The organism is Geodermatophilus sp. SYSU D01036 (assembly GCF_054050435.1).
On the sequence record NZ_JBJGZJ010000011.1, the window covers coordinates 57,672 to 114,249 of the forward strand.

The window sequence follows — 56,578 nt, forward strand, 5'->3', positions numbered from 1 at the left end:
GCGGGCGGGGCGGCGGCGTCGCCGGGTCGACCAGGGCGACGGCCGGTCCGGTCAGCTGCGGGTGCAGCGGCGGGACGAGGCCGAGCCGCAGGGTGTGCAGCGGCGCGGCGGTCGGCGAGGTGGGCTGGGTGGACGCGGTCACGGGAGCTCCCGGGGGGTCGGGTCGGGGTCGGGGGCGACGCGGGCCGGGGGAGCGGCCGGACGGGGTTCGGCGGGGTGCGGCCCTCACGGCGGCGGGCGCAGCACCTGCCCGGGCAGCAGCAGGTCGGGGTCGGGGCCGATGACGGCCGCGTTCGCCGCCCACCAGCGGCCGACGGCGGCGGCGGTCGCGGCGTCGGGGGGCTCGGCGCCGGTGCGGGCGCGCAGGTCGGCGGCCGCGATGGTCCACAGGCACTCGCCGCGCAGCACGACGTGCTCGCCGGGGGGAGGGGCGGGCCAGTCGGGCACCGCGGGGGCGGGGACCGGCGCCGGCCAGTCGGGGACGGCCGGCGGTGCCGGTGCGCCGGCGGTCGCGACGACGACGGGCCCCGCGGCCGCGCAGCCGCTGAGGACCGGCGCCGTGGCGAGGCCGACGCCGAGGGCGAGCGCGGCGGCCCGCCGCCCGGACGCCGGGACCACCCGCCGCAGGAGGACGCCGGCGGCCGCGCCCACCAGGCCGGGCAGCGCCGACAGCGCGGTGAGCACCAGCCCGAGCGCGCCCCAGGCCCAGACGGCCCACGCCACGACGGCGACCGCGTCGAGCAGCAGCGCCTCGGGCCCGGCGGTGTCGACGACGGCCTGCAGGTCACCGCCGCTGCGCAGGAGCGCGGCGAGGTCCGGGGTGAGGGCACGCAGGCCTCCGCCCAGCGCGGCCATGACCGCCGCCGTGACGACGAGTCGACGTGCCGACACGTCCCCTCCTTGCGTTGACGTCGGCGTACTGAAGCAAGCAAACGCGACCAAACGCAAGAGTCCTTGTGGATCTAGGCTCTGCGGCATGCGCTGGCAGCAGCTGTTCGCCGACCTGCAGGCGGAGTTCGAGGAGGCCGCGGCGGCCGAGGAGCGGGCCGAGCTCCCGTCCCGGTCCCGGGCGGAGGTCGGCGCGCTGCGGCTGGCGGACCGGCTCGGCGGTGCGGTCGGCGGGCACGTGTCGCTGCGCTGCCGCGGCGCGGGGGAGGTGGCCGGCCGGCTCACCGAGCTCGGGCCGGACTGGGCGCTGCTCGACGACGGCTCCGGGCGCGAGGTGCTGGTGGCGCTGCCGGCCGTCGTCGCGGTGTCGGGGCTGGTGCGGACCACGGCCGCGGCCGGGCCGCCGTCGGCCGCCCGGGCGGCGCTGGACCTGCGCCGGGTGCTGCGCGGGCTGGCGCGCGACCGCAGCGCGGTGTCCGTCGTCCTCGACGACGGCGGGGCGCTGACCGGGACGGTGGACCGGGTGGGGGCCGACTTCGTGGAGCTGGCCGAGCACGCGGCCGACGACTTCCGCCGGGCCGGCGCCGTGCGCGGCGTGCGGGCGGTGGTGCTGTCGGCGGTCGCTGTGGTGCGGACGCTCGCGCCCGGCGCCGCCTGAGCTCAGCGGGTGCGGCGCCCTCCCCGAGCGGGCGCCTCGCCGGCCGGGACCGCGCCCCCGCTGGTCTCGGCACCGTCGGCCGGCTCCCCGGCGGGCGCCACCTCGTCGGCGGCGGGCACCGCGCCGGCGCGGGCTTCGGCGTACTTCTGCTGGATGAACCGCTCCAGCTCGTCGACCTCGACCCGCCACTGGCCGCGGCCGCCGATCTGGATGGCGATCAGCTCCCGGCGCCGCACGAGGGCGTAGGCCTGCGACCACGAGACGTTGAGGATCTCGGCGACGTCGTCGAGGGTCAGGAAGCGCGGTGTGGGCATGGGGCTCTCCGTCCGGTCCCCGCCAGTCTGTCAGGAACGCACTCACCCGCACGCTTCCCGTCCACACCCGAACGTGTGGACAACCGGTGCACGCATCCGCATCCGTACCGCATCATCTGCGTCCGACCGCGCCTCGCCGTGCCGGTCGGGACGGACACCCGCCGGTCGGCGGGCCGCCGGGGCAGCCCCGGCCAGCGGAGGGAGGAGCGCCCGGTGAGCGCTGCGACGCGCACGGTGCCGGCGGGTCCCGCCGCGGAGACCCCGGCCGGACCGGTGCCGCGCCGGGTGCGGCCGCCCCGCTGGCTGGACCTGCGCCTGGTGCTCGGCGTGCTGCTCGTCCTGGGCGCGGTGCTGCTGGGCGCCCGCGTGCTCACGGCCGCCGACGCGACCGTGCCGGTGTGGTCGGTGACCGCCGACCTCGCCGCCGGCACCGTGCTCGGCGCCGAGGACCTGGCCGCCGTCGACGTGCGGCTCGGCGACGCCGCCGGCGCCTACCTGTCCACCGGCACCGACCCCGCGGGCCGGACCCTCGCCCGGGCGGTCCGGGCCGGCGAGCTGCTGCCGCGGACCGTGCTCGAGGAGCCGGAGGACCTGGTGCAGGTCGCGCTGCCGGTCCAGGCCGGCTACGTGCCACCGGGCCTGGCCCGCGGCTCGGTCGTCGACGTCTACGGGGTCACCGACCCGGCGGGCACCGCGACGGGGGAGGGTGTCGTGCTCGTGGTCGGCTCGGCGCCGGTGCAGGCGGTCAGCGGCCGCGCGGAGGGCGTCCTGTCGACGACGACCACGACCGTGCAGGTGGTGGTCGCCGTGCCCGCCGACGACGCGCCCGACGTGCTGGCCGCGATCGGCGGCCGGCCGCTGGTGGTCGTGGTGCACGGGTCCGTCGAGGACGCCGGCACGCCCGCGGTGTCCCGCTCGCCGGCCGCTCCGCCGTCGTCGGCTCCGGCCTCCTCGGCGCCGGCCTCCTCGGCTCCGGCCTCCTCGGCTCCGGCCTCCTCGGCTCCGGCCTCCTCGGCTCCGGTCCCGGGGCCGGCTCCCGTGTCCGTCCCGCCGGTGCAGCCCGCGCCGGTGGAGCCGGTGGCCCCGCCGGTGACCGCCGACCCTGCGGCCGGTGCCCCCGCCGCGCCCGCTGCCTGATGGCGCTGCAGGTCGTCACCGCGGTCACCGGCGCGCCGTGGGAGGCGGCGCTGGTCGGGGCGCTCGACCGCGCCGACCACGGTGTCACCGTCGTGCGGCGCTGCGTCGACGCCTCGGACCTGCTGGCCACCGCGGCCACCGGCACCGCCCAGGCCGCGCTGCTGTCGGCCGACCTGCACCGGCTCGACGGCGACGCGGTCGCCCGGCTGACCGCCGCGGGGGTGGCCGTCGTCGGGCTGGCCGACCCCGCGGACCAGCGCGCCGGCGACCGGCTGCGCGCCCTCGGCGTGGGGACGGTGCTGCCGACCGACGCCCCGGCCGAGGACGTCGTGCGCGCGCTGCGGGACGCCGTCGCGGGCGGGCCCGCCGCCGGGCGCGACGTCGCCGACCCGCGCGCGGCGCTGCCCGCCCCGGCGCTCCCCGGGCCGGAGCCGGAGGAGCAGCGGCCCCCGCGCGGCCGGGTCGTGGCGGTGTGGGGGCCGACCGGCGCGCCCGGCCGGACCACCGTCGCGGTCGGTCTCGCCGACGAGGCCGCCCGTCTCGGCGTCCCCACGCTGCTCGTCGACGCCGACGTCTACGGCGGCGTGGTCGCGCAGGTGCTCGGGCTGCTCGACGAGTCGCCGGGGCTGGCCGGGGCGGCGCGGCAGGCGGCGGCCGGCACGCTCGACGGCGCCGCGCTCACCCGGCTGGCCTGGTCGGTCCGCCCGGACCTGGCCGTGCTGACCGGGCTGGCGCGCGCCGACCGCTGGCCCGAGCTGCGGCCCGCCGCGGTCGCCGCGGTGCTCACGGAGGCGCGGCGGGCCGCCGACCTCGTCGTCGTCGACTGCGCGTTCAACCTCGAGGAGGACGAGGAGCTGTCCTTCGACACGGCCGCGCCCCGGCGCAACGGCGCCACGGTGACCGTGCTCGAGTCCGCCGACGACGTCCTCTGCGTCAGCGGCGCCGACCCCGTGGCATTGCAGCGCACCATCCGCGCCCTCGGCCAGCTGCGCGACCTGCTGCCGGAGGTGGAGCCGGCGGTCGTGGTCAACCAGGTGCGCCGCGGGCCGGTGCCCGGGGACCCGCGCGAGGAGATCGCGGGCGCACTCGAGCGCTTCGCCGGCCGCGCGGTCCGCGCGTTCCTGCCGGCCGACCGCCGCGCCACCGACGCCGCCCTCGCCTCCGGCCGGACGCTCGCCGAGGTGGCGCCCGGCTCCCCGCTGCGCGCCGCCCTGCGGTCGCTGGCCGCGGGGCTCGCGCAGGTGCCCGAACCCGCCGCCGGCCGGCGCGGCCGCCCGCGCCGGAGGGCCGGGTGACGCCGCCGTCCCGGCCCGGCGACCACCCGTCCCGCGGGTGTCCCGGTCTCCGCCCGCGACGTACGGTGGGCTCCCGATCCGGAGGAGGACGATGGCCGAGCGGCTGAGCACCCTGGACGCGTCGTTCCTCTACCTGGAGGACGACGGGGCACCGATCCACGTCGCCGGGGTGCTGGTCCTGGAGCCGGTCGAGGGCGGTCTCGACGCCCTCGCCGAGCTGGTCGAGGCGCGGCTGCCGCTGGTGCCGCGCTACCGGCAGCGGATCGTGCCGGTGCCGGGCCACCTGGCGAACCCGGTGTGGGCCGACGACCCCGACTTCGACGTCGCCTACCACGTCCGGCGGTCGGCGGTGCCGCGCCCGGGAACCGAGGCGCAGCTGCTCGACCTGGTCTCCCGGGTGACCTCGCGCCCGCTGGACCGCGGCCGGCCGCTGTGGGAGGTCTACCTGGTCGAGGGCCTGTCCGGCGGCCGGGTCGCGGTGGTCACCAAGACCCACCCGGCGCTCGTCGACGGCCTGGGCGCCGTCGACATCGCGCAGGTCCTGCTCGACAGCTCGCCGGACGCGCCCGTCCCGTCGGCCGACGACTGGGCGCCGCGGCGGGTGCCCGGCCGGGTCGAGCTGGTCCGCGACGCGCTCGGGGACTACGTGCAGCGCCCCACGGCGGTGCTCGAGACCGCGCGGTCGGCGGTCGGGGACCTGCGCTCCACCGCGGCCCGGGTGCGGGGCGTGGCCGGAGGGCTGGTCCGGGCGGCCCGTTCGGCGGTCGTCCCGGCTCCGCACGGCCCGCTCGCCCGCACGCTGGGCGACCAGCGGCGGGTCGCCGTCGCGCGCGCCGACCTCGACGACCTCAAGGCGATCCGCAAGGCGCACGGCGGCACGATCAACGACGTCCTGCTGACCGTGCTCAGCGGCGCCCTGCGCGACTGGCTGCTGTCCCGCGGTGAGCCGGTGCTCGGCTCGACCGCCGTCCGCGCGCTGGTGCCGGTGTCGGTGCAGGGCGAGGACCAGGACGCGCCGGGCAGCGGCGTGGCGGCCTACCTGGTCGACCTGCCGGTCGGGGAGCCCAACCCGTGGGTGCGGCTGGCCCGGCTCAGCTACGCGATGCGGGGGGTGACCGGCTCGGGCCGCTCGGTGCGCGCCGACACGCTCGTCGCGCTCACCGGTTTCGCCCCGCCCACGCTGCACGCGCTCGGCGCGCGCGCCGCCCGGGGGCTGTCGCGGCGGATGTTCAACCTCGTCGTCACCAACGTCCCGGGCCCGCAGGTGCCGCTGTACGCCGCCGGCAGCCGGATGCTCGAGGTGTTCCCCGTGGTCCCGCTGATCGGCGGGCAGGGCCTGGCGGTCGGCATGACCAGCTACGACGGGCACGTCTACGTCGGGCTCAACGCCGACCGGGACGGCGTCGGGGACGTGGACGTCCTGGCCGACCTCGTCGAGCAGGAGGTCGGGGCGCTCGCCGACTCCGTGCGCTGACCCGGCGGCGGACCCGCGCCGGGAGGTGCGGGATACGGTCGCCTTCCCCGACAGGAGAGGAGCGGCCGGGTGCGGATCTACCTGCCGGCGACGACGAGCGTCCTGCGGGCGCTCGTGGACGAGGGCCGGCTGAGCGGGCCGCACACCGGCTTCGCCGTCACCCCGCGGCTGCGCGACCACTACGCGCTCAGCGACGCCGCGGCCGACGTCGAGGAGCTGGAGTACGCGGCGCTGCTCGCCGCCGCCCGGGCCAGCCTGCGGCTGGTCGACGTCGACCCCACGGCCGCCCGCCGCCGGGTCGTGCTCGCGGCCGACGTGCCCGACGGCTCGGTCGCCGAGATCGACGACCCGGACACCGAGCCCGGCGCCGTGCGGGTCACCGCCGACGTCGCGCTCGCCGACGTGGCCAGCGCGCACGTCGACGGCGCCGAGGCCGAGGAGGACGTGCGCGCCGCGGTCGCCGTGGTCCTCGAGGCCGACCTCGGCAGCGAGGAGGCACAGTTCGTCGTCGACCAGGCCGAGGGGCACGAGCTGGCCTGGTACGCCACCCAGGAGATCGGCCCGGCGCTCGACCTGCTCTGACCGGCCGGTCACGGGCCGGCCGGCCGTGCGCGGGCGACCTGGACCCGCTGCGGGGTCCCGGCGGTGACCAGCCAGCCCGACCCCGGCCGGACCGGCACCGGGGTCCGGGGCAGCCGGGTGCCCAGCAGGTCGGCGTCGCCGGGGCCCGGGCACAGCAGCAGGCCGCTGCGGCCGCGGCGCAGCTCGGCGACCGGGCCGCGGAAGGCCGGGGAGAGCTCACCGGCCGTCCCGGCGGCGAGCACCAGCACCTCGCCGGTGCCGTCGCCGCCGGCCAGTGCGGCGCCGACCGGTGAGTCGGCGAGCGTGCCGGCGTCGTCCAGCAGCACCGCGCCCGGGCGCCCGGCCAGGCCCGCGCACCACGCCCGCCACCCGGTGACGTCGTCGGCGGGGAGCACCGGCAGCCCGTCCGGTGCCGACCGGCCGGCCTGAACCACGCGCAGGACGGGGACGCCGGCCGCCGTCAGCGTCGCGCCCAGCGCCGTCAGGGTGCTCGTCCGGCCGCTGCCGGGCGGGCCGACGACGAGCAGCCCACCGGCGCGCAGCAGGTCGACGGTGAGCACACCGCCCTCGTCGCCGCCGGGCCCCAGGGGCACGCGGCGGAGCAGGCCGGCGTCCTCCCCGGCCGGCGGCTGCACCGGCGGCGGGTCCGGCGGCAGCTCGGGGACGACCAGCGGCCCGGCGCCCGGTGGAGCGGCCGGCGCGGTGCGGCGCAGGGCCCGGGGCAGGGCGACCTGGCACTCGAGCGCCTCCTCGCCCAGCAGCGCCCGGCCCGGCGGGCGGGTGCCGGGCACCGCGCGGACCGGCACCCCGGCCACGGCGTAGTCGGCGCGGTCGGGCAGCGGGAGGACCAGGCGGGTCCCCGCGGCCGCGGCCAGCCGGCCCCCGGGGACGGCGCGGTCGGCGGTCAGGACGCAGGTCAGCGCGGCCGCGCCGCCGTCGCGGACCAGCCGCAGGAACTCGGCCGCGCCCTGCCCGGGGACCGCCTCGTCCAGCTGCGCCAGCAGGGCGTCCACGCCGTCGACCAGGAGCAGGACGGCCGGGGCGTCCGCACGCCCTCCGGCCCGCCGCCCGGCGACCTCCCCGGCCAGCCGGGACACCAGCCGGACGGTGCGCAGCGCGTCGTCCGCCCCGACCACCGTCCCGGTCTGCGCCAGGCCCGCGGCCTCGGCGGCCAGCGCGCCACCGGCGTGGTCGAGGACGTGCACGTGCAGCCGGCCGGGGGACAGCCGCTCCACAGCCTCGGCCAGCACGGTGCGCAGCAGGGTGGTGCGGCCGCTGCCCGGGCCGCCCACGGCCAGCCAGCCGCCGCCGCGGGCGAGGTCGAGCCGCAGCGGCTCCCGCGCCTGCCGGCCGGGGCGGTCGACGAGCCCCACCACCAGCCGCGTCGCGGGCCCGTCCGCGGCGGGGAGGTCGGTCGCCTCCAGGCGCTCGGGGAGCGCCGGCTGCCAGGGACGGTGCGGCCGCCGCACGCCCGCCGCCTCGGCGTGGCCGGTGGTGGCCGCGGCGACCCGGGCGAGGTCGGTCGGGCCCACCGGCGTCCCGGGCGCGGTCCCCGCCGGGGGTGCCGGCCAGGACCAGCGGGTCACCGTCGGGCCGGTGGCCGCCGCCGCGGAGTCGAGCGCCACCCGTGCCGCCTGGAACGGGACCGGGCGCCCGCTGCCGGTGCGCAGGTACCCCCGGCCGGGACGGTCCGCCGGCACCGCCGCGGCGACCCCGCTGCCGAGCACGTCGCGCGAGTCGGCCTCGTCGGTGGTGCGCAGGCACAGCCGCAGCGAGCAGTTGGCCCGGATCTCGGGGGACACCACGCCCCCGGGGCGCTGCGTCGCGAGCACCAGGTGCACGCCGAGGGAGCGGCCCCGCTGGGCGATCCCGACCAGGCCCGCGACGAACTCCGGCAGCTCCTCGGCCAGCCCCGCGAACTCGTCGACGACGATCACCAGCCGCGCCAGCTCGACCTCCGGCGGGAGCGCCGCCAGGTCGGGGACACCGGCCGCGGCCAGCAGCGCCTCGCGGCGGGCGAGCTCCGCCGTCAGCGACCGCAGCGCCCGGGCGGTGGCCACGCCGTCCAGGTCGGTCACCAGGCCGACGGTGTGCGGCAGCGCCACGGCCTCGGCGAAGGCGGCGCCGCCCTTGTAGTCGACCAGCAGGAAGGAGCACCGGTCGGGCGGGTGCGCCAGCGCGAGCCCGGCGACCAGCGTCTGCAGCACCTCGGACTTGCCCGACCCGGTCGTCCCCGCCACCAGGGCGTGCGGCCCGTCCCGCACGAGGTCGACCTCCGCCACCCCGTCCGCGGTCACGCCCAGCCGCGCGATGAGCGACGACCGCGTGGCCGACCAGGCGACCGGCACCTCCCCGGCAGGCCTGCCCCCGCCGTCCGCGAGCAGGTCGAGCAGGCGCACGGTGCCCGGCAGCCCCGCGGCCTGCCGGGCGGGCGCCAGGGGAGCCAGGTCGCGGGCCAGTCGTGCCGCGGCGGCGAGGGGCAGGCGGTCGACGACGACGTCGGCGGGGAGCGCGCCGTCGCCGAGCCCGAGCCGCCCCGTGTCGCCGGTCTCGCCCCCGACCTCGAGGACGGCGGGGACGCAGCCGCCGAGGCCCTCGCCGCGGCGGGCGAGCGCCAGCAGCACCGCCCCCCGCTCGCGGCACCGGCGCAGGAGCTCGGCGAGCGCCGGGTCGACCGGCCGGTCGACGACGAGGACCGGTGTCCCCGCCGCGTCCCCGCGCCCGTCGGCCAGGCCGGTCAACCACGCGGACGGCGCGGCGTCGGCCCCGGCGCCCGGCAGGCGGACGGGGACCGCGCCGGCCGGCAGGTGCGGCAGCCACCGCGTCCAGGACCAGTCGGCCATCCGCCCGGCGGAGGCGAGGACCGCGACGTCGACGTCGCCGGGTGCGGACAGGGTGACCAGCTGCGCCAGCAGCCCGCGCACCACGCCCAGCGCGGGCTCCCGCGGACCGGTCACGGCCAGGCCGCCGGTACGGCGCAGGTCGACGGTCACCGGCAGGTCGGCCGCGGGTTCCGGTACCCGCCGGCCCGCCTCGACGCGGACCACCCGGGTGGGACCCGCGCCGGTCCCCACCCGCACGGTCAGCGCCGCCGGGTCTCCGGCGCCGCGGGACCACAGCAGGGTGGTCCGCCGGCGCGCCGCGGCGGTCAGGGCCGCCAGGTCGGGAGCGGCCGCCCGCGCCGCCCGGACGTCGTCCCGGACCGCCTCCGCCAGCCGGGCGCGAGCCTCCCGCACCTCCCCGGCGTGCGCCGCGGCGGCCCGCCGGCCGGTGCGCGACCCGCTCCACCGGTCCGACGCCCAGCCACCCACCGCGACCAGCGGACCCAGCAGCGCGAAGAACAGGAAGGTGGGCGCCGACAGGACCAGCGCGAGCGCGACCCCGGCGACGGCCGGCAGCACCACGGCCACCCAGCCCAGCCGGCGCCGCGGTGCGGCCGCGGGCGGCTCCGGCCAGGTGACCTCCACCTCCGGGCGGTGCGCGGACGGCGGGACGCCCGGACGGATGAGCCGCCGGCCGCCCGGCCCGGGCCGCAGGCCCGCGCGCCCGTCCCGCGGGCCGGTGACGGTGACCGAGCTCGCGCCCAGCCGCAGCACCGCGCCGGGGTGCCACGGGCGTGCGGTGCCGTCGAGGTCGACGTCGTCGAGCCGGCTGCCGTTGGTCGAGCCGAGGTCGGTCACGGTGAGGCCACCGGCGCCGACCTCGAGCGCGACGTGCCGGCGGGAGACCCCCGGATCGGGCAGGGACAGCGTGGCGCCGGCCCCGCGGCCGAGCACGTGCCGGCCGGTGGCCAGCGGGACGGCGGTGCCCGCGGCGGGTCCGCCGACCACGTGCAGCTCCAGGGGGCTGGCGGCCGGCTCGCCGGACCGGGGGACCGGGCGGCCCAGGCCCAGGACCGCGCCGTGGAGCAGGCGGTCGTCGGTGAGGAGGAGCTCCCCGGGCAGCCGGGTGCTGCCGGACCACAGGCCCGCGGCCGCAACGCCCAGGGCGGCGGCCAGGGGGGCCAGCACGGCGTCGAGCCGGGCGTCGTCGGGAGCGCGGACCTCGACGTCGACGGCGCCCTCGGCGCCGACCAGCGTCCAGCAGCGGGCCTCGGCGCCGGCGGGGAGGGGAGCGGACACGGGCGCGACGCTCCCGGCGGCGGGCCCACCGCGGGGCCGGCCGGCCCGGGTCGTGGACGGGGCCGGGGCTGTGGACAACCCCGGGGCCCCCCGGGGCCGGTCCGGCCTACCGTCCGCAGCCACCCGGGAGGGACCCGGGACGGACAGGAGGAGCCATGAGGGTCGACATCGGGACGCTGCAGTCGATGGCCGGGCGGTGCCGGGCCGAGGCGGCCGAGACCGCCGCGCGGCACGCGACGCTGTCGAGCACGGTCACGACCTCGGTGCTCGACGGCTGGACCGACAGCCAGGCCGCGGTGCAGTTCAGCGCGCTCTACGAGCAGTGGCGGGTCTCGGCCCAGGGGGTGAGCGACGCGCTCACCGGCATGGGCGGGCTGCTCACCGCGGTCGCCGCGTCCTACCAGCAGCACGAGTCGGACATGGCCGCCCGCATCGGCGCGCTGATCTGACGCCGGGTCAGCCGGGTGGTGCCGCGGCGGACAGCGCGGCGGCCCGCCCGGGCTGCACCCGCCGGCGCACCGCGGCGAGCACCTCGGGCGCCCGCTCCCACGGCAGGATCGACAGGATCGCCACGCAGTGCGGCAGGAAGATGATCCGCAGCCCGCCGAACACCACGAGGTGGAAGCCGAGCAGGAACACCACGAGCGCGACGCGGGCCCGGTCGGACCGGACGAGCAGCATCAGCGGCGCGGCGAACTCGAACACGAGCATCACCCACTGCACGGCCACCAGCAGGCCGGGGACGTCGAGCGTCCAGTCCGACAGGGCGGTGCCGCGGCGGATCACCGCCCGGGTGATGGTCGAGCCGGTCGCCCAGTCCCAGCCGCCGAAGCGCATCTTCGCCCAGGCCGCGAGGAAGTAGGTGAGCATCACCGTGACCATGACCGCGGCCATCGCCCAGCCGGCGGCCTCGGACCGGCGGCGGTCGCGCCAGCGGACCCGGCCGATGGTGGGCAGCACGGCCAGCGCGACGAGGTAGGCGATGCGGTCGTGGTCGACCTTGCCGTAGCTCATCGCGATGACCATCCACTCGAGGTACAGCACGAACACGGCCGTGCCGAGCAGACGGGGGGCGCGGCCGGTGGCCGCGGCGAGGGCGATGAGGACCAGCGCCCACTGCACGACGTGGACGACGGTCGACGTCGGTGTGGGCAGGTGCAGCACGCGGGCGATCTCGAGGGGCTGGTACCAGACGGTCGGCACCTCGGCGTGGGCGCGCACCCACGCGGTGGTGAGGAAGACGTCGACCGGCACGAACAGGTAGGCGATGGTGCGGAACACCGCGATGCGGGCCAGCGGGACCGGGCGGGTCCAGAAGCCGCGCAGGCCGCGGACCGCGGACACGAGGGAGGTCACCGGAGAGGAGCTCACGCGCCGCCCCCCAGGTCCTGGCCGACGAGGACGCGGTCCGTCCACTCGCCGGTCGGCTGCCCGTCGGCGAGTTCGAAGTGCCGCTGCACCACCTGCACCTCGACGAGGTCGGGGGCGTCCGGGTGCCGGCGCGCGTAGGTCTCGGCCAGCGTCACCAGCAGTTCCGGGTCGTCGACCAGCCGCGGGAGCTGCCCCTCGAACTCGGCCCGGCGCAGCCCCACCTCGCCGCCGGACAGGCGCACCTCCTCGCCCTCGCCGGTCAGGCCGACGACGCGGGTGGAGACCACCGGCGCGTCCACCTCGGCCCGGGTCGAGTACATCTTGAACGGGCCGAACGGGAACGAGGCGTCGGTGCCCCAGACCGTCCCGGCGAGCAGCAGCGCGAGGACGGCCGCGGAGGCGGCGAGGCGGACGCGGCGCCCGCCCGTGGAGAGCCTGACGACGTCCGCCTCCGCGGGGTCGCCGGCGCGGGACGGCTGGACCACCCGGGCATCGTAGGATCGGCGCCCGTCCAGATGGGTCACCGACGCCGCGTGGTGGGCAACTGGCCTGCCCGGCCCGGGACGGCCCCTGCCCGCGCACGACGTCGGCACCGTCCACCGCACGACGACGTCGGAGGAGCGCACATGCAGTTCGGTCGGTACTACGAGGAGTTCGAGGTCGGTGCGGTCTACAAGCACTGGCCCGGGAAGACCGTCACCGAGTACGACGACCACCTGTTCTGCCTCATCACGATGAACCACCACCCGCTGCACCTGGACACCCACTACGCGGCGGAGACCACGGACTTCGGCAAGAACGTCGTCGTCGGCAACTACGTCTACTCGCTGCTGCTCGGCATGAGCGTGCCCGACGTGTCCGGCAAGGCCATCGCCAACCTGGAGATCGAGTCCCTGCGGCACGTGGCGCCGACCTTCCACGGCGACACCATCTACGGCGAGACCACCGTCCTGGACAAGACGGAGTCGAGGTCCAAGGACGACCGCGGCGTCGTGTACGTGGAGACGATCGGCTACAAGCAGGACGGCACGGTCGTGTGCGTCTTCCGGCGCAAGGTCATGGTGCCCAAGCGGTCCTACGGCGAGGCGCGCGGCGGCGAGCAGCCCGGCCGCCCGGAGCCGAAGCCGCGCTCCTGAGGGGGGAGGGGCGCTGCCGGACCGGTCAGGTCGGCAGCGCACCCCAGCCGCGCAGCGTCGCGACCAGCCCCGGCGTGCAGGCCAGCCGGCCGAGGTCGGCGGCGCCGGCCCAGGTGACCGCGTCCGCGTCGTCGCCCGGGACCGGCGCCGCCGCCGGGTCCTCGGGGGTGCAGGCGAAGTCGACGACGTCGTAGACGACGCCGTCGCCGGGGATCGTCACCCGGCCGACCTCCGCCCCGACCCGGACCGCCAGCCCGGTCTCCTCGCGCACCTCGCGGGCGACCGCCGCGGGCAGCGTCTCGCCCGGCTCCACCCGCCCGCCGGGGACCGACCACAGCCCCCGGCCGGGGGCGTTGCGCCGGCGGACCAGCAGCAGCCGGCCCTCCCCGTCGAGGACCACGGCGCCGACGCAGGCCTGCACCGGCAGCCGGTCGCCGGGGGAGTCGGGAGCCACGGCGGCAGGCTACGGCCGGGGTCGCGGCGGGTGACACGGCGAGACGGGACGGCGCCGTCCGCCTGCGCTTGACGTCAGCCCCGAGTGACAGGACGGTGTCATCCGATGAGCGCCTCCCCGGTCTGTCCCCGCTGTGGCGAACCACTGGTGGTGCGCCCCGGGGACTCGGCGGTGGCCTGGTGCCACGTGCACGGCGCGGTCACCCCGCTGCACCACACCACGCTCATCGCCCACGACGCCATCGCCGCGGTGACCGCGGACGCCCGGGTGCCGGCGTGGGTGCCCGACCCGGTGCCGCCGGGCTGGTCGGTGACCGGCCTGGCGTGGGGCGGGGAGCCCGGGGCGCGGGCGATCGTCGTCGGCTGCGCCGGCCCGGCGCCGCTGGGCGGGTCGGCGGAGCTGGTGCTGGTCGCCGAGGAGCCGGGCATGGGCGTGGGCTGCGGCTACGCCGGCCTGCCGGGCCTGGACCCCGGCGGGGTCATCACCGGCCCGTCGTCGGCGTCGGTGGAGGCCGCCGGCCAGCACGCGCCGCTGTGGGCGGTGCCCACCTCCGACGACCGGGCCGCCTTCGTCGGCGAGGCCTTCGGGGTGTGGCTGTGGCTGGTCATGTGGCCGATGTCGGCGGCCTGGCTGCTGGCCGAGGAGATGCGCCTGCTCGACCTGCGGGAACGGCTCTACCCGGACCTCCCGCTCGGCCCGCCCAGCGAGCACCTGCTGCCGGGGGACTGACCCGTCCGTCCGCCGCGCGGCGTGTCCCGGCGGAGGGCGCTGGGGCCTGTGTTACCCATGGGGTCGGCCTCCGGGCCGACCCGCGCGGGCACGTCGCCCGCCGGTGCGAGCGGATCCCCCGGGGGTGGCGGTGAACCTGAAGAAGGTGCTCGTCTGGCTGGCGGTGGCCTTCGTCGTGTTCTACGTCATCCAGCGCCCCGAGGCCTCGGCCGACGTGGTGCGCAGCGCCGGGGAGGCGCTCGGCAGCGCGGCGTCGTCGATCGCGGCCTTCGTCGGCTCGCTCGTCTGACCCCGCCGTGAGCGGCCCGGCCGGCGGCCGCCCGCCGCGGTGGGCCAAGGACGCCGCCAAGTACCTGCTCCCTAGTGAGCAGGCGGTCGTGGCGACCCGCCGGCACTGGGCGGTGCTGCTCTGGCCGGCCGCGAAGGCGGTCGCCGTCCTGCTCGTCGGGCTGTGGGTGCTCACCCTCGACCCGGACAACCGGGTCAGCGCGAGCGTCGGCCTGCTCCTCGTCCTCGGTGCCCTCGGCTGGTTCGCGCTGCGGGCCGGCGAGTGGTGGATGCGGCACTTCATCGTCACCCGCCGCCGCGTGCTGCTGACCTCGGGGATCGTCGCGCGCACGGTCAGCCTGCTGCCGCTGCGCCGGATCACCGACCTGACCTGGAAGGAGACCGTCCCCGGCCAGCTGCTGGGCTACGGCACCTTCCGGTTCGAGTCGGCCGGCTCGCAGCAGGCGCTGTCGCAGATCACCTTCCTGCCGCGCGCGGACCTGCTCTACCGCGAGGTGAGCGAGCTGCTGTTCGGCAGCGACGGCGGCGGGGCCGCGGCCGGCGACGACGAGGGCAACCCGGACGACGGCCGGCGCCCCGCCGCGGCGCCGCCCCCGCACGACACCCAGCCGATCCCGCGCCCGCCGGGGGCCTGAGCAGCGCGCGCCCGGCTGGGGGAGGCTGGACGCCGATGCGCATCGACCTGCACACCCACTCGTCGGTCTCCGACGGCACCGACACCCCGGCGGAGCTCGTGACCGCCGCCCGCGCCGCCGGCCTCGACGTCGTCGCGCTCACCGACCACGACACCACCGACGGGTGGGCGGCGGCCGCCGCGGCGCGGCCGGAGGGGCTGACCGTCGTCCCGGGGCTCGAGCTGTCCGCGCGCTGGTTCCCCGCCGAGGGGAGGCCGGTCAGCGTGCACCTGCTGGCCTACCTGTTCGACCCCGAGCACCCCGAGCTGGCCGGGGAGCTGCGGCGGCTGCGCGAGGAGCGGCTGACCCGCGGCCAGCGGATGGTCGCCGCGCTCGCCGCGGCCGGCTACCCGGTGGAGTGGCAGCGGGTCCTGGACGCCAGCGGCGGCGCGGTGGTGGGCCGCCCGCACGTGGCCCGGGCGCTGGTCGAGGCGGGCGTCGTCGCGTCGGTCGACGCGGCCTTCACCACACTGCTGCACCAGGGCGGCCCGTACCACGTGACCAAGGCCGACACCGACGTGCTCGAGGGCATCCGGCTGGTCCGGGCGGCCGGCGGCGTGCCGGTGTTCGCCCACGGCCTGGCCACCCGGCGCGGCCGGGTGGTCGACGACGCCGCGATCGCCGCGATGGCCGACGCCGGGCTGGTCGGGCTGGAGGTCGACCACCCCGACCACGACCCGGCCCAGCGCGCGCACCTGCGCGGCCTGGCCGCCGACCTCGGGCTGCTGGTCACCGGGGCCAGCGACCACCACGGCGCGAACAAGGCGACGCCCCTGGGCGCGTGCACCACCGACCCGGAGCAGTACGAGGCACTGGTGGCTGCGTCCACCGGCAGCGTGCCCCTGGCCGGCGGAGGCGCCGTCGCCGGTTAGCGTGGCCGGGTGAGGCAGTCCGACGGCGCACAGCTCGAGATGCCCGGCATGCCGCGCCGGTTGTTCCCCGCGACGCCGAGCAAGCTGGCCACCTTCGCCGACTGCCCGCGCCGCTACCGCCTCGCCTACGTCGACCGGCCGACGCCGCCCAAGGGCCCGCCGTGGGCGCACAACACGGTCGGCTCCGCCGTGCACGCCGCCCTGCGCTCGTGGTGGGACCTGCCACGGGGCCGGCGCACCGCCGTCGCCGCCCGGCAGCTGCTCTACGGCGTCTGGTCGGCCAACGGCTTCCGCGACGACGAGCAGGCCGCCCGCTGGCGCGCCACCGCGGCCGGCTGGGTCACCGGCTACGTCGAGTCGCTGGACCCCGCCGACGAGCCGGTCGGGCTGGAGCGGCAGGTCTCGTGCACCACCGAGCGGCTGGCGCTCACCGGGCGGGTCGACCGCATCGACCAGCGCGGCGACGAGCTGGTCGTCGTCGACTACAAGACCGGCCGGGTGCCCAGCACCGACGACGAGGCCCGCGGGTCGGCGGCGCTCGCGGCCTACGTGCTCGGCGTGCGGCGCACGCTGCGCCGGCCGTGCAGCCGGGTCGAGCTGCACCACCTGCCCAGCGGCACGGTCGCCTCCTTCGAGCACACCGAGCGGTCGCTGGCCAACCACGTGCGCCGGGCCGAGGACGTCGCGGAGGACATCGCCGTCGCCACCCGGCGGGTGGAGGACGGCGTGCCGCCGGACGAGGCGTTCCCCGCCGCTCCGGGCCGGCAGTGCGGCTGGTGCGACTTCCGGCCCAGCTGCCCGGTGGGGCAGGCGGCGACGCCGCCGCGGGAGACGTGGAGCTTCCTGCCCGCCGACGACGACCCGGTGGAGGGCCGCGCGCGAGAGGGCCAGGCGCGGGAGGGCTAGGCGCCGACCTCGACCGCGCCCGCCGTCCGCTCGAAGGCGGCGCGCCGGATCGGGGAGTGCCGGGCCCGGTCGGGCAGCGCGAGCATCCCGGTGCGGAACGCCCGCAACGCCGCCGTCGCCGCGGTGTCGGTCAGCGTCAGCCCGGGCAGCGAGGCCATCCGGCGCGCCCACGGCGGCAGGGTGGCCACCGCCAGCGACGCCAGCGACCCCCAGGCCGGCCGGGCCGGGGTCAGGAACTGCACCCAGCGCGGCATCGGCGGGACGACGAGGAAGCGCCACGCCTCCCGCCCGGCCGCGGTGAGCGTGAGCTCGGGCCGGAGCCGCTCGAAGTAGCCGGCGAGCGCGGCCGCCGAGTCGGGGACGTCGGCGCGGTCGATCCCGATGAGCTCCGCGGCGGTCACCTGCTCGGCCACGTAGCGGTCGGCCTCGGCGGCGGTGACGACGCCCGTGCGGCGGGCGACGTCGAGCAGCGAGTCGACCTCGCAGTTGTGCACCCACAGCAGCAGGTCGGCGTCGTCGACGCGGTAGGTGCGGCCGGTGGTCTCCTCCGTGCCGCCCAGGCGCCGGTGCATGCCGCGGACCCGCCGCACGGCGCGGATCGCCTCGCGGCGGGTGCCGAAGGTCAGCGTGTCGACGTACTCGGCGGTGCGCACCAGCCGCTGCCACGGGTTGGCGCGGAAGACCGAGTTGCGGGCCACGCCGTCCATCGCGACCGGGTGCAGCGCCTGCAGCAGCAGCGCGCGCAGCCCGCCGACGCTGTAGACGGGGTCGGCGTGCACCCGCCAGGTGACGCTGTCGGGCCCGAAGAAGCCGAGCAGGTCCTCCTCGGCGGTCCAGTCGCGCGCCGAGGGCCGGGGGCCGCTCACCGGGCCTCCTCCGGCACCGAGGACCAGAACGCCTCGAGCACCTCGAGCGTGCGGCGCGGGTTCTCGACGGCGGGGGAGTGGATCGCGCCGTGGATGACCTCGTGCCGGGCGCCCAGCCGACGGGCCATGTCCGCCTGCACGTCCGTCGGCCAGGCGTCGTCGGCCACGCCGTAGGCGACCAGCACCGGCACGCCGGTGGCGGCCAGCTCGGCCACCCGGTCGGGTTCCGTGGTCATCGCGTCGGCCATGCCGCGCAGCCCGGCCGCGGTGTTGCGGAGGAACCGGCGGGCGTAGAACGCGCGGGTGGGGGCGGGCACCGCCTGGGCGCGCTCGTCGGTCATCGCCAGCTGCTCGAGCGTGGCGTGCACGCCCGGGACGCCACCGGAGTCCAGCAGCGGGCCGAGGTGCTCGAGCAGCTCGGCGCGCAGGCCGCCCAGCCGGGAGGGGCCCGACCCGAGCAGGGTCAGCGAGCGGAAGGCGCCGGGGTCGGCGAGGACGGCGCCGCGGGCGACCAGCCCGCCGAAGCTGTGCCCGAGCAGGTGCGGGGTGCCGGTCTCCTCGCGCAGCAGGCGGGCGACGCCGACGACGTCGGCGGCGAGCTCGGCGACCGAGTAGGCGGCCGGGTCGTCGGGACCGGGGGACTCGTACTGCCCGCGCTGGTCGACCGCCACCACCCGGTAGCCGTCGGCGGCCAGCGGCGCGAGCAGCGGGGCGAAGTCCTCCTTGCTGCCGGTGTACCCGGCGACCAGCAGCACCGTGCCGCTGGGCCCGTCGCCGCCGGTGTCCAGCGCGGCCAGCGGCCCGGCCCGCCCGGGGAGGGTGCGCGGCGTCGCGTCGTGGTCGGCGAGCTGGCGCAGGTCGTCGGCGGCGATGGCGAGGTCGGGGCTGTGCGAGGTGCCGGGCAGGACCATGGTCCCCAGTGAACCTCGCCCGCGGCGGCCGCGCCGCCGAGCGGGGGACTAGGCGTACCCGAGCACCCGGTCGGGGAGGGCGTAGACGAGCACCGGCCCGGCGACGGCGGCCCGCCCGCCCGGCGCCGGCGGGTCCTGCAGGGCCACCCGGGAGAGCTCGGCGCCGGCGGCCGGGTCGCGCAGCACGAGGCCGTCGGGCTCGGGCACCCAGACACCGGCCTGCCCGACCTCGCCCTTGCCGGCGGCGGACGCGGTGGGCAGGCCGAGGGCCGGCGTCGACCACAGCGGCGCGCCGCTCGTCCGGTCCAGCGCCCACACGGTGCCGCGCGCCCACACCAGCGCGACGTCGCCGGTCCCGGACTGCAGCACCGGATCGCCCTCCGCGCCGCCGTCGGTCGCGGCCGGGAGCGCGAGCTCCTGCAGCTGGGCGCCGTCGTCGGGGCGGTGGACCAGCAGGGCGTCGCCGGCGACGACGTCGACCAGCCGGTCCACGCCGGCCAGCCGCACCTCGGCGCCGTCCGCGACGGCCAGGTCGCGGGTCCAGCGGGCCTCGCCGGAGAAGGAGTCGAACAGCCGCAGCTGGACGGCGGCCGAGCCGGCGCAGCGCTGCAGCACCGCGACGCCGGCGCTGCCCGCGGCGGTGTCGAGCAGCGTGCAGCCGGACTCCGCGCCCGCCCGCCAGCGGACGTTGTCCCCGACCAGGTCGAGGACGACGACGCCGGTGTCGCTGCTGGCGAGGACCACCTGGTCGGCGCCGGTGACGGTGGCGTCGCCGCGCAGGCTCAGGTTGCGGGTCCAGGCGCGCACGCCGGTGGCCGCGGTGAGGGCCAGCGCCTCGTCGCAGCGGTCCGCGGTGCGGAAGACGGCGACGACGAGCCCGTCGCTGGCGGAGAGCCCGCACAGCGCGGCGTCGGTGCGCCGGTAGTGCCAGGCCTCCTGGCCGCTGGCCGGGTCCAGCGCCGTGACGCCGTCGGCGACGGGCACGACCACCCGGCCGCCCTCGACGACGGCGTCCGGCAGCGGGACGTCGACGTCGACCGACCAGGCGGGCCCGAGCTCACCGGCCGGCGCGGCCGAGGGGACCGGCGGCTCGGCGGCGGTGGTGCTGTCGGTCGCGGCGACGCTCGACCCCCGCCACAGCAGGGTGGCGACGACGGCCAGCGCGAGGGTGGCCGCCGTCCAGACCCACACCCGCAGCGGCGGGGGACGCAGCGCCACGCGGCGTCTTACGCGGCGGACTCGGAGTCGCCGCCGTCGCCGTCGCCGTCCTGGCCCTCGGCGCCGGCGCCGGAGTCGGCGGAGGCGCCGGAGCGACCCCGGCCGCCGCGGCGGCGACGGCGCCGCCGCGGCTTGGCCGCGTCCTCGCCGGACCCGTCGGCGGCGTCCACGGCCGGGGCCGCGGGGGCCTCGGCGGACCCGGCCCCGGCCGGCGCGGCGTCGGCCGGCGGGGCGGCGATGGCCTCGGCCGCGGCACCGCCGCCGCGGGTGCGGCGGCGCGAGCGGGACCGGGCCGGGCGCTCGTCCTCGGTGCGGGGCTCCTCCTGCGCGGGACCGCGGCCGGCGCCCTTGGGCTTCCTGCCGGTCTCGCCGAGGTCCTCGAGCACCTCGGCGTCGAGGCCCTCGCGGGTCCGCTGCGAGCGCGGCAGCCGGCCCCTGGCGCCCTCGGGGACGTCGAGGTCGGTGTAGACCCACGACGAGGTGGAGTAGGTCTCCGGCGGGTCCACGAACGGCAGGTCCAGCGCCTTGTTGATCAGCTGCCAGCGCGGGATGTCGTCCCAGTCGACCAGCGTGACGGCGACGCCCTCGCGCCCGGCGCGGCCGGTGCGGCCGATCCGGTGCACGTAGGTCTTCTCGTCCTCGGGGCACTGGTAGTTGACGACGTGGCTGACGCCGGTGACGTCGATGCCGCGGGCGGCGACGTCGGTGGCGACCAGGACGTCGACCTTGCCGCTGCGGAAGGCGCGCAGCGCCTGCTCGCGGGCGCCCTGGCCGAGGTCGCCGTGGACGGCGGCGGCCGCGAACCCGCGGTCGACCAGCTCGTCGGCGACCTTCTGCGCGGTGCGCTTGGTGCGGCAGAAGACCATGGCCAGGCCGCGGCCGCGGGCCTGCAGCACGCGGGCGAGCAGCTCGGGCTTGTCGAGGTTGTGCGCCCGGTACACGAACTGCGTCGTCTGCGGGACGGTCGAGCCCTCGTCGTTGCCGTGCGCCCGGATGTGCGTCGGCTGGGTCATGAACGACCGCGACAGGGTGACGATCGGGCCGGGCATGGTGGCCGAGAACAGCATCGTCTGCCGCTGGGTCGGGACCATGCCGAGGATCCGCTCGATGTCGGGCAGGAAGCCCAGGTCGAGCATCTCGTCGGCCTCGTCGAGGACCAGGACGCGGACCTTGCCGAGGATCAGGTGGCCCTGCTCGGCCAGGTCCAGCAGCCGGCCGGGGGTGCCGACGACGACCTCGACGCCGGCCTGCAGCGCGGACACCTGCGGCTCGAACGCGCGGCCGCCGTAGATGGCCTGCACGCGGATGCCGCGCTTCGCGCCGGCGGTGCCGAGGTCGCGGGCGACCTGGACGCACAGCTCGCGGGTGGGGACGACGACCAGCGCCTGCGGGACGCCGTCGCCGCCCTCCGCGGCGGGGACGACGCGCTGCAGCAGCGGGACGCCGAAGCCGAGGGTCTTGCCGGTGCCGGTGCGGGCCTGCCCGATGAGGTCGTTGCCGGCCAGCGCCAGCGGGAGGGTGAGCTCCTGGATCGCGAAGGTCCGGGTGATGCCGACCTCGGCCAGCGCCGCGACGACGTCGGGGTGGACGTCGAAGTCGCTGAACAGCGGCGCGGTCTCCTCGACGGGGGCGCCGCCGAGGGCCTCGACGGTCTGCTCGACCTGCTCGGGCGCCGGCGCGCCGGTCTCGGCGTGCTCGAGCTCGGTGATCGGGGTGCTGGTCCCGGTGGGGGTGGTCTCGGTGGGGGTGTTCTCGATGGAGGTCAGTGCTCTCGCCTCTGGTCGGCTGGGGGAGCTGCCGGGGCGACGGCGTCGTCGCCCGGGGCGCTCCGCGGTCGGGTGTCGCGGGATGCGTTCCAGCGCCGACGCGGCCAGCGGACCGGGGAGGACCGGGACGCGCCCGGTGCCCGATCGGGGCTCCTCAGGGCGTCGTCCGACGTTCGTCAGCGCACAGATACCAGCGAGCCTGGCGGCCCGCCTGTTCCCCATGCTAGCGCGGACAGCGGCTAGCCTCGGTCGCCGCGCGGCCCCGCCCGCCCCGACACCCCCCGGAGGTGGCACGTGACCACGGTCGACACCCGAGCCGTCGTCGACCTGCTCGGCGTGCTCGCCTACGCGGAGCTGACCGCGTTCGACCGGCTGGCCGAGGACGCGCGGATGGCGCCGACCCTGGCCGGCCGCGCCGCGCTGGCGCGCATGGCCGCCGCGGAGATGGGCCACCACGACCGGCTGGCGCAGCGGCTGACCGAGCTCGGCGCGGACCCGACCGAGGCGATGCGCCCGTTCGTCGCCGCGCTCGACGGCTTCCACGAGGGCACCCGCCCGCGCACCTGGCTCGAGGGCCTGGTGAAGGCCTACGTCGGCGACGGCCTGGCCGCCGACTTCTACCGCGAGATCGCCGGCTCCCTGCCCGACCCGGACCGGTCGCTGATCCTCGAGGTGCTCGCCGACACCGGCCACGCCGACTTCGCCGTCCGCGAGGTCCGGGCCGCGATCGCCGCGCAGCGGACGCTGGCCGGCCGGCTCGCGCTGTGGGGACGCCGGCTGGTGGGGGAGGCGATCTCCCAGTCGCAGGCGGTCATCGCCGAGCGGGACGGCCTGGCCCGGCTGATCATCGGCGGCACCGGCGACCTGACCGGCGTCGTCCGGCTGGTGGACCGCATCACCGCCGCGCACACCGAGCGCATGAAGACCCTCGGCCTGAACCCCTGAAGACGGCGGGAGGGCGTCCCCGCGGGATGCGGGGACGCCCTCCCGGGACGTACGGGGGTCTCAGGCGCCGGCGACGAAGCCCACCCGGCGCTGGTCGGCCTGGGCGATCTCGACGTAGGCGATCCGGTCGACCGGGACGAGGACACGGCGGCCCCGCTCGTCCTCCAGGGTCAACAGCCCGTCCTTCGTGCCGCCGGACACGGCGGCGGCCACGTCGGCAGCGATCTCGTCAGGGGTCTTCGGGCTGTCGACGACCAGCTCCCGGGGGGAGTGCTGGACACCGATCTTGACTTCCACGGGGGATGCCTCCTCGGGTTGCACGGCTGCCGACCACGCTAGTCCAGCGCGGGGTGCGCGGCCCCGGCGCGCGCCTGTGCCCTCAGCGAACAGGCACGGCGCGGGACCGGATCAGCCCGCGGCCGGCTCCCCCTCGACCCGCGGGAAGCGGGAGATGCCCCGCCAGGCCAGCGCGGACATCAGCGACACCGCCTCGTCGCGGGTCACCGTGCCCTTCTGCGCCAGCCACCAGCGGGCGCTGGTCTCGGCGAGACCGGTCAGCCCCGAGGCCAGCAGGTGCGCCTGCTCCGGCGAGCTGCCGGTGTCGCCGGAGATGACCTCGGCGATCGCCTCGACGCACGCTCGGTTGCCGCGGTCGACCAGGGCGCGCACGTCGTCGTCGTTGCGCAGGTCGGACTCGAAGACGAGCCGGAACGCGCCGCCCTCGGCGTCGATGAAGTCGAAGTAGGCGCCGACGGCACCGTGCACGCGCTGCCGGTTGTCCTCGGTGCCGGCCATCGCCTCGCGCACCCGGTCGGTGAGCTCGGTGACCTGCTGCTCGAGCAGCGCCAGGTAGAGCTCCCGCTTGCCCGGGAAGTGCTGGTAGAGGACGGGCTTGCTGACGCCGGCGCGGTCGGCGATGTCGTCCATCGCGGCGGCGTGGTAGCCGTGCGCGACGAAGACCTCCTGGGCGGCCTGCAACAGCTGCAGCCGCCGGGCGCCGCGGGGGAGCCGCGACGTGCGGCGGACGGGGGCCGGTCGGGAGGACTGCATGGTCCCGGGGATGTTACCGGCGGGTCACCCGCCCCACGCGACACCTCCGGCTGGCATACCGTTCGCCGCGTGCCCGAGGTCCGTCGCGTGCGCCGCCGCCCGCCGGCGCCCCCGTCGATCGCCCCGTCGTCCACCGCCCGGCTCTCGACGGCGCCCCTGCCCGTCCCCGGCGCGCCGCCGGACGCCTGGCCCGGCCGGCAGCTGCCGGTCAGCGGCGGCAGCGTGTACGTCCGCACCACGCCGTGGGCCGGGCCGCCCGGGGCGCCGCGAGAGCGCGCGCTCTACGTCCACGGCCTCGGCGGCGCGTCCACCAACTGGACCGACCTGGCGGCGCTGCTCGCCGTCCGCTGCGCGGGGTGGGCGGTGGACCTGCCGGGGTTCGGCCGCTCGCAGCCACCCACCGGCGGGTCGTACTCCATCCGCGGGCACGTGCGCGCGGTGGTCGAGGTCCTCGAGCACGTCCGGGACCAGCCGGGCGGCGGGCAGGGCGGGCCGGTGCACCTGCTCGGCAACAGCCTCGGCGGCCTGGTCAGCCTGGTGGTGGCCGCCCGCCGGCCGGACCTCGTCGCGTCACTGACGCTGGTCTCCCCGGCGATGCCGGTCTACCGCGTGCCGCAGGCGTTCAGCCGCGCGCTGCTGCTGCTCCTGCTGCCGGGCGTGCCGGGCGTCGCCGAGCGGCGGCTGGCGGGCGTGACGCCCGAGCAGTCGGTGCGCGGCATGCTGCAGATGTGCTTCGGCGAGCCCGCGCGGGTGCCGCCGGAGCGGGTCGACGCCGCCGTCGAGGAGACCCGCGAGCGGGCGCGGCAGGAGTGGGCCAACCGGGCGCTGACCCGCAGCATGCGCGGCCTGATCACCTCCTACCTGCGGGTCGGCCGGGCCAACGCCTGGCGGCTGGCCCGCGCGCTGCGGATGCCGACGCTGGTGGTCTGGGGCGACCGCGACCGGCTGGTCGACCCGCGGCTGGCCCCGCGGCTGGCCGCGACCGTCCCCGACGCGCGGCTGCTGGTCCTGGAGACCGTCGGCCACGTGGCGATGCTCGAGGCGCCGGAGGAGACCGCCCGGGCGGTGCTCGGCCTGCTCGAGGACCTCGACGCCGGGGATCTCGACGCCGGGGACCGCGACGCCGTGGACCTCGACGGCGCCACCGGGGCCGCGGACGAGGAGCCGGAGGTGCGCGCGGGCTGAGCCGGGCCGCGCGACGCGCCACCAGCGGGTCGCACGGGTCTCGTGTGACGCGTGAGAACCTGACCTGGACGCGCGGTGACGCCGCCCGCGACACTGCGTGACCGGAAGGACGACCGGCGGCCCCGCGGCCGCGAGGCCCGACACGGCGAGGAGGCGGCACCGTGGCAGGTCCTCCGCCCGGCCGGCCCCCCGGGGCCCGGACCGGGAGGGAACCGGCCCGCGGACTCCCTCCGCTCCCGCCGCTGCCCTCCCGCGCGCCGTCCTCCCGCGCTCCCTCGCCCGCGGCCGACCGCCGCGATCCGCCGGCGCGGCCCCGGTCCCCGCGGCCCGCGGAGCCGGGGGTGCGGCCCGGCGCCGGCCGCCGGGCCGCCCGGCCGCAGCGGCGCCGCGGCGGAACGGTGGGCCGGTTCGTGGCCCGGTGGGGCTGGCGCGCCTACGCGATCCCGCTGCTCGTCGTGGCCACCGTGCTGACGGTGCTCGACCTGCTCGGCCCGGGCACGCCGGCCCGGGTGGGCGCGACCGCCGGCAGCACGGGGTCGGTGGCCTCGACGGCGACCTCCTCGTCGGCGGCCTCCTCGTCGGCGCCTTCCTCGACGCCGAGCGCGACCCCGACGGACACCCCCGCGCCCACCGCGCCCGCCGAGGGCGACGCCGGCCCGACCGGCCTCCCGGCGCCGGCGGCCGGCACGTACGTGGAGCAGGGCGCGGGCACCGTGGCGCTCGTCCCCGGCAGCTCCGGGGTCTACGGCACCGGGCCGCTGCAGCGCTTCGTCGTCGAGGTCGAGGACGGCATCGGCGTCGACGGCGCGGCGTTCGCGGCTGCGGTGGAGGCCACCCTCGGCGACCCCCGCTCGTGGGGCAACGGCGGCCGGATGTCCTTCCAGCGCGTGGACGCCACCGACCCCGGCGCCTACGACTTCCGGGTCAGCCTGGTCAGTCCCGGCAGCATGGAGCGCTACTGCCCGGGCGTGGGCACCGGCGGCTACACCTCCTGCCGCTACGGCGAGCGCGCGGTCATCAACCTGGCCCGCTGGGAGACCGCCGTCCCCCACTACCAGGGCGACGTCGCCACCTACCGCCAGTACGTCGTCAACCACGAGGTCGGGCACGCGCTGGGCAACGGCCACCAGGACTGCCCGGGCCCCGGCCAGCCCGCCCCGGTGATGCAGCAGCAGACCCTCGGACTGGAGGGGTGCGTGAAGAACGCGTGGCCCCATCCGTGACACCCGAGATCCTCCGGCTGCGCTTCTCCGAGGTCGCCCGGCCGCGGCCGCGGGCCCTGCTGTCGCCGTTCCTCGACGTCGACCGCCCCGGGCCGCTCGGCCCCGAGCCGGCCGGTCTCGGTGCCGGCCCGCGGGTGCCCTTCTGCGCCGTCGTCCTGGACCTGGACGGCGGGAGCGGCGGTGCCGCCGAGTGCGGCCTCGCGGTCCCCGGTGGTCCCGTCCTCGCCCGGCTCGACGCGGGCGCCCGCCAGGTGCACCTCGCCGTCGCCGGCGTCGTGCTGGCCACGGCGCCGGTGACCGAGGTCCCGTCCGCGCTGGCCTGCGTCGTGCAGGAGAACCGGGTGACCGTGCTCCTGGGGGGCGGGGACGGCGAGTGGGTGCCCGTCCTGACCGAGCGGGACGCCGTCGCGGCCCGGGTGGACCTGCGCGCCCCGTCGGTGCTCTCGTCCGCGGAGTACTGCGCGGCCGCACACGGCGTCCGTGTCCGGCGGGTGCGTGCCGGCCTGACCGGTCCAGTCGGGGTCCGCGACCCCCAGGTGGTGCGGACGGCGGACGGGCGGCCGCTCGTCCGCGACGGCCTGCTGTACCTGACGATGACCAGCGCCGGCCTGGGCTTCTTCCAGCAGGCGTCCTGGGGCGTCTGGACGATCGACCGGTCCGACCCGACGAGGGTCGAGCAGGTGGCGGCGCTCTACAGCCACCGCGACGGGGTGCTGCTCGGCGACCACGCCGGTCAGCTCATCGTGGACGAGGCGACCGGCCGGACCACGGTGCTCGTGTCGTCGTGGGGTGACCACGACCCCGCCACGGGCGTCCACGTGCGGTGGGCCACCACCACCGACGACCTGCTCGCGGGTGTGCACGTCCTGGAGACCGGGCCGCTGGACCTGCCCACCGCGCACAGCGCGTGGGATCCCTCCCTCGCCCGGATCGGCGGTCGGTGGCACCTGGCGTTCACCGAGTGCGTCTCCTTCGGGCCCCCGCGCTACGAGTTCCACCCGGCGCTCGCGCTGACCGACTCGGACGACCCGACCGAGGGGCTGACCCTGGTCGGGACGGACGCCGCCCTGGAGCAGACCGAGGGCACCCTGCTCGTCCCGTCCGGCCGGGGCTGGCGCCTGCTGGCCAGTGACCGCGACGCCGCGGAGTACCCCGTCTACGACACCCGCCTGCGCCGGCGGGGCGCTCTCCGGGCTCCCTATGGCACGAACATCCCCCACCCGATGGTGGTCGCGGACGTGTCGGACGGGCGGCCGCCGTGGCTGGTCACCTTCGACGGCACCCCGTGGCAGGAGGGGGTCCTCGGGTACGGCACCCACGGCGACCTCGTCGTGATGGAGGGCCGGGCGGAGGGCGCGGCCGGCATCCTGCGCCGGGCGGCCGGGAGACTCCGGCGTCCCGCCCGCGCCGTCCGCGGCGGGCTGGTGCGGTCGCGCGGTCGCTGACCGCACGGCCGGACGCAGGGGACCGAGGTCCTGGCCGGGCAGGTCCGGCGCACCTGGACCGTGCCCCGGCCCGCCGGGGAGTCTGGTCGGCAGCCGCGACCCCGACGTCCCGATCGGAGCGCCATGGCCGACTCCTCCGTGCCCGCCGTCCTGCTCGAAGGCCTCGGCAAGCGCTTCGGCGCCACCGAGGCGGTCGTGGACCTCTCCCTGACCGTCCCCCCGGGCGAGGTCTTCGGCTTCCTCGGGCCCAACGGGGCCGGCAAGTCCACCACCGTCCGCATGCTGCTCGGGCTGCTGCGCCCGACGACCGGCCGCGCCGAGGTGTTCGGGCACCCGGCGGCCGACGTCGGGGAGGCGCACCGGCACCTCGCGTACGTGCCGGCCGACGTCGCGCTGTGGCCGTCGCTGACCGGCCGGGAGTGCCTGGACCTGCTGGCCGGGGTGGGCCCGGGCACCGACGTCGCCTACCGCGACGAGCTCGTCGAGCGGTTCGCACTCGACGTCGGCAAGCGGGCCCGCGCCTACTCGACGGGCAACCGGCAGAAGGTCGCCCTCGTCGCCGCGTTCGCCACCCGCGCCCCGCTGCTGGTCCTCGACGAGCCGACCAGCGGCCTGGACCCGCTCATGGAGCGGGAGTTCCGCGCCTGCATCGCCGAGGCCGCCGACCGCGGGCAGGCGGTCTTCCTCAGCTCCCACCAGCTGGCCGAGGTCGAGGCGGTGTGCAGCCGGGTCGGGATCCTGCGGGCGGGCCGGCTGGTCGAGGTCGCCGGCCTGGAGGAGCTGCGCCGACTGCGCCGCTCGGAGGTGACCGTGCAGCTCGCCGGCCCCGCGCCCGGTCTCGCCCGGCTGGCCGAGCTGCCCGGGGTGGCCGACGTCCGGTGGACGACGCCGCTGGAAGTCACGCTCGCCCTCACCGGCCCGCCCGGCCCGGTGCTGCGGGTCCTCGGCGACGCCGACGTGGTGCGCCTCGACGTCCGGGAGCCGTCGCTGGAGGAGATCTTCCTCGACTACTACGGGCGGGCGGCGTGACCACCCGCACCGCCCCGCGCGCGGTCCCCGGCCGGCGGCCCGCCGTCGCCCCGGCGCGGCCGGCGACGGCGGTCCGGCGGGTGGCGGTCCGGTCCGTGCGCCGCGGGACGCTGGTCGTCGCGCTGCTGTGCGGCGGGCTCCCGGCGTTCGTCGCGCAGCAGTACGAGTCCACGCTCAGCGGCGCGGTCGGCCTGGACTCGCTCGCCGCGCTGGCCGACAACCCCGCGATCCGCACGCTGTTCGGGCCGCCGCTGGCCCTCGACGACGCCGGCGGCTTCACCGTCTGGCGCACCGGCACGGTCGCGCTCGTGCTGGCCGGCGTCTGGGCCGCGCTGGCCGGGACGCGGCTCACGCGCGGTGAGGAGGAGGCCGGCCGGGCCGACCTCCTGCTCGCCGGCCGGGTCCGGCTCGCGACGCTGGCCCGGACCGCGCTCGGGGTCCTGCTCGGGGCGGGAGCGGTGGTCGGTGCCGCGGTGGTCGCGGGGATGCTGCTCGCCGGGACCGCGCCGGCCGGGGCGGTGCTGTTCGGCGCGGTCGTGGGCGGCACCGCCATGGCCGGCGGCGCGCTCGGCGTGCTGGCCGGGCAGCTGCTGACCGAGCGGCGGTCCGCGACGGGTCTCGCCGTCGCCGTCGTGCTCGCCGGCCTGCTCGCGCGGATGGTCGGCGACGGGGTGGCCGCGCTGTCCTGGCTGCAGTGGGGGAGCCCGTTCGGGCTGCTCGGCCGGGTGGCGCCCTACGCCTCCGACCGATGGGCGCCGCTGCTCGTCCTGGCGGTCCTCGTGGCCGTGCCCGCCGTCCTGGCCGTCGCCCTGTCCGGGGCGCGGGACGTCGGCGCCGGCCGGTGGCACCGCGCCGACCGGGCGCACGCGCCGAGCCGGCTGCTGCGCTCGCTGCCCGGGCTCGCGGTGCACCGCACCCGGCGGCCGACGGCGACCTGGTCCCTCGGCGTCGCCGCCTACTTCCTGCTCATCGGCCTGCTGGCCACCGCGATGGTCGACTTCCTGCGGCAGAACCCGGTCTTCGCGGAGATGGCGGCCGCCGCCGGGTTCGACCGGCTGGCCTCGGTGCAGGGCTACGCGGCGTCGCTGTTCACCCTGCTGGCGGTGCCGGTCGGGGCGTACGCCGCCGCGCGCGTGGCGGCGGTCGCCGCCGACGAGACGTCGGGCCGGCTCACCCTGCTCTACAGCCGGCCGGTCGGGCGGGTGCGCTGGGTGGCCTGGGAGACGGGTGCGGTCGCGACCGGTGCCGTCGTCGTCGCGGCGGCCGCCGGGGTGGCGACGTGGGCGGGTGCCGCCTGGGTGGGCGCCGGCCTGGGCCTCGGGGAGGCGCTGGCCGGCGCGTTGTCGGTCGTCCCCGTGGCGCTGCTGGGCCTGGGCGCGGCGCTGTTCGCGCTGGGCTGGCTGCCGTCGGCCGTGCTCGCCGTCGGCGTGCTGCCCGCGGCCGGCGGCTACCTGCTCCTGGTCCTCGCCGACAGCTTCCGCTGGCCGGGGTGGGTCCGGGAGGCCTCACCGTTCGCGCACCTCGCGGCGGTGCCCGCGGACCCCTTCGACGTGGCCGGGGCGGCCGGGGTGCTCGCCGTCGCGGCGGTGCTGGCGGCCGCCGGGCTCGCCCGGTACGCCCGGAGGGACCTCGCGGGCCAGTGACCTCGCGGGCCAGGGACCTCGCGGGCCGGGGGAACAAGGCGTCCTGTCACGCTGTTGTGCGCACGAAACACCGGCCAGGGCCGGAGTCCGCGACCCCTGAGGAGCAAGCGTGTCCCTGCCACCCCTGGTGGAGCCCGCCGCCGACCTGTCGATCGACGAGGTCCGCCGCTACAGCCGCCACCTGATCATCCCGGACGTCGGGATGGACGGGCAGAAGCGGCTCAAGAACGCCAAGGTGCTCGCCGTCGGCGCCGGTGGCCTGGGCTCGCCGGTGCTCATGTACCTGGCCGCCGCGGGCGTCGGCACGCTCGGCATCGTCGAGTTCGACGTCGTCGACGAGTCCAACCTGCAGCGGCAGATCATCCACGGGCAGTCCGACGTCGGCCGGTCGAAGGCCGAGAGCGCGCGCGACTCCATCAAGGAGATCAACCCGCTGATCGACGTCCGGCTGCACGAGACCCGGCTGGACAGCGACAACGTCCTCGACATCTTCAGCCAGTACGACCTCATCGTCGACGGCACCGACAACTTCGCCACGCGCTACCTGGTCAACGACGCGTGCGTGCTGCTGGGCAAGCCGTACGTGTGGGGCTCGATCTACCGGTTCGACGGGCAGGTCTCGGTCTTCTGGAACGAGTATGGGCCCAACTACCGCGACCTGTACCCGGTGCCCCCGCCGCCCGGCATGGTCCCCTCCTGCGCCGAGGGCGGCGTGCTCGGCGTGCTGTGCGCGACCATCGGCGCCATCCAGGCCACCGAGGCGGTGAAGCTGATCACCGGCATCGGCGAGACGCTGCTCGGCCGGCTCATGGTCTACGACGCCCTGGAGATGACCTTCCGCACGATCAAGGTGCGCAAGGACCCCGAGGCCGAGCCGATCACCGGGCTCATCGACTACGAGGCCTTCTGCGGCGTCGTGTCGGTCGAGGCCCAGGAGGCGGCCGCGGGCTCGACGATCACCGTCGACGAGCTCAAGGACATGATGGACGCGGGCAAGGACTTCGAGCTGATCGACGTCCGCGAGCCCAACGAGTACGAGATCGTCTCGATCCCGGGCGCGACGCTCATCCCCAAGGACGAGATCCTCTCCGGCCGCGCCCTCGCGCAGCTGCCGAACGACAAGCCGATCGTGCTGCACTGCAAGACCGGCGTCCGCTCGGCCGAGGTGCTCGCCGCGGTCAAGAACGCCGGCTTCAGGGACGCCGTGCACGTCCAGGGCGGCGTGACGGCGTGGGCCACGCGGATCGACAAGACGCTCCCCACGTACTAGGAGGACCTCGTCCCTCCCCACGACACGCTCCGCGCGCCGCGGGACCCGGGGACGAGGCCGTTCCAGCACCTCGCCTGGGCCCGGCACCCGTCACGGGTGCCGGGCCCTCGGCGTCCGTGTTGACTGGTCCGGTGACCGAGCCGACGACGTCCCCGACCGAGCTGCTGGAGCTCTTCCAGCGCGCGCAGGCCACGTTCACCGACCGCGTCGACGCGGTCGAGCCGGGGCAGTGGGACCTCGAGGCGCTGCCCGGCTGGACGGTGGCCGACCTCGTCGCGCACCTGGTCGGCGAGGCGCACTGGGTGCCCGGCCTGCTGGCCGGCGAGCCCCTCGACGACGTCGCCGCGCGCGTGCCGTCCGGGACCGACACCCTGCTGGGCGACGACCCGCTGACCGCGTGGGAGACCGTCGCGGACGAGGCGCTGGCCGCCGTCGCCACCGCCGACCTGGCCGCCGGCACCGTGCACCTGTCCCGCGGGCCGACGCCGGCGCGCGAGTACGTCGAGGAGCTCACCGCCGACCTCACCGTGCACGCCTGGGACCTCGCCCGCGCCACCGGCGGGGACGAGGCGCTGGACCCGGCGCTGGTCCGTGCGGCGGAGGCGATGGCCGGCCGGCTGCCCGCCGACGGCGTGCCCGGCCTGTTCGCGCCGGCGGTCGAGCTGCCCGACGGCGCCGGCCCGCAGCAGCGCCTGCTGGCCCGCCTCGGCCGCCGGGCGTAGCCCGCCCCACGCGTCGGAGGGGACTGCCGCCGCCGACGTCTCCCTATCCTCCGGGGCACGTCAGCGGGAGGTGCCCATGAGTCAGCCGCCCTACGGTCCGCCCGGCCAGCCGGGTCCGTACGGCCAGCCGGGTCCGTACGGCCAGGGCCAGCCGCCGCAGTACGGCCCCTCTGGGCAGCCGGGGCAGTACGCGCAGGCAGGGCCGTACGGGCCGCCGGGGCCGTACGGGCCGCCCGGAGGTCCGGGGCCGGGACGCAACCGGCGCGGGCTGGTCGTCGGCCTCGTGGCCGGCCTGGTCGTCCTGGTCGTCGCCGCGGTCGCCCTGTTCTTCGTCCTCCGGGACGACGACCCGGCCCCGGCGGCCGGCGCCACGACCACGGCGACCGGCTCGTCGGAGGCCGGCACGTCGTCGCGCCCGTCCTCGAGTGCGCCGTCGTCGTCGACCAGCGCGCCTCCGACGACGGGTGGCTCCGGGCCCGGCGGGGACCTGCTGGCGATCCTCCCGGCCGACTTCCCCGACTGCGCGGAGGCCGCGCTCGCCGGCGACGGCGACGTCGCCCACGCGTCGTGCGGCCCCAGCACCACCCAGCCCGGTCCGCAGCAGGCCGAGTTCTTCCGGTACCCCGACAAGGCGACGATGGACTCGGTCTTCACGAACGACGCCTCGGGGCAGGGGCTGGCGCAGCTCCCCGAGGGGCAGGACTGCACCGCGACGACCGGCATCGGCTCGTGGGGCGGCGGGAGCAACAGCGGCCTGGTGGCCTGCGCCATCGACACCGAGAACAACGCGGTGGTCATCACCTGGACCGACGACGCGGCGCTCGTCGAGGGCATCGTCGGGGCGCCGGGCGCCACGCAGGCCGACCTCGCCGCGCTGTACACCTGGTGGCAGGCGAACAGCGACTACCGGCTGTGAGGCCGCCGGCGTCCGGGGACCCGCGCCGCCCGTCCGACGCGGATGCCGCCGACGTCGACGAGGCGGTGTACGACGCCGTCGAGTCGATCCCGCCGGGCCGGGTGAGCACCTACGGGGCGATCGGCCGGCTGGTCGGCGTCGGGCCGCGCCGGGTGGCCCGCGCGCTGTCCGGCGGCAGCGGTGGGGCGGCCGTGCCCTGGCACCGGGTGGTCCGCGCCGACGGCACGTGCGCCGAGCCCGTGCGGGTGCGCCAGCTGGAGCTGCTGGCCGGGGAGGGCGTGCCGGTGCGCGACGGCCGGGTGGACCTGGCCGCCGTCGCCTGGCCCTGAGGCGGGCCGCCGACCAGGGTGGGCCCGTGGCCACGCTGCTGTACTCCGCGACGGCGTCGCTGGACGGCTTCATCGCCGGCCCGGGCGGCGACATGTCCTGGCTGACCCCGCACCTCGGCGGGCCGAACCCGACGGCGGACCGGCTGGTGGCCCGCGTCGGCGCGCTGCTGGTCGGCGCCCGCACCTTCGGCGGCGACGACCCGAACCGGGGCACCGAGCAGGAGGGCGCCTTCGGCGGCCAGTGGTCCGGGCCGGTCGTCGTCCTCACCCACCGGCCGCCGGCCGAGGCGCCCGACGGCGTGACGTTCACCGACGACCTGCACCGCGCCGTCGACCTGGCCCGCGAGGCGGCCGGGGACGGCTACGTCGACGCGCTGGGCGCCGACGTCGCGCGGCAGCTGATCGAGGCCCGGCTGCTCGACGAGGTGCTGCTGTTCTTCGCACCGGTCCTGCTCGGCGACGGCGTCCGGGTGTTCGAGCACCCCGGCGGGACGCAGGTGCTGCTGGACCGCCTCCCCGGGGAGACCGAGCACTGGTACCGGGTGAGGTACCCGCCCGCGTGACGAAGCGCTCCGTGGCGCTGTCGGTGAGTCGTGGTGTCATCGGAGGGTGGCACTGCGGGGGGACGAGGGTGCGCCGGTCTACCGGCTCGTGCAGCCGCACCGGGAGCCGGTGGCGCCGCCGCGCCTGGACCCCACCCAGCAGGCCGTCGTCGACCACGCCGGCGGCCCGCTGCTCGTGCTCGCCGGCCCCGGCACCGGCAAGACGACGACGATCGTCGAGGCCGTCGCCGCCCGCATCGACCGTGGCGTCGACCCCGAGCAGATCCTGGTCCTGACCTTCAGCCGCAAGGCCGCCGCCGAGCTGCGCACCCGCATCACCGCCCGGGTGGCCCGCACGATCCGCGAGCCGCTGGCCCGCACCTTCCACTCCTACGCGTACGGCGTGCTGCGGCGGGCGGCGCTGCTGCGCGGCGAGGCCCCGCCCCGGCTGCTCACCGCCGCCGAGCAGGACGCCGTCGTCGCCGAGCTGCTCCGCGGCGACCTGGCCGGCGAGGGCGCGGTCCGCTGGCCGGCGTCGCTGCAGCCCGCGCTGTCCACCGCCGGGTTCCGCGGCGAGCTGCGCGAGCTGCTGCTGCGGGCCACCGAGCGCGGCGTCGACCCCGAGCTGCTGGCCGAGTGGGCCCGGGAGACCGGCACCGACGCGTGGCTGCACGCCGCGGCGTTCCAGGAGCAGTACGAGGCGGTCACCGCCTTCTCCACGGCCGGTGGCGGCGACGCCTCCGGCTACGACCCCGCCGAGCTGGTCCGCGCCGCGATCGCCGAGCTCGAGGACGACCCCGAGCTGCTGCGCCAGGAGCGCGCGCGGGCCCGCTGGCTGTTCGTCGACGAGTACCAGGACACCGACCCCGCCCAGGTCGAGCTGCTGGAGCTGCTCGCCGGCGGCGGTGGCGACCTGGTCGTGGTCGGCGACCCCGACCAGGCCGTCTACGCGTTCCGCGGCGCCGAGCCGCGCGGGATCGTCGAGTTCCCCGACCGGTTCCGCACCGTCGACGGCCGGCCCGCTCAGCGGCTGTCGCTCGGCGTCTCCCGCCGCTCGGGCCCGGCGCTGCTCGACGTCAGCCGCCGCGTCGCCGAGGCGCTGCCCGGCCCGTGGGAGCACCGCCGCCTGCTGCCGGTCGAGGGCGCCGACCCGGGCCGGGCCGAGGTGCACGTGTTCGGGTCGGCCGCCGTCGAGGCCGCCTACGTCGCCGACACCCTGCGCCGCGCCCACCTCGTCGACGGCGTCCCGTGGTCGGCCATGGCCGTCGTCGTCCGCACCGTGCTGGCCGTCGGCCCGCTGCGGCGCGCGCTGACCTCGGCGGGCGTGCCCGTCGAGGTGTCCACCGACGACCTGCCGCTGGCCGCGCAGCCGGCCGTCGCCCCGCTCCTGGCGGCGCTGACCGCGCTGCTGCCCCGGAGCGGCGACGAGCCCGGCGCGCTGGCCCTCGACGAGCCCGGCGCCGAGGCGCTGCTGGCCTCCCCGCTCGGCGGCGCCACCGTGCTCGACCTGCGCCGACTGCGCCGGGCGGTGCGCATCGCGCAGGCGCAGCGCGGCGTCGACGCCGACGAGCGCGGCACGCCGCTGGCCACGGCGCTGGCCGACGCGCCGCTGCTGGAGGAGCTGCCCGAGGCGGTGGCCCGCCCGGCGCTCCGGGTGGCCGGGGTGCTCGCCGCCGGCCGGGTCGCGCTCGCCCGCGACGGCTCGGCCGAGGACGTCCTGTGGGCGATGTGGCAGCGCAGCGGCCTGGCCGGCCGGTGGGCGCGGGCCAGCGCCGCCGGGGGAGCCGCGGGTGCCGCCGCCGACCGCGACCTCGACGCCGTCGTCGCGCTGTTCGACGCCGCGGCCGGGTTCGTCGACCGGCTGCCGTCGGCCACCGTCGGCGCGTTCGTCGAGCACCTGTCGGCGCAGGAGCTCCCCGGCCTCACCGGCGCCGAGCGCGACGCCGCCACCGACGCCGTCCGGCTGCTCACCGCGCACGCGTCCAAGGGCCTGGAGTGGGACGTCGTGTGCGTCGCCGGCGTGCAGGAGGGCATCTGGCCCGACCTGCGCGACCGCGGCACGCTGCTCGGCACCGAGCTGCTGGTCGAGCGGGTGGCCGGCATCGACGGCACGTCGGTGGACCGGCGCACGCAGATGCTGGCCGAGGAGCGGCGGCTGTTCTACGTCGCCGCCACCCGTGCCCGGAAGCGGCTCGTGGTCACCGCCGTCGAGGGCGCGCTGGACGGTCCCGACGCCGGGGCCACCGCCTCGCGCTTCCTCGACCTCGTCGTCGCCCCGCCGGACGACGGCCGGCCGCTGACGCCGCTGCCGCGCTCGCTCACGCTGCCGGCGCTGGTGGCCGAGCTGCGCCGCGCGGTCAGCGACCCGCAGACCGACCCGGCCCGCCGCTCGGCGGCCGCGGCGGTGCTGCGCCGGCTGGCCGCCGAGGGCGTGCCCGGCGCCTCCCCGGAGGACTGGTGGGGCCTCGCGCCGCTGTCCGACGACGCCCCGCTGGTGCCGGGCGACGAGGTGGTGCGGGTGCGCCCCTCGGCGATCGAGACCTTCCAGCGCTGCCCGCTCACGTGGGTGCTCGGCGCGGTCGGCGCCGAGGCCGCCCCGGAGTCGCACCGCACGGTCGGCTCGGCGGTGCACGCGGTCGCGCAGAAGGTGGCCGAGGGGCTGCCGCCCACCGAGGCACGGGCCGCGCTGGCCGAGGAGCTCGACGCCCTCGACCTCGGCCCCGGCTGGGCCGACCAGCGGCAGCGGGTCGCCGCCCGCGACATGCTCGAGCGCTTCCTCGGCTGGCACGCCGCCAACCGCCGCGAGCTGCTCGCCGCCGAGGCCGACTTCGACGTCACCGTCGGCCGGGCGCGCATCCGCGGCCAGGTGGACCGGCTGGAGCGCGACGCGGCGGGCCGGCTGGTCGTCGTCGACCTCAAGACCGGCCGCACGCACGCCAAGGAGGTCGACACCCACGGGCAGCTGGCCGCCTACCAGGTGGCGGTGGCCGCCGGCGCGTTCGGCGACCACGGCACCGCCCCCGGCGGGGCGTCGCTGCTGCAGGTGGGTACGGGGACGAAGGCCAAGGAGCAGGCGCAGGACGCGCTGCCACCGGACGTGCCGCTGGGGGAGACGTGGGCGGGGCAGCTGGTCGCCGAGGTCGGCGAGGGCATGGGCGCGGCCACCTTCGAGGTGCGTACCGGCAGCCACTGCGGGCGCTGCCCGGCGCGGCGCAGCTGCCCGCTGCACGAGCGCGGCCGGCAGGTCACCGCGTGACCCGGTGGGGACACCGGTGAGCCGCCGCACGCCCACGCCCGACGAGCAGCTCTCCTTCGACGACCTCCTGGGCCCGGGGGCCGCCGAGCCGGTCGAGCCGAAGCGGCTGCTCGACCCGGCCGAGGTGGCGGCCCGCTGCGGGCTGTCCTACGCGCCCTCGCCCGAGCAGGCCGGCGTGGTGTCCGCGGCCGCCGACCGGCCGCTGGTCGTCGTCGCCGGGGCCGGGTCGGGCAAGACCGAGACGATGGCCGCCCGCGTGTGCTGGCTGGTCGCCAACGAGCTGGTCGCCCCGGAGGAGATCCTCGGGCTCACGTTCACCCGCAAGGCGGCCAGCGAGCTCAACGAGCGGATCCGGCTGCGGCTGACCGCGCTCGCCCGCCACCCCGAGACCGACCCGCAGCTGAGGGAGCGGCTGGCCGTCGCGATGCCGACGGTGTCGACCTACCACGGGTACGCCGCCTCGCTGGTGTCCGAGCACGGGCTGCGGATCGGCGTCGAGCCGGGCGCCGGCGTGCTCGGCCCGGCGATGTGCTGGGGGCAGGCGGCCGCCGTCGTGTCCGGCTGGACCGGCGACATGGACGACGTCCCCCTGAGCCCGCTGACCACCACCGAGGACGTGCTGGCGCTGGCCGCCGAGCTCGGCGAGCACGACGTCAGCCCCGCAGCGCTGCGGACCTGGACCGCGCGCCTGGAGGCGCAGGTGGCCGGTTACCCCGACGCGAAGGGCAAGCGCGGCCCCTACAAGCCGGTGGTCGAGATGCTCGCCCGGCAGCGCGCCCGGGTGGCGCTGCTGCCGCTGGTCGAGGCGTTCGAGGGGCGCAAGCGCGCCGCCGGGGCGATCGACCACTCCGACCAGGTCGCGCTCGCCGCGCGGATCGCCGTCTCCGCGCCCGAGGTGGGCCGCCGCGAGCGGTCGCGCTGGCGGATCGTGCTGCTCGACGAGTACCAGGACACCAGCGTCGGCCAGCTGCGGATGCTCGAGGCGTTGTTCGGGCGGGCCACCGGGCACGCGGTGCTCGCCGTCGGCGACCCGCGCCAGTCGATCTACGGGTGGCGCGGCGCCTCGTCCGGGACGATCGAGCGCTTCGACCGCACCTTCCCCGGCGCCCGCGGCAAGCGGGCGGAGCGGCTCACGCTGGCCACGAGCTGGCGCAACGACGGCGCGGTGCTCGACGTCGCGAACGCCGTCGCCGGGCTGCTGCCGGCGCCGGTCGTGGCGCTGCCGGACCTCACCGCCCGGCCGGGCGCCGGGCCCGGCACCGTGCTGGCCGGGCTGTACACGACGGTGGCCGAGGAGACCGACGCGCTCGCCGACCGGCTGGCCGCCTGCTGGCGCGGGGAGGACCCCGCGCTGCCGCCCCGGCCCGACGGCCGCCCGCCCACGACGGCGGTGCTCGTCCGCACCCGCAAGCAGCTGCCCGGCATCGCCGCCGCGCTGCGCGCCCGCGGGCTGCCGGTGACCGTCGTCGGGCTCGGCGGGCTGCTCGAGGTGCCCGAGGTGTCCGACGTCGTCGCCACCCTGACCGTGCTGGTCGACCCCTCCGCCGGCGACGCCCTGGGCCGGCTGCTCACCGGCGCCCGGTGGCGGATCGGCCCGCGCGACCTGGCCGCGCTGGAGGCCCGCGCCCGCGCGCTGGTGCACGCGCGCAAGCCGGACGGGGACGACGAGGCGGTCCGGCGCTCCGAGCGGGGCAGCATCGTCGAGGCGCTCGACGACCTCGGCGACCCCGGCGCGTACTCGCGCGCGGCCTGGCGCCGGCTGCGCCGGCTCGGCGGGGAGCTCGCGCACCTGCGCGGGCGGCTGGGGGAGTCGCTGCCGGACCTGGTCGACGAGGTCGCCCGGACCCTCGGCCTGGAGACCGAGCTGGCCAGCACGCCCGGCGTGAGCCCGGGTGCGGCGCGGGCGCACCTGGACGCGCTGCACGCCGTCGCCGCCGAGTTCACCGAGCTGGCCGAGCTGCCCTCGCTGCCGGCGTTCCTCGGCTACCTGCGCGACGCCGAGGAGCGCGAGCGCGGCCTGGAGCCCGGCGAGGTGGCGGTCGACCCCGAGTCGGTGCAGCTGCTCACCGTGCACTCGGCGAAGGGCCTGGAGTGGGACGTCGTCGCCGTGCCCGGCATGACCGCCGACCAGTTCCCCTCGCGCACCGACACCAGCGACTCCTGGGTCAAGGACCCCGGCGCGATCCCGGTCGACCTGCGCACCACCGACCGCGGCGAGCTCCCGCAGCTGGAGCTGCCGGTGCCCGGCTCCGGGGACCAGGCGGCGGTGCGCGCGGCTCTCGAGGACTACATCGAGGAGTGGAAGGCCTTCGGCGAGGCCGAGGAGATCCGGCTGGGCTACGTCGCGGTCACCCGCGCCAAGCACCTGCTGCTGTGCTCGGGCAGCTGGTGGCGCGAGGGCGTGAAGCCCAACGGGCCCTCGGTGCTGCTGGACACCGTCCGGCGGGCGTGCACCGCCGGCGCGGGCGTCGTCGTCGCCTGGGCCGAGCGGCCGGAGGAGGGCGCGACCAACCCGGCGCTGGAGGAGTGGCCGGTCGGGGTGTGGCCGGCCGACCCGCTCTCCGAGCCGCGCCGCCGCGCGCTCACCGCCGCCGCGGAGCTGGTCACGGGCGCCGCCCCGCACCCGCTGGACCCGGAGGCCGCGCTGGGCACGTCCGACCCGGTGGTCGAGCAGTGGGTGCGCGAGGCCGACCTGCTGCTGCGGGAGCGCCGCCGCACCGCGCGGCCGACCGTCGAGGTGCCGCTGCCCGGCCACCTGTCGGTGTCGGAGCTGGTCGCGCTGCGCCGCGACCCGGCCGAGCTGGCCCGCCGGCTGCGCCGGCCGATGCCGTCGGCGCCCGCGCCGCTGGCCCGCCGGGGGACGGCCTTCCACGCGTGGCTGGAGGAGCGCTTCGGCGTCTCCCGGCTGCTCGACCTCGACGAGCTGCCCGGCTCCGGCGACGAGTCCGCGGCGCCCGACGGCGCGCTGGGCGCCCTGCAGGCGGCGTTCCTCGCCGGCCCCTGGGCCGACCGGCAGCCGGTCGAGGTCGAGGTGCCGTTCGAGACGCCGCTGGGGCCGCTCACCCTGCGCGGCCGCATCGACGCCGTCTTCGCCGACGGCGACGGCGGCTTCGAGGTCGTCGACTGGAAGACCGGCCCGCCGCCGTCCGGCGCGGAGCTCTCGGCGGCCGCGGTGCAGCTGGCCGCCTACCGGCTGGGCTGGTCCCGGCTGACCGGCGTCCCGGTGGAGAAGGTGAGCGCGGGCTTCCACCACGTGGCCGCGGGCGTCACCGTGCGCCCGGTCGACCTGCTCGACGAGGCCGGCCTGCTCGCCCTGGTCACCGGCGAGGCCGTCCACGACGGCCTGCCGCCCGGGCCGGACGACGAGCTGCCCCCGCCACCCGAGCCCGACGACGAACTGCCCCCGCCACCCGACGACGACCTCGGCTGACGCACCCGCGCGGGCGCCGTCGCGCCGCTGCCGCGCGCCCCGACCGCACCCCGCAGCGCGAGGTCGGGCACCACACGGCGAGGGCGGGCGGGGGAGCGGTCAGCTGGAGGCGATGCGGTCCAGGATCGCGGCGGCGAGCTGGTCGGGCGCCTGCTCGGGGATCCAGTGGCTCACGCCGGGCAGCTCGACGAAGCGGTAGTCACCGGCGCAGAACTCACCGCAGCCCTCGGCGGCGATCCGGCCGATCGCGATGTCGGCGTCGCTCCAGACGAACGTGGTGGGCACCGGGACGTCGTCGACCGGCGTCGACGAGCTCATCGCCCGGTACCAGTTGAGTGCGGCGGTGAGCGCACCCGGCGCGGACAGCACGGCCACGTACTCGTCGACCGCCTCCGGGGCGACGGCGTCGCCGTACATGCGGCGCAGCCGGCGGGCGCCGTCGGCCAGCAACACCTCCTCGGCCTTGCCCTCCTGCCAGAACAGCCGGATGTAGGACGAGCGCTCCTTCTGCTCCGGGTCGGAGCGGTAGGCCGCGGTGAACGCCGTCGGGTGCGGCACCGAGACGGCGGTCAGCGACCGCACCCGGTCGGGGTGCCAGCCGGCCAGCCCCCACGCCACGTTGGCCCCCCAGTCGTGCCCGACGACGTCGGCGACCGGGACGTCCATCGCGGTCATGAGGTCGGCGGTGACCTGCACGAGGTTGGGCAGCGCGTACGAGTCGACGTCGAGCGGCCGCGCGCCGGGGGAGTAGCCGAGCTGGTCGACGGCGTAGGTGCGCAGCCCCGCCTCGGCCAGCCGCGGCGTCACCGCGGCCCACGACGCCGAGGTCTCCGGGAAGCCGTGCAACAGCACCACCGGCCGCCCGTCCCCGGGGCCGTCGGCCCGCACGTCGAAGGTCAGGTCACCGACGTCCACCCGCAACAGTTCTCCCGCCATGTCGCCGAACCTAACGAGCGGGGCGCGACGTGTCGGCGCCGGTCCGCCGCTACCGTCGCGCTCGTGACGAGCCCGGAACGCGACTTCGTGCAGGCCCACCTCGACGACCTCCACGCCGACCTCGACGCCTGGCTGCGCATCCCCTCGATCTCGGCCGACCCGGCGCACGCCGGCGACGTCGCGGCGAGCGCGGAGTGGCTGGCCGGGGCGCTGCGCCGCACCGGGTTCCCCGTCGTCGAGATCTGGCCGACGCCGGGCGCCCCGGCCGTGTACGCCGAGTGGCCCAGCGCCGACCCGGACGCGCCGGTGGCGCTGGTCTACGGCCACCACGACGTGCAGCCGGTCGACCCGCTGGAGCTGTGGGACCGCCCGCCGTTCGAGCCGACCCGCGTCGAGACGCCGGGCGGCCCCGAGCTGCACGCCCGCGGCGCCATCGACGACAAGGGCAACGTCGCCTTCCACCTGCTCGGTATCCGCGCGCACCTGGCCGCCACCGGCCGCGACACCCCCGCCGTCACAGTGAAGCTGCTGGTCGAGGGCGAGGAGGAGTCCGGCTCGCCGCACTTCGCCGACCTCCTGCGCGAGCGCGCGGACCGGCTGGCCTGCGACGTCGTCGTCGTCAGCGACACCGGCATGGCCGCCCCCGACGTGCCCAGCGCCGTTGTCGCGATGCGCGGCCTCGCCGACGCCGAGATCACCCTGCGCGGCCCCGCCGTCGACCTGCACTCCGGGTCCTTCGGCGGCGGCGTGCCCAACCCGCTGCACGCGATGGCGTCCCTGCTCGCGGCGCTGCACGACGAGCAGGGCCGGGTCACGCTGCCCGGCTTCTACGCGAAGGTGCGGGAGCTGACCGACCGCGAGCGGGAGCTCATGGCCCGCGTGCCGTTCGACGAGGCCGCCTGGCTGGCCGGGCCGGCCGCCTCCCGCGCCACCGCCGGCGAGGCCGGGTTCAGCACGCTGGAGCGGGTCGGCGCCCGCCCGACCGCCGAGGTCAACGGCATGTGGGGCGGCTACACCGGCCCCGGCCACAAGACGATCGTCCCGGCCGAGGCGCACGCCAAGCTGACCTTCCGGCTGGTCGCCGACCAGCGTCCCGAGGACGTCGGCCCGATGCTGCGCGCGTGGGTCGGGCAGCACCTGCCCGAGGGGATCACGGCCGAGGTGCACACCCCGCCCGGCGGCGTCGCCCCGTGCGCCAGCGACCTCGACTCGCCGCACACGGGCGCCCTGCTGCGCGCCATCGGCCGGGCCTTCGACACCGACCCGGACGACGTCCTGTTCACCCGCGAGGGCGGCAGCGGCCCCGAGGCCGACCTGGTCGAGGTGCTCGGCGCGCCGCTGGTCTTCCTCGGCGCCGGCCTGCCCACCGACCGCATCCACTCGCCGAACGAGCGGGTGCTGCTGCCGATGCTGCACCGCGGCGCCGAGGCCGCGGCCCACCTGTGGCGGGAGCTGGCCGCGCGGTGACCGCGCCGGCGGACGGGCGCTTCGGCCCCTACCGGGTGCTCGGCGTGCTCGGCCGCGGCGGCATGGGGCAGGTGCTGCGGGCCCACGACGGCGAGCACGAGCGCGACGTCGCCCTCAAGGTGCTGCACCCGCAGTGGGCCGCCGACGAGAGCTACCGCGAGCGGTTCCGCCGCGAGGCCCGCATCGCCGCGCGGCTGAACGAGCCGCACGTCGTCCCCATCCACCGGTACGGCGAGGTCGACGGCCAGCTGTTCCTCGACATGCGGCTGGTCGAGGGGGAGGACCTCGCCTCGCTGCTGCGCCGCGCCGGGCGGCTGTCCCCGGCCCGCGCGGTCGACGTCGTGGGCCAGGTGGCCCGTGCGCTCGACGCCGCGCACGCCGGCGGCCTGGTGCACCGCGACGTCAAGCCGTCCAACGTGCTGCTGGTCGCCCGCGCCGACGGCGGCGACCTGGCGGCGTCCGCACCCGGTGAGGACTTCTGCTACCTCGCCGACTTCGGCATCGCCCGCACCTCGGCCGACGCCACCGGCCCGGCGCTGACCGGCACCGGGATGGCGGTGGGCAGCACCGAGTACATGGCGCCCGAGCGGTTCGGCTCCGGCCCGCTCGACGCCCGCGCCGACGTCTACTCGCTGGCCTGCGTCCTGTTCGAGGCGCTCACCGGTCGGCGGCTGTTCTCCGGCGACGACCCGGTGGCGCTCATGGCCGCGCACGTGCACGAGCCGCCGCCCCCGCCGTCGTCCCTGGCCCCGGGCGTCCCGCCGGCGCTCGACGCGGTGGTCCTGCGGGGCCTGGCCAAGGACCGCGACCGGCGCTGGCCCACGGCCGGGGCCATGGCCGCCGCCGCGCGCGCCGCGCTGGCCGAGAGCGGCGTCGCCGTCCCCGGGGGCGACGCCGGGACGGCGGTGGGCCCGGCTGCCGATGGCGCCCCGGCCCGGGCGGTCACCCGGCAGCAGGGGACGGGCCGCCCGGCCGCGCCGCCGACCACCCTCGGGCCGCCCCCGCCGGCCCCGCAGCGGCCCGCCCGCCTGCCGTGGGTGCTCGCCGCGCTCGGCGCGGTCCTCGCGCTGGCGCTCGCCGGGGCGCTGGTGGCGGTGGTCCTCCGGCTCGACGCCGCCCGGGAGGACGCCCGGGCGGCCGGCCAGCGGCTGGTCGCCACCGCGCTGGCGGCCGGCACGGACCCCGCCGGGTGCACCGCGGAGGAGCCCACCGACGGCGTCCTCCGGGAGCTCGGCTGCCCGGGCGACCCGGAGGCGGACGGGCCGTCCGGGGTCACCTACTCGGCCCACGACGGCGACGGCGCCGCGCGGGCCCTCGCCGCGGACGTCGAGGCGCAGGGGCTCCCCGAGCTCGAGGACCGCTGGTCCTGCGGGCAGGACCCCGAGGACGGGGACGGCCCCACCGGCTGGTTCCCGGTCCTCGACGACGGCGACACCGAGGTCGGCCGCGCGGCGTGCTGGGTCGACGGCGAGGGCGACGCCGTGTTCGCGTGGACGTGGGACGACCTCGGGACCCGCGCCGTGGCCGAGCTGCGCGGCGGCGGCGTCGACGGCCTGTACGCGCTGCGCAACTGGTGGGACGACAGCGCCGACCGCGGCTTCGGCTGACCTCCCCCGCGCCGCGGCGGACCGGGACGGCGCGCCTGCCGCCCTACGCTGCCCCCCGTGACCGGACCTGGGCTGACGCGCGCACCCGCGGGGTGGTACCCCGACCCCGACGGCGCCCCGGGGATGGTGCGCTGGTGGAACGGGGAGGCCTGGTCCGACGTCACGACCCCGTCCGGTCCCGGCGTCGCCGTCCAGGCGCCGCCCGTGGCCGTGCCGCCGTCGACCCGGGACGGCGGGTCCTGGCAGCCGGGCCCCGCGTCGCACCCGGCCCGGCGTCCCCGCACGGCCTGGTGGGTCGGCGGCTCGGTGCTGGCCGTCGTCGCCGTGGTCGTCGTCGCGCTGGTCGTCGGCCTGTCCGGGGGCAGCCCCACCGGACCGGGCGCCCAGACCGACCCGCCGGCCGCCGGCTCCTCGCCGGCCGGCCCCACGTTCCCGCCGGGGACCGTGCGGATCGTCGACGAGGAGTCGGGCATCTCCTACCCGTTCCTCGGCAACGGCTGGTACGAGTACGACCTCGGCCTCATGCCCGAGACCCGCACCATCGCCGGGCAGTACTTCACCACCCAGGAGCTGACCCCCGACGGCGGCAACTTCATCGCCCAGTGCACCTCGGGACCGGTCTCCGACGGCTACGGCTGGACCGGCCCGGGCAGCGAGCAGGCCACGGTGACGGCGCTGGCCGACAGCGTCCGCGCGGCCTACTACCCGTACCCGAACGAGCGGGAGGTGCTGCGCGACGAGGCGCTGACCGTCGACGGCCACGCCGCGCACCTGGTCGAGTTCCAGCTGACCTGGGACGTCGAGGGCTACGACTCCACCGGCGAGCGGGCGGCGCTGCTGGTCGTCGACGTCGGCCGGCCCGACCCCGCGCTGCTCTACGTCTCGATCCCCAACACCCACGCCGAGCTGTACGGGACCATCGACCGCGTCATCGCCGGCATCGACGTGTTGTAGGCCCCCGGCGCCGCGTCCTCCCGCGTGGTTAGGGTCGGTCCGTGACAGCAGCCGGAGCCGACCTGACACTGCGGCACCCGGTGGAGCGCTTCACGCTCGACAACGGGCTGCGAGTGGTCCTCGCACCCGACCGCAGCGTGCCGGTCGTCGCCGTGACCGTCTTCTACGACGTGGGCATGCGCAACGAGCCGGAGGGCCGCACCGGCTTCGCCCACCTCTTCGAGCACGTCATGTTCCAGGGCTCGGCACACGTGCCGAAGATGGAGCACGCCCGCCTGGTGCAGGCCGCCGGCGGCACGTTCAACGGCTCGACCCACCAGGACTACACGAACTACTACGAGGCGCTGCCCGCCGAGGCGCTCGAGCGCGCGCTGTTCCTCGAGGCCGACCGGATGGCCGCCCCGGCCATCACCGAGGAGAACCTCCGCAACCAGATCGACGTGGTCAAGGAGGAGATCCGGGTCAACGTGCTCAACCGGCCCTACGGCGCCTTCCCGTGGCTGCAGCTGCCGCAGATCGCGTTCGAGAGCTTCGCCAACACCCACGACGGCTACGGCTCCTTCGTCGACCTGGAGAGCTCCACGGTCGCCGACGCCGAGGACTTCTTCTCCCGCTACTACGCGCCGGGCAACGCGGTGCTGTGCATCGGCGGGGACCTCGACGCCGGCGAGACCGAGCGGCTGGTCCGCCGCTGGTTCGGCCCGGTCGAGGCCCGGGAGGTGCCGCCCACCCCGTTCACCGGCGAGCCCTCCCCGACGACGGTGCGCCGCGACGTCGTCGAGGACCGGCTGGCCCCCGCGCCCGCCGTCGCCCTGGGCTGGCGGGTGCCCGACCCGGTCGGCGACCTCGACACCTACCTGGGCACCGTGCTGCTCGCCGAGCTGCTCAGCGAGGGCGACGCCTCCCGGCTGGAGCGCCGCCTGGTGCACGACGACCGCCTGGCCGTGGCGCAGAGCAGCTACGTGGGCCTGTTCGGCGACCCGTTCGACGTCCGCGACGCCACGCTGCTCACCACCCAGGTGCACCACCCGGCCGCCGTCCCCGTCGAGGACGTGCTGGCCGCGGTGCACGAGGAGATCGGCCGGGTGGCCACCGAGGGCGTGCCGCCCGAGGAGCTGGCCCGGGTGCAGGCCCGCACCGAGGCCCAGCTGCTGCGCCAGGCCGACTCCGTGCTCGGCCGCACGCTCGCCTTCGGCGGCGCCGAGCTGATCCACGGCCGCGCCGAGCTGGCCGGCGAGCTCGCCGCCCGGCTGGCCGCGGTCACCCCCGACGCGGTGCAGGTCGCCGCCAAGGGACTCGATCCCGGCACCGCCGCGATCCTCGAGCTGCGCGCCACCGGAGGAGCCCGATGAGCGCCCCCGTCCTCGACCTGGACCTCATCCCGCCGCTGGGCGAGCCGCGCCCGCAGCCGGTCTCCGAGGTCGCGACGACGACGCTGCCCAACGGGCTGGCCGTCGTCGTCGTGCCGCGGCCCGGCGTGCCGCTGGTCGAGCTGCGGCTGCGCGTGCCGTTCGCCGCGACCTCCCCGCGCGGCGCCCTCCAGCACGCCGCCCGGTCCTCGGTGCTCTCCGGCGCGGTGCTGCTCGGCACCGGGCAGCGCGACGCCACCGCCGTCGCCGAGGCGCTGCAGGGCCACGGCGCCGAGCTGACCGTGGCCGCCGACCCCGACCGGCTGCTGTTCTCCACCACGCTGCTGTCCGAGAGGCTGGCCCCGGTCCTCGGCGTGCTGGCCGAGGTGCTCACCGACGCCGCCTACCCGGGCGACCAGGTCGAGGCCGAGCGCGACCGGGTGGCCGAGCGGATCGCCATCGCCCGCTCGCAGCCCGGCGTCATCGCCCGCACCGCGCTGGCCGCCCGCCGCTACGGCACCCACCCCTACGCCGCGCAGCTCCCCGCACCGGACCTGGTCGGCAAGGTCACCGGCTCCGCGCTGCGCAAGCTGCACCGCGAGCGGCTGCTGCCCGCCGGCAGCACGCTGGTGCTCGTCGGCGACCTCGACGTCGCGGCGGCCACCGACGCCGTCGCCGCCGCGCTCGGCGGCTGGACGGGGGAGGGCACCGCCGCCGGCGCCAAGCCCGCCCCGACGCTCGCGCCCGGCCACCTCGAGGTGGTCGACCGGCCGGGCGCGGTGCAGTCCAACATCCGCCTCGGCGGGCCGGCGCCGGGCCGCACCGACCCCGACCTGCCCGCCGTGCGGCTGGCGAGCATGGTGTTCGGCGGCTACTTCTCCTCGCGGCTGGTCGAGAACATCCGCGAGCGGCGCGGCTACTCGTACAGCCCGCGCAGCGCCGTCGAGCACCTGGCCGCGGCCTCGTCGTTCCTCGTCGAGGCCGACGTCGCCACCGAGGTCACCGGCGCGGCCTTCCTCGAGACGTGGACCGAGCTGGGCCGGATGGCGCTGGCGCCGGTCACCGAGGCCGAGCTCGACGCCGCCCGCCGCTACGTGCTCGGCAGCATGGCGCTGTCGACCGCCACGCACGCCGGGCTGGCCAGCACGCTGTCCGCGCTGGCCGGGTCGGGGCTGTCGGCGGAGTGGCTGGCCGAGCACCAGCGGGCGCTGGCGGAGGTCACCGTCGAGCAGGTGCAGGAGGCCGCGCGGCGCTACCTCGCGCCGGCCGCGCTGACGGCCGTCGTCGTCGGGGACGCCGAGCGGGTCGCCGACGCCCTGCGGGCCCTCGGCCCGGTCGACGTCACCGCCAGCGCCGCCGCCGCGCCGGACCCGGCGTGAGCGTCCCGCCGGGCGGCAGCACGCCGGACGACGTCGCCTCCCCGGAGGCCGTGCGCGGGTTCTGGCCGGCCGGCACGCCCGACACCACGGGCACGGTGCCGGTGCTGTCCCGCTCGGCGCACGACCGCGACCACCTGGGCCGGGCGCTGGAGGACCCCACCCGCGGGCGGCCGGTGCGGGTGCTCACCGTCGACGACCGCCGCGCCGTCCCGGTGCGCGAGACCGACGGCGGCCCCGAGCTGGTCTGGGACGAGCAGCCGGCCCTGCCGGTGGGCGCGGTGTACCTCGGCGAGGCCGGCGGCGTCCCCTACGCCGCGGTCCGCGGCGAGCGGGCGCTGACGGTCAACGGCCGGCCCGTGGACCTGTGGACCGGGCTGCGCGAGGTGGGCGCCGACCTCGGCGACCTCGACGCCGGCCTGCTCGCCCAGGCCGTCGGCATCCTCGAGTGGCACGAGCGGGCCCGGTTCAGCCCGCTGTCCGGTGCCGCGACGACGATCGAGCGGGCCGGTTGGGTGCAGCGCGACCCGGTCACCGGCACCGAGCTGTTCCCGCGCACCGACCCCGCGGTGATCATGCTCGTCCACGACGGCGGCGACCGCTGCGTGCTGGGCCGGCAGGCGGTGTGGCCGCCCGGGCGGTTCTCGATCCTCGCCGGGTTCGTCGAGCCGGGGGAGTCCGCCGAGGGCGCGGTGGCCCGCGAGGTCGCCGAGGAGGTCGGGCTGGCCGTCACCGACGTCCGCTACGTGAGCAGCCAGCCCTGGCCGTTCCCGCAGTCGCTGATGCTCGGCTTCGTCGCGCGGGCCGAGGGGGACCTGGAGCTGCGGCTGGACCCGACCGAGATCGAGGAGGCCCGCTGGTGGACCCGCGACGAGCTGCGCTCGGGCCGCGGGCCCGCCGCGCTGCCGCCGCCGGTCTCGATCGCCCGGCACATCATCGACCGCTGGGTGGCCGGCGAGCTCAGCTGAACCGGCCCTGGAGCACCAGCGCCGGGTGCTCGGGGCGGTCGGCCAGCACCACGGCGTCGGCGAGCAGCACGGGGTCGACCTCGTCGTCGTAGCGGTCGAAGGCGGGCAGCTCCCACGCCTGCCCGGCGGGGAAGCGCCGCTTCCGCGCGGCCGGCGCCACCCGCAGGTGGACGACGACGTCGAAGGCCAGCCCCACGCCCTGCAGCAGCGGGCCGGGGACCAGCAGCACCCCGCGTGGCGGCATCGGGCGGTAGTCGGCCCGGGCGGCGCGGTCGCGGGCGACGTCCCACAGGACCGGCAGGTACTCGCCCGGCCCGCCGGGACCGACCCGGTCGAGAACCTCGCGGGCCAGCGCGCCGGCGTCGAGCCAGTCGGTGTAGCGGGCGTCGGGGTCGGTGCGGCCGTGCTCGAACCGCAGGGAGGCCGGCCGCAGGAACCCGGCGGCCGGGACGACGACGGCCGGGCGGCCGAGCGCGGGCAGCCGGTCGGCGACCGCCCGGGCGAGGTCCTCCGGGTCGGCGACGTCGGGCCCGTCGACGGCGACGCGCAGGGCGGCCGCGCCCGGCTCGGGGTCGGCGTCGGCGAGGAGGGCGGCCAGCCGGTCGGCCAGCGCGCCCGGGGTCAGCGGCTGCGGACCGCTCAGCGGCGGCCGTCCGCGGGCACGGCGGGACCGGGACGGCCCGGCGCGTGCGGCACCCGCCGGCCCGGCGGGCGGCGGGGGGTCGGCGGCAGCGCCGCGGCCGCCTCGGCGGCCGCGCCGTCGAGGGGCTCGAGCACCTCGCGGGCCAGCTCGTGCACCGGCCGCCCGAGCGACCGGGCCTGCGTGCGCAGCGCCTCGAACGCGGCGCGCGGCGAGGTGCCCTGGCGCTCGGCGAGCACCCCGATCGCCCGCTCGGTGGCGACCCGGGAGGCCAGCGCGTGCTCCAGCTGGGCGACGGTCCGCTCGAGCGCGGCGATCCGGGCGTCCCGGGGGTCGCCGTCGGGCCCGGCGCCGGTCGCCCCGCGCGCGGCGCGACGCGTCGCGCGGTCGGGGTCGGCGGGACCGTCGAGTTCCTCGGTGACGAGGTCGGCCAGCGACAGCCCCTCCAGCAGGTCGGCGACGTCGTCGGCGCGGCCGGGGGACAGGACGCTCCAGCCGCGGCCGGTCCGGGCGAGCACGACGGAGGGGCGGTCGGCGGGCGGCTCCTCCGGAGTCGCTGCGGACACGGGGAGGTGCACGGCGTCCGAGGTCACGACAGCGGCTCCCGCAGGTGCTCGGCCGGTGGGCCGGGTGGACGTCGGCGTGTCACGGTCGCGACCCGCCGGGGGACGATGATGCACCGCCGGGGGGCGCGACCCCTACACCACCCGCCGATCAGGCGCTCGGTTGCTGCGCGAGCTGCGCCTTGACCTGGTCGATGCTCGGGTTGGTGAGGGCGCTGCCGTCGGCGAAGACCAGGGTCGGGACGGTGCGGTTGCCGCCGTTGGCGTTCATGACGACCTCCGCCGCGGCGGCGTCGCGCTCGATGTCGACCTCGGCGAAGTCGATGCCCTCGACCTGCATGAGCTTCTTGAGCCGCACGCAGTACCCGCACCAGGTGGTGGTGTACATCGTCACGGCGGCGGGCGCGGCAGTCACTCGGGGTCCTCCAGGCAGTCGGGGCGGGGACGCGACGGCGTCCCAGGGGGCCAACACCGCGGGCCCGGCGGCTCTTCCCGTCCTCCCCGTCCCCAGGCGCACCGGCCGTCCCCAGGCGCCGGGGTGTCCCTGCCGTCTGTCGTCCCGGGCTGGGACACTCGCAGGAGCGGTCCGCCGGCCGCCGTCCCCCTGTGCCCTCGGAGGAACCACCGCATGCCCCGGACAGCCGACGCGCCCCTGGCGACCCCCGGGTCCGCGGGGACCTCCGCCGGCGCCGAGGCGGTCCTGGCCGGCCTCGACGAGGAGCAGCGCGAGGCCGCCTCGGCGGTGACCGGCCCGGTGTGCATCCTCGCCGGTGCGGGGACGGGCAAGACCCGCACGATCACCCACCGCATCGCCTACGGCGTGCACACCGGCGCGTTCGTCCCCGAGCAGGTGCTCGCGGTGACCTTCACCGCCCGCGCGGCGGGGGAGCTGCGCACCCGGCTGGCCGGTCTCGGCGTCGGCGGGGTGCAGGCCCGCACCTTCCACGCGGCGGCGATGCGCCAGCTGCGCTACTTCGCGCCGCGCGTGCTCGGGGGCCCGCTGCCGCCGCTGATCGAGAACAAGCTGCGGGTCGTCGCGTCGGCGGCCACCCGCAACCGGCTGACCACCGACCGGACCAGCCTGCGCGACCTCGCCAGCGAGATCGAGTGGGCCAAGACCACGCTGGCCACCCCGGAGGACTACCCGGCGCGCGCCCAGGCCGCCGGCCGCGAGCCGCCGTTCGACGCCGCGGCCGTCGCCCGCGTCTACGCCTCCTACGAGTCGGCCAAGCAGCGCGACGGCGCGCTCGACTTCGAGGACCTGCTGCTGGTCACCGCGTTCGCGCTGGAGGAGCACCCCGACGTCGCCCGGCAGGTGCGCGCGCAGTACCGCCACTTCGTCGTCGACGAGTACCAGGACGTCAACCCGCTGCAGCAGCGGCTGCTCGACGCCTGGCTGGGCGGGCGGGCCGACGTCTGCGTCGTCGGCGACCCCAACCAGACGATCTACTCCTTCACCGGGGCCGACCCCGACTACCTCCTGGGCTTCGCCGACCGCTATCCCGACGCCGCGGTGGTCAAGCTCGAGCGCGACTACCGGTCGACGCCGCAGGTGGTGGGGCTGGCGAACAAGCTGATCGGGCAGGCGCCCGAGCGCAAGAGCATCTTCCGGCTCAAGCTCCTCGGCCAGCGCGCCGAGGGCCCCGAGCCGCGCTTCTTCGAGCACGCCGACGAGCCCGCCGAGGCCGCCGCGGTCGCCCAGGCCTGCCGCGCGCTCATCGAGAACGGGACGCCCGCGTCGGAGATCGCGGTGCTGTTCCGCATCAACGCGCAGTCCCAGGTCTACGAGTCGGCGCTGGCCGACGCCGGCGTGCCCTACGTCCTCAAGGGCGGGGAGCGGTTCTTCGAGCGGCCCGAGGTCCGCGAGGCGGTCGTCCTGCTGCGCGGCGCGGCCGCCGGCGGCCACGAGCCCGGCGCGCTGGTGCCCACGGTGCGCGACGTGCTGGCCGCGACCGGCTGGGTGGAGCACCGCCCGCCGGCCGGGGGAGCGGCCCGCGACCGCTGGCAGTCGCTGGCCGCGCTGGTCGACCTCGCCGTCGACCTGGTGGCCGAGGACCCGACCACCGACCTCCAGCGCTTCGTCACCCACCTCGCCGAGCGGGCCGACGCCCAGCACGCGCCGACCGTCCAGGGCGTGACCCTGGCGTCGATGCACGCGGCCAAGGGCCTGGAGTGGGACGCCGTCTTCGTCGTCGGCCTGGTCGACGGCGTGGTGCCCATCTCCCAGTCGCTGTCCCGACCGGAGGCGGTGGAGGAGGAGCGGCGGCTGCTCTACGTCGCGGTCACCCGCGCCCGCGAGCAGCTCACCCTCTCCTGGTCGCTGGCCCGCAACCCCGGCGCCAAGCGGGCCCGCCCGCGCAGCCGCTTCCTCGACGGCCTGGTGCCCGGCTCCACGCCGTCGGCCCTGCCACCGCCGCGGAAGACCAAGCGGGCCAAGGTCGTCCTCGAGGGCGAGGCCGGGGAGATCTTCGAGCGCCTGCGCGCCTGGCGCAGCAGCACCGCGCAGGCCGCCTCGGTGCCCGCCTACGTCGTGTTCACCGACGCCACCCTGCAGGCCATCGCCGAGGCGAAGCCGACGAGCATCCGCGAGCTGTCGGCGCTGCCCGGCATCGGCGCCCGCAAGCTGGAGATGTACGGCGAGGACGTCCTCGCCACCGTGGGCGGCTGACCGGTCACCGACCGTGCCCACCGCACGGCCGGACCGGCGCGTCCCACGCCGACGGAGGACGCGCCCGTTAATTGCGTTGCGCCGCTGTCGTGACCTTCCCTACTGTCCTGCCTGCGCCCGACGGACGACCGCGGGCGCGCCAGACCGAGCCCGGCCCGACCGCCGGACTCCGACCCCGGGAGGAGGGGTACCGATGATCGACATGCGCTGCGTCCTCGCCCCCGCCGGGGTCTCCGCCTGGGGCGCCCTCGTCGTGCGTCCGGCCCTGACCGGCGCCGTCCCGTCCGCGCGGCCGCGCTACGCCGTCGTCAAGACGACGACGCCGTTCGACCTGACCGGCACCGCCGTCGCTGCGCCCACCGCTCCGGTCCAGGGGACCGGTCTGCCCACCGCCGATGACTTCGGCACCGGCGTCGGCGGCACCGACGCCCCCCGCATCCACATCTCCAACCAGCGCCACACCCTCGGGATCCACTCCCCGGGGAGACCGCAGAGCTAGCCGCTCGACCGGTCCTCCTCGAGGCCGCGGAACCCGAACCCCGGGATCCGCGGCCTTCGTCTTCCTCCGCGGCACCCGGCCCCGACCACCCCGGTCGGCGGGCCCCCGCCGGCCGCGCAGACGACGAGTACGAGGAGGAGCGGCAGTGCAGCAGACGATCGACCGCCCGACGTCCCACCGCCGACCCGGGCTCCCCCGGACCGGCGGCGCCACCCCGAGGACGCCGCACACCCCCCTGGCCCCGGCACCGGTGCGGCGCCCCCTGCCGTGCCGCGGGACCGACGACCCGGACCTGTGGTTCGCCGAGAGCCCCGCGCTGCTCGAGCAGGCCAAGGTCCTGTGCGGGGAGTGCCCGGTCCGCGACGCCTGCCTGGCCGGCGCCCTGGACCGCGGCGAGCCGTGGGGCGTCTGGGGCGGCGAGATCTTCGAGCGGGGTGTGGTCATCCCGCGCAAGCGCCCGCGGGGCCGTCCCCGCAAGGTCGTCGCGGCGTGAGCCGGGACGGCGACAGCCGACAGCGACAGCCATCCGATCGGGCACGACGCCCGACGAGCACCGAGGACCCGAGATGACCACGTACGAGTACGACCTGGCCACCACGCGGCTGCGCGAGCTGCGCGCCGAGGCCGACACCGCCGGCCGCGTGCGCCGGCTGCGGGCCGCCCGCCGGTGGGCCCGCCGCGCGGAGTACGCCAGCCGGCGTGCCGCGCGGGCCAGCGCCGCCGTCCGCTAGGCGACGGCGCCCCTCAGGGACCCGGCAGCACGCCGAGCCCCTCCCGGTCGAGGCCGGGCTCCCGACGCTCCCGGTGCGTCGGGAGCCCGGCCTCTCGTCGTCCCGGGCCGGTCGTGGTCGGTCCGGTCCGGGTCGGGCGCGGGTCAGGCCTTGAAGCCGGGCAGCCACTCCTCCAGGACGCCGCGGTAGTCGGCGGCGGCGTCGAGCTGGCAGAGCACGCCGATGGAGCCGACCGTCACCCGGTGGATGAGCAGGTAGGCCGGCGGCAGGTTGAGCTGGCGGCCGAGCTTGCTGGCCTCGGTGCGGGGGTCGGCGAGGCGGGCGGCCTGCTCCTGCATCCACTTGCGGGTGAAGCGGAAGCCCGGGCTCTCGACCGGCTCCAGCATCGGCCGCAGGTAGTCCAGCACGCCCTGGGCGTCGACCTCGATGCCCGGCCGCACGAACCCCTCGGCGCGCAGGTCGGTGAGGACCTCCTCGGCGCGGCCCTCCAGCGCCCAGCGGACCAGCCGGCCGATCGGCTCGGGCAGCCCGTCGGGGAGCCGGGCCGTGGCGCCGAAGTCGATGACGCCGAGCCGGCCGCCGTCGACGAGCCGGAAGTTGCCCGGGTGCGGGTCGGCGTGCAGCAGCCCGGCCCGCTGCGGGGCGGAGAAGTGCAGCACCGCCATGAGGTGGCCGGCGCGGTCGCGCTGCTCGCGGGTGCCGTCGGTGATGACCCGCGACAGCGGCAACCCCTCCAGCCACTCCGAGACGATCACCTTGGGCGCGCTGGCCACCACCCGCGGGACGACGATCTCCGGGTCGCCCGCGTAGGCGGCGGCGAACTGCCGCTGCGCGTCGGCCTCCAGCCCGTAGTCGAGCTCCTCGATCACCCGGGCGCGCAGCTCGGCGATGAGCGGCTTGACGTCCATGCCGGGGAACAGCGCGGCGAACAGCCGGGCGAACCGGGACAGCTGGTTGAGGTCGGCCATCAGCGCGGTGGCCGCCCCCGGGTACTGGATCTTCACGGCGACGTCGCGGCCGTCGCGCCAGGTGGCGCGGTGCACCTGGCCGATGCTGGCGGCCGCCGCCGGCTGGTCGTCGAACTCGCGGAACCGGGTCCGCCACGTGCCGCCGAGCTGCTGGGCGAGCACCGCGTGCACGGTGCGCACCGGCATCGGCGGCGCCGCCTCCTGGAGCTTGACCAGCGCCTCGCGGTAGGGCGCGGCCACCTCCTCGGGGACGGCGGCCTCGAACACCGACAGCGTCTGGCCGAGCTTCATCGCCCCGCCCTTGAGCTGGCCCAGGACGGCGAACAGCTGCTCGGCGGTGCGCTGCTGCAGCTCCGCGGCGACCGCCTCCGACGACTGCCCCGACAGCCGCTTGCCGATCCCCAGCGTGGCGCGGCCGGCCGCACCCAGGGGGAGCGAGGCCAGCCGCGCGGTGCGCGAGATCGAGCCCCTCGGGATCCCCCGTGCGTCGTCGGTCACCGTGCCATTGTCCCCGACGCGGAGCCGGGGCCGCTGACGGAGCCGTGGTGGGCGTCACCCGGAGGGGCGGGCGTCGCCCCGCACCCGCACGACGGGTGCGCCGGCCAGCGGCGCAGCCGCGGCACCAGGCCCGGGGGCGCCAGCTCCACCGTGCCCGCCAGCGCCGCCGGGCTGCCGCTGCCGTCGAGGTAGGCGAGCGCCGTCTGCGCCGCGGCCAGCGCGGTCGCCCAGCAGGTGAGGGTGGACCCGCCGGGGACGTCGGCGGCGGTGAGCTGGGCGGCGAGCACCGGCCAGCGCGGGTCGGCGTCGCGACGGCGCAGGTCGGCGCACCGGAGGCAGCCGGTGACGCCGGGGACCACCAGCGGCCCGACGACGCCGGTGTCGCCGCGGACGGCGGCCACCAGGTGCGCCACGCCGGCGTCCCGCAGGCCGGCGACCAGCGGGTCGGAGGCCGCCCAGGGCCGGGCGAGGACGACGAGGTCGGGGACGGCGCCCGGCGGCAGCGGGCGCAGGTCGGTGAGCGGGCTGGCGCGGCGGACGGCGTCCGCGGCGGCGAGCGAGCGGGCCCGCCCCTCGTCGGCCGTGGTGAGGCCGCCGGCGACCGCGTCGGCCACGGTCGCGACGCCGCCGTCGCGGACGTGGACCCGGCCCACGCCGCTGGCGGCCAGCAGCGTCGCCAGGGGGACGCCGACCCGGGTCGCGCCCTCGA

Annotated in this window: 54 protein-coding genes (2 of these 54 only partly in view); 35 read left to right on the top strand and 19 right to left on the bottom strand. The window is 77.8% G+C overall.

Annotated elements, in window-relative coordinates; genetic code table 11:
* A protein-coding gene (locus tag ACI8AR_RS13015) for an Rv3235 family protein (protein WP_457051408.1) crosses the window boundary here: on the bottom strand, positions 1-142 show its 5' portion. 404 nt of this gene lie to the left of the window's left edge; 142 of the gene's 546 nt are visible here — the first part of the coding sequence; the start codon lies at positions 140-142; its stop codon lies off the left edge, out of view.
* 83 nt (positions 143-225) lie between these two features.
* Positions 226-891 (bottom strand): hypothetical protein, encoded by a 666-nt coding sequence (locus ACI8AR_RS13020; protein WP_457051409.1) that lies wholly within the window; start codon positions 889-891, stop codon positions 226-228.
* An 85-nt stretch (positions 892-976) separates the two neighbouring features.
* Between ACI8AR_RS13020 and ACI8AR_RS13025 the strand changes: the two genes are divergently transcribed.
* On the top strand, positions 977-1,546 hold the full coding sequence (locus ACI8AR_RS13025; protein ID WP_457051410.1) for a hypothetical protein: 570 nt from the start codon (positions 977-979) through the stop codon (positions 1,544-1,546).
* A 2-nt stretch (positions 1,547-1,548) separates the two neighbouring features.
* On the opposite strand, the gene ACI8AR_RS13030 is transcribed toward ACI8AR_RS13025, so the two are convergent.
* A complete protein-coding gene (locus tag ACI8AR_RS13030) occupies positions 1,549-1,860 on the bottom strand; it encodes a helix-turn-helix domain-containing protein (protein ID WP_457051411.1) in 312 nt (103 codons plus the stop codon).
* Positions 1,861-2,073: 213 nt separating this feature from the next.
* Between ACI8AR_RS13030 and ACI8AR_RS13035 the strand changes: the two genes are divergently transcribed.
* From ACI8AR_RS13035 to ACI8AR_RS13050, 4 genes are all read left to right on the top strand, one after another.
* Positions 2,074-2,997: an SAF domain-containing protein gene (locus ACI8AR_RS13035; RefSeq protein ID WP_457051412.1), complete on the top strand. Its 924-nt coding sequence runs from the start codon at positions 2,074-2,076 to the stop codon at positions 2,995-2,997.
* Complete coding sequence (locus tag ACI8AR_RS13040; protein ID WP_457051413.1) at positions 2,997-4,292, top strand: AAA family ATPase; 1,296 nt, start codon at positions 2,997-2,999, stop codon at positions 4,290-4,292. The genes ACI8AR_RS13035 and ACI8AR_RS13040 overlap by 1 nt, the downstream gene beginning before the upstream one ends.
* Positions 4,293-4,383: 91 nt before the next feature.
* Positions 4,384-5,766: a WS/DGAT/MGAT family O-acyltransferase gene (locus ACI8AR_RS13045; protein WP_457051414.1), complete on the top strand. Its 1,383-nt coding sequence runs from the start codon at positions 4,384-4,386 to the stop codon at positions 5,764-5,766.
* Between the two features lie 69 nt (positions 5,767-5,835).
* On the top strand, positions 5,836-6,348 hold the full coding sequence (locus ACI8AR_RS13050; protein WP_457051415.1) for a DUF6912 family protein: 513 nt from the start codon (positions 5,836-5,838) through the stop codon (positions 6,346-6,348).
* A gap of 8 nt (positions 6,349-6,356) precedes the next feature.
* Here ACI8AR_RS13050 and ACI8AR_RS13055 read toward each other — a convergent pair whose 3' ends face one another.
* Positions 6,357-10,469 (bottom strand): FtsK/SpoIIIE domain-containing protein, encoded by a 4,113-nt coding sequence (locus ACI8AR_RS13055; protein WP_457051416.1) that lies wholly within the window; start codon positions 10,467-10,469, stop codon positions 6,357-6,359.
* Between the two features lie 155 nt (positions 10,470-10,624).
* Between ACI8AR_RS13055 and ACI8AR_RS13060 the strand changes: the two genes are divergently transcribed.
* Positions 10,625-10,918 carry a WXG100 family type VII secretion target gene (locus tag ACI8AR_RS13060; protein ID WP_457051417.1) on the top strand — a complete coding sequence of 98 codons (294 nt, stop codon included), beginning with the start codon at positions 10,625-10,627 and terminating at the stop codon, positions 10,916-10,918.
* A gap of 7 nt (positions 10,919-10,925) precedes the next feature.
* Here ACI8AR_RS13060 and ACI8AR_RS13065 read toward each other — a convergent pair whose 3' ends face one another.
* Entirely contained in the window at positions 10,926-11,825 is a 900-nt protein-coding gene (locus ACI8AR_RS13065) for an MFS transporter permease (protein ID WP_457051418.1), read from the bottom strand.
* Positions 11,826-11,836: 11 nt separating this feature from the next.
* The gene (locus ACI8AR_RS13070; protein WP_457051419.1) at positions 11,837-12,325 is read right to left on the bottom strand and encodes a hypothetical protein; all 489 of its coding nucleotides are present in this window, start codon (positions 12,323-12,325) and stop codon (positions 11,837-11,839) included.
* A gap of 141 nt (positions 12,326-12,466) precedes the next feature.
* On the opposite strand from ACI8AR_RS13070, the gene ACI8AR_RS13075 reads away from it, so the two are divergent.
* The gene (locus ACI8AR_RS13075) at positions 12,467-12,976 is read left to right on the top strand and encodes a MaoC family dehydratase (RefSeq protein ID WP_073421586.1); all 510 of its coding nucleotides are present in this window, start codon (positions 12,467-12,469) and stop codon (positions 12,974-12,976) included.
* 25 nt (positions 12,977-13,001) lie between these two features.
* On the opposite strand, the gene ACI8AR_RS13080 is transcribed toward ACI8AR_RS13075, so the two are convergent.
* A complete protein-coding gene (locus ACI8AR_RS13080; RefSeq protein WP_456935476.1) occupies positions 13,002-13,430 on the bottom strand; it encodes an NUDIX hydrolase in 429 nt (142 codons plus the stop codon).
* A gap of 105 nt (positions 13,431-13,535) precedes the next feature.
* Between ACI8AR_RS13080 and ACI8AR_RS13085 the strand changes: the two genes are divergently transcribed.
* The 5 genes from ACI8AR_RS13085 to ACI8AR_RS13105 all read left to right on the top strand — a co-directional run bounded on the left by ACI8AR_RS13085 (position 13,536) and on the right by ACI8AR_RS13105 (position 16,899).
* Positions 13,536-14,159, top strand: a complete 624-nt coding sequence (locus ACI8AR_RS13085; protein ID WP_457045798.1) for a DUF6758 family protein — start codon at positions 13,536-13,538, stop codon at positions 14,157-14,159.
* Between the two features lie 124 nt (positions 14,160-14,283).
* Positions 14,284-14,448 (top strand): hypothetical protein, encoded by a 165-nt coding sequence (locus ACI8AR_RS13090; protein WP_456929373.1) that lies wholly within the window; start codon positions 14,284-14,286, stop codon positions 14,446-14,448.
* Between the two features lie 7 nt (positions 14,449-14,455).
* Positions 14,456-15,082 carry a PH domain-containing protein gene (locus tag ACI8AR_RS13095; RefSeq protein WP_457051420.1) on the top strand — a complete coding sequence of 209 codons (627 nt, stop codon included), beginning with the start codon at positions 14,456-14,458 and terminating at the stop codon, positions 15,080-15,082.
* A 35-nt stretch (positions 15,083-15,117) separates the two neighbouring features.
* The gene (locus tag ACI8AR_RS13100) at positions 15,118-15,993 is read left to right on the top strand and encodes a PHP domain-containing protein (protein ID WP_457051421.1); all 876 of its coding nucleotides are present in this window, start codon (positions 15,118-15,120) and stop codon (positions 15,991-15,993) included.
* A gap of 9 nt (positions 15,994-16,002) precedes the next feature.
* Positions 16,003-16,899: a RecB family exonuclease gene (locus ACI8AR_RS13105; protein ID WP_457051422.1), complete on the top strand. Its 897-nt coding sequence runs from the start codon at positions 16,003-16,005 to the stop codon at positions 16,897-16,899.
* Here ACI8AR_RS13105 and ACI8AR_RS13110 read toward each other — a convergent pair.
* From ACI8AR_RS13110 to ACI8AR_RS13125, 4 genes are read right to left on the bottom strand one after another with little or no spacing between them, the layout of a single operon-like run.
* On the bottom strand, positions 16,896-17,765 hold the full coding sequence (locus tag ACI8AR_RS13110; protein ID WP_457051423.1) for an oxygenase MpaB family protein: 870 nt from the start codon (positions 17,763-17,765) through the stop codon (positions 16,896-16,898). The genes ACI8AR_RS13105 and ACI8AR_RS13110 overlap by 4 nt on opposite strands.
* Positions 17,762-18,676 (bottom strand): alpha/beta fold hydrolase, encoded by a 915-nt coding sequence (locus ACI8AR_RS13115; protein WP_457051424.1) that lies wholly within the window; start codon positions 18,674-18,676, stop codon positions 17,762-17,764. The genes ACI8AR_RS13110 and ACI8AR_RS13115 overlap by 4 nt, the downstream gene beginning before the upstream one ends.
* A 48-nt stretch (positions 18,677-18,724) precedes the next feature.
* The gene (locus ACI8AR_RS13120) at positions 18,725-19,894 is read right to left on the bottom strand and encodes an outer membrane protein assembly factor BamB family protein (RefSeq protein ID WP_457051425.1); all 1,170 of its coding nucleotides are present in this window, start codon (positions 19,892-19,894) and stop codon (positions 18,725-18,727) included.
* A gap of 8 nt (positions 19,895-19,902) precedes the next feature.
* Positions 19,903-21,882: a DEAD/DEAH box helicase gene (locus ACI8AR_RS13125; RefSeq protein WP_457051426.1), complete on the bottom strand. Its 1,980-nt coding sequence runs from the start codon at positions 21,880-21,882 to the stop codon at positions 19,903-19,905.
* 72 nt (positions 21,883-21,954) lie between these two features.
* Here ACI8AR_RS13125 and ACI8AR_RS13130 point away from each other — a divergent pair, with 72 nt between their 5' ends.
* Positions 21,955-22,605: a ferritin-like fold-containing protein gene (locus ACI8AR_RS13130; RefSeq protein WP_456935467.1), complete on the top strand. Its 651-nt coding sequence runs from the start codon at positions 21,955-21,957 to the stop codon at positions 22,603-22,605.
* Positions 22,606-22,665: 60 nt separating this feature from the next.
* Here ACI8AR_RS13130 and ACI8AR_RS13135 read toward each other — a convergent pair whose 3' ends face one another.
* Together ACI8AR_RS13135 and ACI8AR_RS13140 are read right to left on the bottom strand one after the other, a co-directional pair.
* Complete coding sequence (locus tag ACI8AR_RS13135) at positions 22,666-22,902, bottom strand: DUF3107 domain-containing protein (RefSeq protein ID WP_387991600.1); 237 nt, start codon at positions 22,900-22,902, stop codon at positions 22,666-22,668.
* Positions 22,903-23,013: 111 nt separating this feature from the next.
* Complete coding sequence (locus tag ACI8AR_RS13140; RefSeq protein ID WP_457051427.1) at positions 23,014-23,655, bottom strand: TetR/AcrR family transcriptional regulator; 642 nt, start codon at positions 23,653-23,655, stop codon at positions 23,014-23,016.
* A gap of 69 nt (positions 23,656-23,724) precedes the next feature.
* On the opposite strand from ACI8AR_RS13140, the gene ACI8AR_RS13145 reads away from it, so the two are divergent.
* The 12 genes from ACI8AR_RS13145 to ACI8AR_RS13200 all read left to right on the top strand — a co-directional run bounded on the left by ACI8AR_RS13145 (position 23,725) and on the right by ACI8AR_RS13200 (position 40,645).
* A complete protein-coding gene (locus tag ACI8AR_RS13145; RefSeq protein ID WP_457051428.1) occupies positions 23,725-24,840 on the top strand; it encodes an alpha/beta fold hydrolase in 1,116 nt (371 codons plus the stop codon).
* A 341-nt stretch (positions 24,841-25,181) separates the two neighbouring features.
* Positions 25,182-26,063 carry a DUF3152 domain-containing protein gene (locus tag ACI8AR_RS13150; RefSeq protein WP_457051429.1) on the top strand — a complete coding sequence of 294 codons (882 nt, stop codon included), beginning with the start codon at positions 25,182-25,184 and terminating at the stop codon, positions 26,061-26,063.
* Positions 26,048-27,508, top strand: coding sequence for a hypothetical protein (locus ACI8AR_RS13155; protein ID WP_457051430.1), 1,461 nt, complete (start codon positions 26,048-26,050; stop codon positions 27,506-27,508). Before ACI8AR_RS13150 ends, ACI8AR_RS13155 begins: the two co-directional genes overlap by 16 nt.
* Before the next feature lie 123 nt (positions 27,509-27,631).
* A complete protein-coding gene (locus tag ACI8AR_RS13160) occupies positions 27,632-28,537 on the top strand; it encodes an ATP-binding cassette domain-containing protein (protein ID WP_457051431.1) in 906 nt (301 codons plus the stop codon).
* On the top strand, positions 28,534-30,180 hold the full coding sequence (locus tag ACI8AR_RS13165; protein ID WP_457051432.1) for a hypothetical protein: 1,647 nt from the start codon (positions 28,534-28,536) through the stop codon (positions 30,178-30,180). The genes ACI8AR_RS13160 and ACI8AR_RS13165 overlap by 4 nt, the downstream gene beginning before the upstream one ends.
* A 109-nt stretch (positions 30,181-30,289) precedes the next feature.
* Entirely contained in the window at positions 30,290-31,450 is a 1,161-nt protein-coding gene (gene moeZ / locus ACI8AR_RS13170) for an adenylyltransferase/sulfurtransferase MoeZ (protein ID WP_457051433.1), read from the top strand.
* Between the two features lie 131 nt (positions 31,451-31,581).
* Positions 31,582-32,172, top strand: coding sequence for a TIGR03086 family metal-binding protein (locus ACI8AR_RS13175; protein ID WP_457051434.1), 591 nt, complete (start codon positions 31,582-31,584; stop codon positions 32,170-32,172).
* Between the two features lie 76 nt (positions 32,173-32,248).
* Positions 32,249-33,088 carry a hypothetical protein gene (locus ACI8AR_RS13180; RefSeq protein WP_457051435.1) on the top strand — a complete coding sequence of 280 codons (840 nt, stop codon included), beginning with the start codon at positions 32,249-32,251 and terminating at the stop codon, positions 33,086-33,088.
* Positions 33,085-33,417: an MGMT family protein gene (locus ACI8AR_RS13185; RefSeq protein ID WP_456935460.1), complete on the top strand. Its 333-nt coding sequence runs from the start codon at positions 33,085-33,087 to the stop codon at positions 33,415-33,417. Before ACI8AR_RS13180 ends, ACI8AR_RS13185 begins: the two co-directional genes overlap by 4 nt.
* 26 nt (positions 33,418-33,443) lie before the next feature.
* Positions 33,444-33,980, top strand: a complete 537-nt coding sequence (locus ACI8AR_RS13190) for a dihydrofolate reductase family protein (RefSeq protein WP_457051436.1) — start codon at positions 33,444-33,446, stop codon at positions 33,978-33,980.
* A 46-nt stretch (positions 33,981-34,026) separates the two neighbouring features.
* Positions 34,027-37,215, top strand: coding sequence for an ATP-dependent helicase (locus tag ACI8AR_RS13195; protein WP_457051437.1), 3,189 nt, complete (start codon positions 34,027-34,029; stop codon positions 37,213-37,215).
* Between the two features lie 16 nt (positions 37,216-37,231).
* On the top strand, positions 37,232-40,645 hold the full coding sequence (locus ACI8AR_RS13200) for an ATP-dependent helicase (RefSeq protein ID WP_457051438.1): 3,414 nt from the start codon (positions 37,232-37,234) through the stop codon (positions 40,643-40,645).
* Positions 40,646-40,744: 99 nt separating this feature from the next.
* On the opposite strand, the gene ACI8AR_RS13205 is transcribed toward ACI8AR_RS13200, so the two are convergent.
* Positions 40,745-41,581: an alpha/beta fold hydrolase gene (locus ACI8AR_RS13205; protein WP_457051439.1), complete on the bottom strand. Its 837-nt coding sequence runs from the start codon at positions 41,579-41,581 to the stop codon at positions 40,745-40,747.
* A 63-nt stretch (positions 41,582-41,644) separates the two neighbouring features.
* Between ACI8AR_RS13205 and ACI8AR_RS13210 the strand changes: the two genes are divergently transcribed.
* From ACI8AR_RS13210 to nudC, 6 genes are read left to right on the top strand one after another with little or no spacing between them, the layout of a single operon-like run.
* Positions 41,645-43,048 carry a M20/M25/M40 family metallo-hydrolase gene (locus ACI8AR_RS13210; protein ID WP_457051440.1) on the top strand — a complete coding sequence of 468 codons (1,404 nt, stop codon included), beginning with the start codon at positions 41,645-41,647 and terminating at the stop codon, positions 43,046-43,048.
* Entirely contained in the window at positions 43,045-44,655 is a 1,611-nt protein-coding gene (locus tag ACI8AR_RS13215; RefSeq protein ID WP_457051441.1) for a serine/threonine-protein kinase, read from the top strand. Before ACI8AR_RS13210 ends, ACI8AR_RS13215 begins: the two co-directional genes overlap by 4 nt.
* A gap of 57 nt (positions 44,656-44,712) precedes the next feature.
* Positions 44,713-45,609, top strand: a complete 897-nt coding sequence (locus ACI8AR_RS13220; protein ID WP_457051442.1) for a DUF2510 domain-containing protein — start codon at positions 44,713-44,715, stop codon at positions 45,607-45,609.
* A gap of 41 nt (positions 45,610-45,650) precedes the next feature.
* Entirely contained in the window at positions 45,651-46,961 is a 1,311-nt protein-coding gene (locus tag ACI8AR_RS13225; protein ID WP_457051443.1) for a M16 family metallopeptidase, read from the top strand.
* Complete coding sequence (locus ACI8AR_RS13230) at positions 46,958-48,337, top strand: M16 family metallopeptidase (RefSeq protein WP_457051444.1); 1,380 nt, start codon at positions 46,958-46,960, stop codon at positions 48,335-48,337. Before ACI8AR_RS13225 ends, ACI8AR_RS13230 begins: the two co-directional genes overlap by 4 nt.
* Complete coding sequence (gene nudC, locus ACI8AR_RS13235) at positions 48,334-49,302, top strand: NAD(+) diphosphatase (protein WP_457051445.1); 969 nt, start codon at positions 48,334-48,336, stop codon at positions 49,300-49,302. Before ACI8AR_RS13230 ends, nudC begins: the two co-directional genes overlap by 4 nt.
* On the opposite strand, the gene ACI8AR_RS13240 is transcribed toward nudC, so the two are convergent.
* The 3 genes from ACI8AR_RS13240 to ACI8AR_RS13250 all read right to left on the bottom strand — a co-directional run bounded on the left by ACI8AR_RS13240 (position 49,295) and on the right by ACI8AR_RS13250 (position 50,920).
* The gene (locus ACI8AR_RS13240; RefSeq protein WP_457051446.1) at positions 49,295-49,546 is read right to left on the bottom strand and encodes a hypothetical protein; all 252 of its coding nucleotides are present in this window, start codon (positions 49,544-49,546) and stop codon (positions 49,295-49,297) included. The two genes, nudC and ACI8AR_RS13240, sit on opposite strands and share 8 nt — an antisense overlap.
* Before the next feature lie 395 nt (positions 49,547-49,941).
* Positions 49,942-50,535 carry an ANTAR domain-containing protein gene (locus ACI8AR_RS13245; protein WP_457051447.1) on the bottom strand — a complete coding sequence of 198 codons (594 nt, stop codon included), beginning with the start codon at positions 50,533-50,535 and terminating at the stop codon, positions 49,942-49,944.
* 121 nt (positions 50,536-50,656) lie between these two features.
* Positions 50,657-50,920, bottom strand: a complete 264-nt coding sequence (locus ACI8AR_RS13250) for a mycoredoxin (protein ID WP_457051448.1) — start codon at positions 50,918-50,920, stop codon at positions 50,657-50,659.
* A gap of 213 nt (positions 50,921-51,133) precedes the next feature.
* Between ACI8AR_RS13250 and ACI8AR_RS13255 the strand changes: the two genes are divergently transcribed.
* The 4 genes from ACI8AR_RS13255 to ACI8AR_RS13270 all read left to right on the top strand — a co-directional run bounded on the left by ACI8AR_RS13255 (position 51,134) and on the right by ACI8AR_RS13270 (position 54,403).
* Positions 51,134-53,173 (top strand): ATP-dependent helicase, encoded by a 2,040-nt coding sequence (locus ACI8AR_RS13255; protein ID WP_457051449.1) that lies wholly within the window; start codon positions 51,134-51,136, stop codon positions 53,171-53,173.
* Between the two features lie 193 nt (positions 53,174-53,366).
* Positions 53,367-53,672 (top strand): hypothetical protein, encoded by a 306-nt coding sequence (locus ACI8AR_RS13260; RefSeq protein ID WP_457051450.1) that lies wholly within the window; start codon positions 53,367-53,369, stop codon positions 53,670-53,672.
* A gap of 145 nt (positions 53,673-53,817) precedes the next feature.
* Entirely contained in the window at positions 53,818-54,165 is a 348-nt protein-coding gene (locus ACI8AR_RS13265) for a WhiB family transcriptional regulator (protein WP_456929243.1), read from the top strand.
* 73 nt (positions 54,166-54,238) lie between these two features.
* The gene (locus tag ACI8AR_RS13270; protein ID WP_456929244.1) at positions 54,239-54,403 is read left to right on the top strand and encodes a hypothetical protein; all 165 of its coding nucleotides are present in this window, start codon (positions 54,239-54,241) and stop codon (positions 54,401-54,403) included.
* A gap of 143 nt (positions 54,404-54,546) precedes the next feature.
* Here ACI8AR_RS13270 and ACI8AR_RS13275 read toward each other — a convergent pair whose 3' ends face one another.
* On the bottom strand, positions 54,547-55,869 hold the full coding sequence (locus tag ACI8AR_RS13275; RefSeq protein ID WP_457051451.1) for an ABC1 kinase family protein: 1,323 nt from the start codon (positions 55,867-55,869) through the stop codon (positions 54,547-54,549).
* A protein-coding gene (locus tag ACI8AR_RS13280; RefSeq protein ID WP_457051452.1) for a ThiF family adenylyltransferase crosses the window boundary here: on the bottom strand, positions 55,866-56,578 show its 3' portion. 394 nt of this gene lie beyond the right edge of the window; the window shows 713 of its 1,107 coding nt (coding positions 395-1,107); its start codon lies off the right edge, out of view — the gene reads right to left on this strand; it ends in the stop codon at positions 55,866-55,868. Before ACI8AR_RS13280 ends, ACI8AR_RS13275 begins: the two co-directional genes overlap by 4 nt.

Coding starts and splice junctions, on each gene's coding strand:
- ACI8AR_RS13025 (WP_457051410.1), top strand. CDS start 977: ATGCGCTGGCAGCAGCTGTTCGCCGACCTGCAGGCGGAGTTCGAGGAG.
- ACI8AR_RS13030 (WP_457051411.1), bottom strand. CDS start 1,860: ATGCCCACACCGCGCTTCCTGACCCTCGACGACGTCGCCGAGATCCTC.
- ACI8AR_RS13040 (WP_457051413.1), top strand. CDS start 2,997: ATGGCGCTGCAGGTCGTCACCGCGGTCACCGGCGCGCCGTGGGAGGCG.
- ACI8AR_RS13045 (WP_457051414.1), top strand. CDS start 4,384: ATGGCCGAGCGGCTGAGCACCCTGGACGCGTCGTTCCTCTACCTGGAG.
- ACI8AR_RS13060 (WP_457051417.1), top strand. CDS start 10,625: ATGAGGGTCGACATCGGGACGCTGCAGTCGATGGCCGGGCGGTGCCGG.
- ACI8AR_RS13075 (WP_073421586.1), top strand. CDS start 12,467: ATGCAGTTCGGTCGGTACTACGAGGAGTTCGAGGTCGGTGCGGTCTAC.
- ACI8AR_RS13085 (WP_457045798.1), top strand. CDS start 13,536: ATGAGCGCCTCCCCGGTCTGTCCCCGCTGTGGCGAACCACTGGTGGTG.
- ACI8AR_RS13100 (WP_457051421.1), top strand. CDS start 15,118: ATGCGCATCGACCTGCACACCCACTCGTCGGTCTCCGACGGCACCGAC.
- ACI8AR_RS13115 (WP_457051424.1), bottom strand. CDS start 18,676: ATGGTCCTGCCCGGCACCTCGCACAGCCCCGACCTCGCCATCGCCGCC.
- ACI8AR_RS13125 (WP_457051426.1), bottom strand. CDS start 21,882: ATGGGGAACAGGCGGGCCGCCAGGCTCGCTGGTATCTGTGCGCTGACG.
- ACI8AR_RS13140 (WP_457051427.1), bottom strand. CDS start 23,655: ATGCAGTCCTCCCGACCGGCCCCCGTCCGCCGCACGTCGCGGCTCCCC.
- ACI8AR_RS13160 (WP_457051431.1), top strand. CDS start 27,632: ATGGCCGACTCCTCCGTGCCCGCCGTCCTGCTCGAAGGCCTCGGCAAG.
- ACI8AR_RS13180 (WP_457051435.1), top strand. CDS start 32,249: ATGAGTCAGCCGCCCTACGGTCCGCCCGGCCAGCCGGGTCCGTACGGC.
- ACI8AR_RS13205 (WP_457051439.1), bottom strand. CDS start 41,581: ATGGCGGGAGAACTGTTGCGGGTGGACGTCGGTGACCTGACCTTCGAC.
- ACI8AR_RS13230 (WP_457051444.1), top strand. CDS start 46,958: ATGAGCGCCCCCGTCCTCGACCTGGACCTCATCCCGCCGCTGGGCGAG.
- ACI8AR_RS13240 (WP_457051446.1), bottom strand. CDS start 49,546: ATGCCGCCACGCGGGGTGCTGCTGGTCCCCGGCCCGCTGCTGCAGGGC.
- ACI8AR_RS13255 (WP_457051449.1), top strand. CDS start 51,134: ATGCCCCGGACAGCCGACGCGCCCCTGGCGACCCCCGGGTCCGCGGGG.
- ACI8AR_RS13260 (WP_457051450.1), top strand. CDS start 53,367: ATGATCGACATGCGCTGCGTCCTCGCCCCCGCCGGGGTCTCCGCCTGG.
- ACI8AR_RS13270 (WP_456929244.1), top strand. CDS start 54,239: ATGACCACGTACGAGTACGACCTGGCCACCACGCGGCTGCGCGAGCTG.